The following is a 57,671-nucleotide window of genomic DNA, read 5'->3' as shown; positions in this document are numbered from 1 at the left end:
AATATTATTGTAAAATCTACTTTTGTAAAAAAAAAAATTAAATTCGCTCTTAGAATCTTCTTCAAATCATGGTTCGAAACCAACAACAACAAACAACAAGAATGAATAAACTCCTGCATAAAGTTGCGCATAAATGCAAACGGCATCCGATGCTGTATTTTGTGCGTTATGCGTTGTTATCGAAAAATCATACGGCGAAAAATGCTGACGCTATCGGTTGTTTTAATGATTCGAATACGATGGATTCGATTCCCAAGTTATATTTTGAAGTCAATGCTAAAATCAATGTAGACCCGACACAAGACGAATTAGAAAAGGCTTTAACGATCGGAAAGTTTTTAAGAAAAACGATAGTGGGCGGTTCCGGCATCGGACTTTCTTCAGAGAAAACCCTTGAAATGATGCTAGCCGGAGAAGGTGGCGTATGCTCTGATTTCGCACAGGTTTTCAATATTTTTTGTTTCATCAATGGAATTCGGGTCAAGGAATGGGGCACCGTCGATTGTTTCTACAAAACCAAATTCGGACATTCTTTCAACGAAATCTATTCCACCCAACAACAAAAATGGATTGCCATTGACATCCATAAAGCGATTATTTTCGAAGATGTGGCGCACAACAATTTCTTCTCGGTCATTGACCTTTTCAACGATCTCAGGGCTGGAAATCCGCTCAGAGCGAAACACTATTCAGAATACATGACTTGGCAACAGGAAAGGATTCCGTTGGTTTATTCGCAGCATGCGATGCCTTTTTTAATCGAAAACAAAGAAAACTCCATCGTAGATTACTATTACAACAAACTGCAGAATTCGATGCCGATTGTCATCATCAATGTGTTGCTGGTGTTGTTGCGAAAAAACCAGACCTTTATTTTTGTCCTTGATGATTATAAAATGAAACTGCTTCCCAAATATTTCCAGAATCTGAAATTGTCTTCTTAAAATTCCTTTTGGTTTTGTAGTGCTATTTTTTTTACTGATATTGCTTCTTGTAACAACATCAAAGCTTGCTATACCTATTCACAAAATTATTCAACCAAAACCAACCCAATGGAATTACAAATCAACCACCTCAATAAAAAATACAGCAACGGCGTGCATGCCTTAAACGATGTTTCACTGACCATACCCAAAGGAATGTTCGGATTGCTAGGCCCTAACGGCGCTGGAAAATCATCGTTAATGCGAACCTTGGCAACCCTTCAGGATGTCGATAGCGGTTCGGTCACGCTCGGCGATATCGATGTGCTCAATGACAAAGAATCAGTGCGTAAAGTTTTGGGTTATCTGCCTCAGGAATTTGGCGTTTATCCGAGAACTTCAGCCATCGATTTACTAGACCATCTCGCGCTTTTAAAAGGATTCGAATCTAAAGCTGACCGCAAGCAGATTGTCGAACAACTGCTGCTCAAAGTCAACCTTTGGGAACACCGGAAAAATGCCGTGGCGAGTTATAGCGGTGGAATGCGCCAACGTTTCGGCATCGCACAATGCTTGATTGGAAATCCTAAACTTGTGATTGTAGACGAACCAACTGCCGGTTTAGATCCGGGCGAAAGAAACCGTTTTTACAATATCTTAAGTGAAATCGGCGAAAACATCATCGTCATCTTATCGACGCATATCGTGCAGGATGTTCGTGAACTTTGTACCCAAATGGCCGTCATGAACAACGGAAAAGTACTCTTCAGCGGCAATACCGACGAAGCACTTTATGAAATCAAAGGCAAAGTCTGGGAGAAAAGAGTTGCCAAAACCGACCTGCCGGAATACCAGAAAAACTACAAAATCATTTCGAACAAACTCGTCGGCGGACAACCGCTGATCCATGTGTTCTCTGAAACAGGCCTCGACAACGGATTTACGAAAGCCGAAGAAAACCTTGAAGATGTATTCTTCGCCAAACTCAACGAATTAGTCTAAACCAACAGCCTGAATTATGTGGAAATTTATACGACACGAATTAAACTACTGGCTCAAAACGCCGATGGTTTGGATTTTCTTTTTCATCAACGCCTTACTGGTCTTCTTTGCGGTAGCTTCTGACAATGTTTCGATTGGCGGCGGCGTGGGTAACATCCATAAGAACGCGCCTTTTGTCATTGAAAGATATTACGCGGTGATGTCAATTATCGGATTGCTGATGACGACCGCTTTTATGAATGCGACTGCGAACCGCGATTTTCAATACGGCATGCACCAGTTTATCTTTTCTTCACCGATTAAAAAAAGAGATTACTTTTTCGGGAAATTCATCGGAGCATCAATAGTTTCTATAATCCCAATGTTGGGGGTTTCACTCGGATTGTTGCTCGGTCCAATTTTGGCTGGAGTATTTGATATGGCTCCCGCGGAGCGTTTCGGTCCGATTATTTGGTCTGGACATTGGTATGGGATTTTGGCTTTCGCGATTCCGAATGTCATTATTGCGGGCGTTTTGCTTTACGGATTGGCGATCATTTTCAGAAGCAGCATCGTTTCGTTCATCGGTTCGATGTTGATCTTGGTATTCTATGCCATTTCATCCGGATTCACACGCGACATCCAGAAAGAATGGCTCGCAAATATTCTCGACCCTTTTGGTATCAGGCCATTCAACATCATGACCAAATATCTGACGGTGGGCGAAAAAAACACACTAGCCGTGACTTTACATGACGGTTTATTATACAACCGTTTGCTATGGCTCGGCATCTGCCTGCTGGTTTTATTCGTGATTTATGCAAGATTTTCATTCAATACCAAAAAGGAAAAAGTCAAAAAAACCAAAATAGCCAAGAACAATATTGCGCCAGAATTGTTGATTGAAAGCCATTTCGAGCCCACAAAAGCCAATATTTTTTCATTAGTTACGTTTTGGAAACTCGTGAAATTCGAAACCAAAGCAGTCATCAAAAACCCGACGTTCATCATCATTGTTGCCATTGGTTTAATTAATTTGACTGTCGGATTGGTTGCTTTTACGGGAACTTACGGCACCGACCAGTATCCTGTGACGTATTCCATCGTAGACACGATCAATGATTCCTTTTTCATTTTCATCATCGGATTTATCGCTTTTTATACCGGCGTCTTGGTCTGGAAAGAGCGCGATGCCAAGATCAACGAAATTCAGGATGCCACGCCTATTCCTTCAGGAATGCTTTTCATTTCGAAAGTCCTAGCGTTGATCATAGCCTTAGCGATTATGTTTTCAGCGACTATCCTGATGGGTATCGTCACACAAACCGCTTATGGTTATTATCATTACGAACTTGATGTGTACATCAAATCATTGCTCGTGATTAAATTGATGGGTTTTGCTTTTATGATTGTGTTGTCGCTGTTGTTTCATTATCTGATCAACAACCGTTACATCGCTTATTTTGCTTTTGTTGCTTTCATAGTCGTGAATAGTTTTATCTGGGGATTGATGGAAATCAACAGCAATATGTTGTCGTTCGGTTCGCGTCCTGATATTACTTATTCGGACATGAACAAATTCGGGCCGTTCGTGCCGTCGACGATTTGGTTCAATATCTATTGGGCTTTGTTCTGTCTTATTTTAGGGTTTGTCATCAATGCGTTTTACATCCGCGGCAAGGAACTTCAGTTTCAGGCAAGGGCAAAAACAGCCAAGAACATTCTTCGCAAAAACTATCTGGCTTTTGGCGCAAGCATTATTGCCTTTCTGCTTTGCGCGGGTTTTGTATTCTACAACACCAAAATCCTGAACACTTATGATTCCGAAAAGGAACGCGAAAACAAACAGGTCGAATACGAGAAAAAATACAAGAAATTCGAACACCTTGTGCAACCGCGTTTCTACAAATTCGATTATAAGATTGATATCGTTCCAGAAGAAAGAGGCCTTACTGTGCATGTTGATTCCTGGGCGAGAAACATCTCCAACACGCCGATTAAGGAACTTCATTTTACGATGCCGATGCTGACTGACAGCGTTAAAATCGACATCAAAGGCGCGAAACTCAAGAGCAACGACAAACGTTTGTTGTATAGAATTTATACTTTGGAGAAACCTCTGGCGCCGAACGATTCGCTTCAGGTTAAAATTGATTTAGTCAAAGAAAACAAAGGTTTCGAGAATGAAGTCAGTTTCACCCAGCTCACGCAAAACGGGACTTTTTTCAGCAGTGCGGAAATTTTACCGTCGTTTGGTTACAATACCAATTATGAAATATCCGACAAAAATGAACGCGTCAAACTCAAATTGCCTCAGCGTTTGCGTATGCCAAAACTCAACGAAAACGATATGGTTTCGAGAGCAAACACTTACATGTCAAGCGATGCCGATTGGGTAGAAGTCAATACAACAATCAGCACCTCGTCTGACCAAACTGCCATTGCGCCAGGTTCGTTGCTAAAATCATGGAAATCTAAAGGGCGTAATTATTTCCAATACAAAGTCGATCAGAAATCCTTGAATTTCTATTCGTTCATTTCGGCACGCTATGAAGTCGCGAGAAAGAAATGGAACGGCATCGATCTCGAAGTGTATTATGACAAAGAGCACGCGTACAATGTTCCGAACATGCTCAAAAGTATGCAGAAATCGCTTGAATATTACACCGCGAACTTCGGTCCGTATTACCACAAACAATGCAGAATCATTGAGTTCCCTAGATATTCTGAGTTTGCTCAGGCATTTCCGGGCACAATGCCATTCAGTGAAGGAATTGGCTTCATCATCGATTTGCGCGATGTCACCAAAGACGACATCGACCAAGTGTATTATGTCGTTGCACACGAAATGGGCCACCAATATTGGGCGCATCAGGTTATGGGCGCCAACATGCAGGGCAGTGAAATGATGACGGAAGGATTTGCGCAATATTCGGCCTTGATGGTCATGGAAAAGGAATACGGAAAAGACAAGATGAAAAAGTTCCTCGAATACGAAATGAACAGTTACCTGCGCGGCAGAGGTTCCGAATTTGAAGGGGAACAACCGCTGATGAAGACTGAAAACCAGCAATACATTCATTACAACAAAGCGAGCGTCGTGATGTATTATCTGAAAGAACTCATCGGTGAGAAAAATGTCAATCAGGCGATGAAAAATCTGGTCACGACTTATGCTTATAAAAACCCGCCTTATCCGACTTCGATTGTTGCGGTCAATGAGTTCAAGAAAGTGACACCCGACAGTTTGCAATATGTGATTAAGGATATGTTTGAAACCATCACGTTATTTTCAAACCGCATGCTCGACGTTTCTTATAAAAAAATAGGGAATGAATATGAAGTCACTTTAAAAACGACTTCCGAGAAATTCCGGTCGAGTGCTTTAGGGAAAGAAACTGAAATTCCGGTCGCCGACTATATCGACATTGCTGTTTTTGGCGAACCGAAAGACGATAAAAATTTAGGAAAACCCTTAATTTACAAAAGGGTCAAAATCACCAAAAAGGAAAATACCTTTGTATTGAAAACCAAAGTAAAACCTTATCAGGCAGGCATCGATCCATATAATTATTTAATCGACCGCGTGCCCGACGACAACCTAAAAAAATTATAAGAAAAGGTTAATATGGGAAACTTCCTGTGATAGTGACGATGTTTTTTTATATTTGGCACCCGAGGCGCAAGCCGAACTGTTGTTTAACAAAAAAATTAATTTCCATGAAGCATATTATTGGACTGGTAACATTACTCTTGTTTACTTCCTTGGCCTTTGCCCAAAAGGAAAAGGTAAAAGGTTCTAAGATTGTTACTATAGTACAAAAAGAAATCACAGAATTTCAGGAACTTGAAATAGCCGATAATCTCGAAATATTCTTAATCAAAGGCGACAAATGCGCGCTCGAAATTGAGGCCGACGACAACCTGCAGGAATACATTTCTATTAATGCCAAAGGAAAAGCCTTGTATCTTGCCGCTACTAGGCAGGTTACGGGAGCGAAAAAATTCAGCATTAGAGTTACCTATACCGACAGTTTTAAATTGCTTGCCGCGAAAGATGACGCGAATATTACAGCTTTAGCAGAATTAAATTTACCCAGCTTCACGTTTAAGATTCATGACAATGTGAAGATTTATGCCAATGTGAATGCCAAAACTTTTACGTTGATGGCCGATGACAAATCAAAGTCGGAGCTCAACCTGAAATCGGAAGATGCTACGATTGAGATGAGCAAAAACGCACAACTCAAAGCATTGATTTCGTCGACACAAATGAAGTTCGATATGTATCAGAAAACCAAAGCGGTTATTGAAGGCGATGTGATTGATATGAAATTGCGCCTCGATAACGACTCTGATTTCACCGGAACCAAACTGACCACAAAAAACACCGATTTATTAGCGGAAGGTTCTTCAGAATGCAGCATCAATGTAGCTACGAAATTAATACTCGATGCTAAAGGAAAATCTGAAATCAAATTATACGGCAATCAGAAAATCGAAGTGAAGAACTTCTTAGACAGCGCCGTGTTAAGCAAAAAGATTTTGAAATAAGAAATATCAATAATAAAAAAAGCCCCGATTGATTTGGGGCTTTTTTTTATGTTATAATCTAAGAAATTTATTCCTGAGCAGCTAAATAACGTTCCGCATCCAAAGCCGCCATACAACCCGTTCCGGCTGCCGTGATGGCCTGACGATATACGTGATCCGCAGCATCGCCACCTACAAAAACACCCGGTACGCTAGTTTTTGAAGTTCCGGGAATGTTAACGATATAGCCTGTTTCGTCTAAAGTAAGATAGTCTTTGAATATTTCCGTATTCGGTTGGTGACCAATCGCTACGAAGAATCCTGTTGCCGGAATTTCGATGATGTCGCCTGTGGTTTTATTTTTGGCGGTTACCGCCGTAACGACTTGTCCGTCGCCTAACACTTCGACAGTATCGTGGTTCATTAAGATCGTAATGTTTTCTGTTTTGCGCACGCGTTCTTCCATGATTTTGGACGCTCTGAATTTTTCGCTGCGCACCAACATAGTCACTTTTTTACACAATTTCGATAAGTAATGCGCTTCTTCACAAGCCGAATCTCCGGCACCGACAATAACAACTTCTTGGTTTCTGTAAAAGAATCCATCGCACACGGCACAAGCTGAAACGCCACCGCCCATCTGAAGATAGTGTTGCTCCGATGGAAGCCCTAGGTATTTGGCCGACGCTCCTGTAGAGATGATTACAGTTTCGCAATGCAATTCTTTGCTATCATTGATCCAGACTTTATGGATTGGTCCTGTAAAATCGACTTTGGTGGCCCAGCCGTCGCGCACATCGGTTCCGAAACGTTTGGCTTGCTCTTGCAATTGCACCATCATTTCTGGCCCCGTAACGCCATCAACATAACCCGGAAAATTTTCTACTTCGTTAGTCGTGGTTAATTGTCCGCCCGGTTGTGTTCCTTGATATAATACAGGAAACATGTTGGCTCTAGCGGCATAAATCGCAGCAGTATATCCGGCTGGGCCTGAACCGATAATAAGGCATTTTATTTTTTCAATAGTATCTGACATGGTCGTAATTTTTAGTGCCGCAAATGTAAACTATATTATAAAAATTTCGTGGTTTCGAAATCCTAAAAATCAATCAAAAAATAAATTTTATTTATTTCGGCCAATTCTTTTGCCAAGTAAAATTAAACCTTATCTTTGCAGCCGCTTCGGGGTGTAGCGTAGCCCGGTTATCGCGCCTGCTTTGGGAGCAGGAGGCCGCAGGTTCGAATCCTGCCACCCCGACGAAAATCCTTTTTGCAAAGCAAAAAGGATTTTTCCATTTAAAAGAAATCCAAGCTCGCTTGAGATTTCTTTTAAATGAAAAAATCCTCCCATTTTTGAAAAAAATGGAAAGGATTTTCGTAACGACTCCCCCGACTCAGGATCACGCCAGTAATCCTGCTAAAAAATGAAACACGGATTTCGCCGATCCAACGGATTGTCACGGATTTTTAAAGAACAGAAAAAAACCTCTTTCTAATCAACAACGTGAAATCACCCCAAACCCTAGCCCTGATAGCAGCGGAAATCCTTTGACGCCGGTGTTCGGCGTCAAAGATTGAGAGCGTATAGCAGGTTCCCGGCTCCTAAACCAATTGTTGAAAAATCAATGAATTTTAAGATTTAAAGTTCCCCACGAAATTCATACCTTTGCGCACGTTTTAAAAAAACAATCGGAAATCTATGCTCGCTATTTTATTTTTTGTTTTTATTGGTATTGTTGCGATTCAACTGTTTTATTACGTGTTCGTTTTTGGGAAGTTTTCTTATCTGAAATTGCAGCAAAGCACGCCTAAGAAAATCCCGATTTCAGTGATTGTCTGCGCGAAAAACGAAGCTGAAAACGTCATTAAATTTATTCCCATTCTGGCGCAACAGGATTATCCCGATTATGAAATTGTCTTGATTGACGATGCTTCGAGCGATACAACATTAGACATTTTTGAAGAATTTGAAAAGCAATACCCGAACATCCGTTTGGTGAAAGTCGAGAACAACGAAGCGTTCTGGGGCAACAAAAAATTTGCGTTGACACTGGGTATCAAAGCCGCTAAAAAAGAATATTTATTGTTTACCGATGCCGATTGCTATCCGGTTTCTAAAGACTGGATCCGCGAAATGAGTTCAAATTTCACCGCAGAAAAAACGATTGTTTTGGGTTACGGCGCTTATGAGAAAATGGCAGGTTCGTTTCTGAATAAACTCATTCGTTTTGAGACTTTGCTCACGGCAGTACAATATTTTTCTTGGGCCAAAATGGGCCGGCCTTATATGGGCGTCGGGCGTAATCTTGCCTACAAAAAAGAAGAGTTTTTCAATGTGAATGGTTTTATCGACCACATGAAAATCCGTTCGGGCGATGACGATTTGTTCATCAACCAAGCGGCGAAAGGGAAGAATACGACGATTTGTTTTTCACCCGACAGCTTCACTTATTCGATGCCCAAAACTACGTTCAAGGAATGGTTCATCCAGAAACGACGACACGTGGCCACGGCGCATTTTTACAAATCTTTTGACCGTGTGCAGTTGGGCGCGTTTTACGTTTCGCAATTGTTGTTCATTATACTACCGATTGTGTTATTAGCGTTTCAATACCAATGGATTGTTGTGCTGAGCCTGATTGGCTTCCGTTACCTGTTTACCTGGATCACTTTAGGTTTTGCCGCCGGAAAGCTCAAAGAGAAAGACGTGATGTATTGGTTTCCGATACTTGAAATCGTCGTTTTGTTTGTGCAGCTCAACATTTTCATCACTAATTTATTTGCGAAACCCGTCCATTGGAAATAAAGAAAAACATAGAGCTGGCAAAGAATGGCGATCAGGTAGCGTTTACTTTTTTGTTGGATCATTATTGGAATGAAGTCTACGGTTTCATGCTCAAACGCACCGAAAACGAAACCGACGCCGAAGACATCACGATCGAGACTTTCGCGAAAGCGTTTGATAAAATTGCCACTTACAACCCCGAATTCCAGTTCAATACTTGGCTCATCGCGATTGCGAAAAACGTCCACATCGACATGCTGCGCAAACGCAAATCCTCTTTGTTCGTAGATTTCAACGACGAAGACGATTATCATGCTTACAATGTTGCTGACACCACGCCTTCCGCGGAAGACAAACTCATTACCGAGCAGAACCTTTCGCAACTGCTGCAATACATCAAGGAACTCAAACCACATTACCAGGAAGTCATTCAGTTGCGGTATTTTCAGGAAATGAGCTATCAGGAAATCGCTGATTTGTTGGGCGAATCGCTGAACAACATCAAGATCAAATTGCTGCGCGCCAAAAAATTACTCGCTGAGATTATTGAGAACAAGCGGTAGTTTTTTTAGAAGCTATTTCCCGCTATCCACTCTCAATATTTTGCGCCGAACGCCGGCACAAAATGATTTCCGTTACTATCAGGGCTAGGGCACCTCGTTTCAACTGCACTTTCGAATAACTGAATCCACGAATAAACAAATTACCAAAATACACCTTAACAATATTTTCACATCCGTTGCGTTGATAATAAAAAAGCGCTTATGATCGTATAAATACTTAACCCAATAATCCTTTCATTATGTCAAGATTAAGTATTTATGCCAACAGCTGGATCAACCTCGTTTTCGAGGGCAAAAACCAAGCGTACGGTGCATTCCAATTGCGCCAGAAAAGTGATGAGACGACTTTACTAGCTTTTTGTCTAGGTATTTCTTTGGTAGCGATGGTCGCTACAATCCCGATGTTGGTTTCGAGTTTTTCCAATACACCTCAAACGGTAGTTGTAGATCCGGTTTATGATTTTCCGCAACTGCACATTACAAAACTCAAAATTCCGCCACCTAAATCGCCAGTAAAATTAGTGTTACCGGTCACTAAAAAAACTCCTGATGACGCAACCAAAAAGAAAGCATTGATCAATCCTACCGTCGTAAGGTCAGAAGGTGCCCATCAGGATATTGCGGCGCATGACGAACATCCCGCAAACAACAATCAGAATTCCGGAACGCCTGCCAACACAGGAAACAATCCGGATACAGGAACAGCACCAACCGGAACCACGCAACCCACGGCTACCTTACCCATTCCAGATGACACTCTCAATACGACCGTCACCGTAGACAAAGTTCCCGAATTTCCGGGTGGCATCAATGCTTTTTACGGTTATATCGGAGAAAATTTCGAGAAGCTCGAAATCGAGGAAACCGTCAGCGTAGTCGTTTCATTCGTCGTGGAAAAAGACGGCAGCATGACCGACATCAAAGTGCTCAGAAGCGCCGCGCCGAGCATCGACCGCGAAGCCATCCGCGTGTTGAAATCGCTAAGAACCAAATGGAAACCGGGCCTCAAAAACGGAAAACCCGTCAGAACGGAATACAAACTACCTATAAAAGTCAAAAAGTAAACACCATTTAAATCCGCGCCAATCAGCCAAATCCGTATAATCCGCGTTCCATAAAAAAAGCAGCCTCTCAGGGCTGCTTTTCATTTATGCTTTTTTTACAAACTCCGTCCGCAAAACCATCGCCGTCTTATTGACGCGGCAATCAATTTCTGCCGGATCATCGGTGAGGCGAATGTTCTTCACCATCGTGCCTCTTTTGATCACATCCGAGGAACCTCTTACTTTCAAATCTTTGATTACGGTAACAGAATCGCCATCACTTAATAGGTTTCCGTTGCTGTCTTTTACTTCCATATTATTTTTTCTTCTTAGGAGTTGCTTTTTTTGTTGGCTTTTTGGTGGTCGCAGATTTCGCAGTTTGCTTCACATAAGGTTTATACAAACCATCAGCTTCAGCCCTGCTTTTTGCATCTGCTGCCCTGTCTTTAGAATCCGGGTGTGAGCTCATCATTTTGTCAATGAAAGACGCTTCTTTACCTTCGCTCATCGCCGCCAAAATATTAAAGGCAGATTCTTCAGCATTGACATCGTATTTGTTGCGTTTCAAAAATTCATAGGAATAAATATCCGCTTCTGATTCCTGTTTTCTGCTGTGTTTGCTATCGAGAATAGCACTCGCAATTTTCCCAATCTGACCGTCAGTAACAGCAGCTACTTTATCAGATTGAGAAGCCGCTGCATCTAACAAGGCTTCTTTTTGATAAGCCGCTTTCATCGCATCGCGCGAATCGTGGTTGGCCACGTGACCAATCTCATGACCGATAACGGCCAGCAATTGGTTGTCATCCATGATATCCATCAAACCTGAGAATACGCGTACGCTTCCGTCAGCAGTCGCAAAAGCGTTGACCTCTTTGATAAGATATACTTTATAATTCAAATTTAGTCCGGCTTCGTTTTTATGGTTGCCGAAAACTTTGTTAAGTCGGATTGTATAGGGATCTTTTGGACCCGCTACTTTATTTTCTGTATCCATTTTATCTACAGCTTGCTTCGACAAATTTGCAGCATCGGCATCGCTGAACATAAATCCGGACATGCCTTTCTGCACCGCGCCCAAAGCACGATCGTTGATGTTTATTTTGCTCAAATCAATTTGTGCATTGGTTATTCCGCAAACGACCAAGGCAAAACCGGTCAATAAAACTCTGGTTTTCATAGTATATAAATGTTAAATTTCACGGCACAAATATAATAACTTCGAAGGATTTCTTTTTGATTTGTGACGAATTTTAATACATTTGAAACAAACCATGATTTATTGATGAAGCCATTCACTACCCAAGAAAAAATCAAACACCTTTTAGGATTTCCCGTAATCGTGGCGGCTTTAGGCTACTTTGTGGATATTTACGACTTATTGCTTTTTGGCATTGTGCGCGTTCCGAGTTTGAAATCACTGGGCGTGGATGTCGATATTGCCGGAACGCACATCATGAATTTCCAAATGGTAGGCTTGTTGATTGGCGGTATTTTATGGGGAATTCTGGGCGATAAAAAAGGAAGACTTTCGGTTTTGTTCGGGTCGATTTTGGTGTATTCTTTAGCGAATATCGCGTGCGGCTTTTTACCCCAAATGCATTTCGCGGATATTGAAACTACTTATGCAGTATTGCGATTCATTGCCGGATTAGGTTTGGCCGGGGAACTCGGCGCAGGAATTACTTTGGTTTCCGAAAGTTTACCGAAAGAATTGCGCGCAATTGGAACGTCACTCGTGGCCGGATTTGGTTTGCTCGGTGCGGTTGTAGCGCAACTTACCGTAGAATTGGCCGGTGATTGGACTTACGCGTATTTCATTGGTGGCGGATTAGGGTTGATTTTATTATTGTTGCGAGTCGGCGTTTTCGAAAGCGGTATGTATAAAAACCTCGAAAAAGATCACACCATTGCTAAAGGAAATTTCTTTTCACTTTTTACGAATAAAACCCAACTTATAAAATATTTGAAATGTATCGCGATTGGTTTGCCCACGTGGTTTTGCATTGGGATTTTAGCGGTGATGGCGAACCAATTCGCACCGTCGTTCGGGATTTCAAACCTCAATCCAGGCAAGGCGATCATGTGGGCGTATGTCGGAATCTCAGCCGGTGATTTCGCGAGTGGATTTTTATCGCATTGGCTGCATTCGAGGAAAAAGGCCATCTTATATATGATGCTGTTTACGATTCTGGGAATCTTGTTGTTGCTTTTCGGAGGCACGAAAACAGAAAGCCAGTATTACTTTTATTGCGCCTGGCTTGGTTTGGGAACGGGTTACTGGGCGATGTTCGTGACGGTCGCCGCAGAACAATTCGGCACGAACATCAGAAGCACCGCCACGACGACAGTTCCGAATATGGTGCGGGGTTTATTGCCGGTGATGTTGTTGGGTTTTGATTTCTTCAAAGTGGATTATGGCGTAATCGTTTCCGCAAGTATCGTCGGAATCATTGTCTTCTTCTTAGGTATTTATTCGACGGTGACGATTGCCGAAACACATGGGCGCGATTTGGATTTTACCGAATAGCCCTAGCCCTGATAATAGCGGTTATCCTTTTGTGGCGGTGTTCGACACAAAAGATTATAGCGGATAGCAGGTTCCCGGCTCCTAAAACCTCAAATGAACGCTAACATCAAATTAACAAATAAACAAATCTGCGAACAAAGTACATTCCTTATCTTTGTGCTGCAAAAATCACTGCTATGGAAAGCGTTTTAGACAATACTTTACCGGTTGGAAAGCCGAAATGGCTCAAAGTAAAACTACCGATCGGACAAAAATATACCGAGCTTCGCGGTTTGGTGGACAAATACAACCTCAACACAATATGCACTTCCGGAAGTTGCCCGAACATGGGCGAATGCTGGGGCGAAGGTACGGCGACGTTTATGATTTTAGGGAATATCTGCACGCGTTCGTGTGGCTTCTGCGGCGTGAAAACCGGGCGGCCTGAAACCGTAGATTGGGACGAACCTGAGAAAGTGGCGCGTTCGATCAAGATTATGAACATCAAACATGCCGTGATTACGAGTGTTGATCGCGACGATTTGAAAGACGGCGGTTCGATCATTTGGATTGAAACTGTGAAAGCGGTCCGAAGAATGAATCCGGAAACTACTTTAGAAACTTTGATTCCCGATTTTCAAGGCATAGAAAGAAACTTAGACCGCATCGTGGAAGCGAATCCTGAAGTCGTTTCGCATAATGTCGAAACAGTTCGCAGATTGACACGCGAAGTCAGAATTCAGGCGAAATACGACCGAAGTCTGGAAGTTTTGCGTTACTTGAAAGAAAAAGGTATCAATAGAACCAAATCAGGAATTATGTTAGGTTTGGGCGAAACTGAAGAAGAAGTCATTCAAACGATGCGTGATTTGCGCGATGCGAATGTTGATGTCGTGACGATCGGTCAATATTTGCAACCGAGCAAAAAACACTTGCCGGTGAAAGAATTCATTACGCCGGATCAGTTTCAGAAATACGAAAAAATCGGTTTGGAAATGGGCTTCCGTCATGTGGAAAGCGGCGCTTTGGTGCGTTCTTCTTATAAGGCGGCGAAACATATTTTGTAGACACGCTGCGCTTAGGACACGGCTGCGCCTATAGACACGCTTCGCTACAGACACACTTCGTTTTGGACACGCCTTTGGCTTTAGACTTTTAGATTTATGACTCCAATTAAAATTGCGATTAACGGTTTCGGAAGGATTGGGCGGAATTTGTTCCGTTTGCTTCTCGACCATCCTTCGATTGAGGTTGTGGCGATCAATGACATTGCGGACAACCGGACGATGGCGCATCTGATTAAGTACGACAGCATTCACGGCGTGTTGCCTTATGAATGTTCGTTTGATGACGCTTCAATTATCGTCAACGGAAAACCGTATTTGTTTTTTCATGAGAAAAATATCGCTGATTTGGATTGGAAATCGATTGATATTGACGTGGTCATAGAATCGACGGGCAAATACAAAACCTTTGACGAAATCAACGCGCACATACTTTCAGGTGCTAAAAAAGTCATCCTTTCGGCGCCTTCAGAAGTCGATTCGATCAAAACTGTTGTACTTGGCGTCAATGAATCAATTCTTGACGGTTCTGAAAAAATCATTTCAAACGCAAGCTGTACGACAAACAATGCGGCCCCGATGATTAAAATTATTAGTGAATTGTGTGGTATTGAACAGGCTTATATTACGACGGTTCACTCGTATACGACCGACCAAAGCTTGCACGATCAACCGCATAAAGATTTGCGCAGGGCACGTGGCGCGAGCCAATCGATTGTACCGACTACCACCGGCGCGGCCAAAGCATTGACCAAAATATTTCCAGAATACGAAGGAAAAATTGGTGGCAGCGGAATACGCGTTCCGGTTCCTGATGGTTCTCTGACGGACATTACTTGTTATGTAAAGCGTGAAGTGACCATTGAAGAAATCAACGCTGCTTTTGAACACGCTTCTCACCACGAACTCAAAGGGATTTTGGCTTATACCAACGATCCTATTGTTTCAGTCGACATTATTGGCAATCCGAATTCGTGCCTATTTGATGCGCAACTCACTTCCGTCATTGGTAAAATGGTCAAGGTTGTAGGTTGGTATGACAATGAGATTGGATATGCTTCACGAATAATTGATTTAATAATTTTAACATTTTCCAAATAATTTCTTACTTTTAAACCCTTGAAAAACAGCCAGTAACTTTTTATGAGGTATTTATTAGTATTTTTTATTTGTTTAAGCCAACTAACGTCCGCACAAAAGAAGCCCAAAACGGCGCCTAAAGTGGATAGTGTTTCGTATTATATTGAATTGTCGAACTTCAATATCAAGACTAACAATTACAAGTTTTCCCTAGATTTTGCGCAGAAAGCCATCGATTATGCCCATGCCAAAAAAGATGTAAAATCGGAAGCCTACGCCAATACCATGTTAGGCGGCATTTACTTCGAGCTTAAAAAATACGATGACGCCATTGAATCTTACTACAAAAGCGTTTCGTTATACAATACTTTGAAACCTTCTTCGCAACAAGCTTTCTGTTATTATCAGTTGGGGTTGTGTTTTATGGAAAAGGAAAACTATCTTTTGGCGGAAAACAATTTCGACAAAGCCAAAACGATTTACAATACGATAAAAATTCCCGATGCTATTGAGTTGTTGAACCTTCAAAAAGCAATTGTTTACAAAGCCAAAGGTCAATACAAACAAGCCATTCCAATCCTGAACCAGATTATTGCCAAACCCGATGCGAGCGATTTGTCTAAAACCAAAGCCGAAGCATTATATCAGATTGGTACGATTGAGCTTGAAAACGATCGCAGCAATCTCGCACTCAATTACCTGATTCGGGCCTATACGCTGAATGCCAAAGACAAGAATGCCGAACAGCAATCTGAGATTCTGTATGCGTTGAGCCGGGTTTATGAAAAACTGCTCGACATCAACAAAGCGCATTTTTACCTCAAAAAACATTTGCAGCTCAAGGATAGCATTGCCGCTTTAAACAGCAAAAAGTTAGGCGCCGAGGATTACGTGGAATTTAAAGACAACGAGCGTCTGAAAACCATCGAACAGCTCGACAAAGAAAACAAAGAACAGCAAAAAGCCAATAAAGTCGCCAAACTCATCAGTATTCTTGCGATTGCTTTAATTTCAATTTTATCGCTGCTGAGTTTGTCTTTATATAAAAACAACATCATCCGAAACCAGTCGAATTTGCTGCTCAAAGAGAAAAACAACGAATTGCAACTCGCCAAGGAAAAAGCCGAAAAAGCTTCAAAAGCCAGAGCCGAATTTTTGTCTACGGTAAGCCACGAATTGCGGACGCCGCTCAATGCCATCAACGGAATCACGCATTTGCTGATTGAAGAAAACCCGAAACCGAGCCAGATGAATTACCTGACTTCGCTAAAGTTTTCCGGAAATTATCTGTTGACGTTCATCAATGAAATCCTCGAAATCAACCGCATCGAATCGAGCGCAATCGAAACCGAAAACATCAACTTTGATTTGAAATTGCTGCTCAGAAACATCCAGAATTCGCTTAAGGAATTGGCCTCGATCAACAACAACGCGTTCACGATTGAAATCGACCCTAACATTCCCGATTTTCTGATTGGCGATCCTACGAAGTTGTCTCAGATTTTCCTCAACTTGATTAACAACGCACTGAAATTTACTAAAAACGGCGAAGTCAAAGTGATCTTAGACACGAACGAAATCAACGAGGAATTCACTTCGATCCATTTCAAAATCCTCGATACCGGAATCGGAATTCCCGAAGAAAAAATAGAATCTGTCTTTGAAAGCTTTTCACAAGGTTCGATTGAGATTAACCGAAAATACGGCGGCACAGGACTGGGCTTAACGATTGTAAAAAAACTCGTCGATATTTTAGGCGGGAAAATCAAACTCGAAAGTGAAGTTGGCAAAGGTTCGGCATTTTCTTTCGATTTGAGTTTTAAAATCGGTAGTGAACAAACGCTTGCTGAGAAACAACCAGGCAATTTCGACGAATCGATTTTGAAAGACAAAAAAGTATTGTTGATCGAAGACAACAAAATCAACCAGATGATTACCAAAAGAATGGTTGAAAATAAAGGCATGATTTGCGAAGTCATCGATAATGGTGAAGATGCGATCGAAGCTGTCAAAAACAACGTTTACGATTTGGTGTTGATGGACGTGCATTTGCCCGGAATCAACGGAACGATCGCGACACAAACGATTCGTACATTCGATAAGAAAACGAGAATCATAGCATTGACCGCGATTTCTCTGAATGAAAACCGTGAAATGTTGTTGTCTTACGGCATGAATGACGTGATCACCAAACCGTTTGACCCGAATGAATTCTACAGGATTATTTCAATGAATCTGACGAAACCGGTTTAATACGATTTGATCAGTTCCTTGATGAGATTGCGCACGTGCGGTTCGGCTTTTCTGGCGGCTTCCAATACTTCGGCGTGGCTTACGGTTTCGATATTGTCTTCATTGCCCATATCGGTAATGACTGAAATTCCGAAAGTTTCCATATCCATGTGACGCGCTACGATTACTTCAGGAACTGTTGACATTCCTACGCAATCAGCGCCTAGAATCTTCACCATACGGTATTCTGAAATGGTTTCAAAAGTGGGGCCTTGCAAGCCTAAATAAACACCGTCCTGCACTTCAATGTTCAAATCTTTAGCGATTTCTTTAGCTTTGGAAATCATGGCTCTGCTGTAAGGTTCGCTCATGTTTAGGAACCTCGGACCAAAACGCTCTTCATTTTTACCGCGCAACGGATGTTCGGGCATCATATTAATGTGGTCTTTGATCAATACAATAGAACCCACATGATAACTGTCTTTGACACCACCAGAAGCATTTGAAACTACCAGTTTTTGAACGCCTAAATATTTCATGACACGCACCGGAAAAGTCACTTGTTTCATATCATATCCTTCGTAGAAGTGAAATCTGCCTTGCATCGCGACCACTTTTTTAGTGCCAATGGTTCCGAAAACCAAAGCGCCTTTGTGACCTTCAACAGTGGAAACCGGAAAATTTGGGATTTCGTCGTAGGGCAAAGTGAATTCAATCGCAATATCATCGGTGAAGCTTCCCAATCCGGAACCTAAAATGACGCCGTATTCGGGTGTGAAGTTTGTTTTTTCCTGAATGTATTTAACGGTCTGTTGTACTTGTTCCCACATAATTTAAAAGAGTTTGATCGAAAATAGGGCCTTCAGCAACGAACGAGGTTTTTATCGGAAGATAGTAAAGTTGTGTGTCCGGAATGTGATTCCTGAGACGCACATAATCTTTTTCGGTCGTGATAATCAGCTTATTTTCTGCTTGTTTTTTTATTTCGTTACTATCATTTTCGCTGAAATGATGGTGATCCGGATACGTCAGTACGATATCGTTTTCGTGCTGCAAATATGCGAAAAATGGTTTTGGTTTTGCAATGCCGGCCAAAAGTAATTTCTGAGTGTTTTTAATCTCGTTTACTTTTTGGATCGAATTCGCGCCATAAACCGAATCATCATAAGCAATCGAAGTGAAAAAAACCGGTTGGTCCGTTTTCAACTTTTTGCGAATTTCAGCCCTCGCAATCTCGTCAATAGTTTCGGGACATTTTGTGACAATTATCATGTTGGCTCTTGAAGCGCCATTTCGGCTTTCACGTAAATTTCCTGTGGGCAACATCCAGTCATCACAAAACAAATCACCATAAGCCGTCAACAGGATATAAAATCCGGCTTTTACTTTCCGGTGTTGGAAAGCATCATCCAATAAAATGACTTCTGGCTTTTTGGTTTGGGAAAGCAATTGTTCGATGCCATTTTTGCGATCCGCATCAACAGCCACTTGAATGTCCGGAAATTTTTGATGGATTTGAAACGGTTCGTCGCCCAAAGTGCCCGCATCGGCTTTTTCATCAGCTAAAATAAAACCTATAGATTGTCTTTTATAACCGCGGCTTAAAGTGGCCACGTCGAATTGTTCGGACAACATTCGGATCAGATATTCAATCATCGGAGTTTTTCCGGTGCCGCCAACACTGAGATTTCCGACGGCAATGATCGGAACATCGAACGAATATGATTTTAAAAAACCTTGGTCATACAGAAAATTTCTGATGGAAGTCACCAGCCCGTACAACACGGCAAAAGGAAAAAGTAATTTTCTGAGCAAAATCATAGCACGAAAGTAGCGTTTTTTTATCTTTGAAAGAAAATAATTCTCGAAACAACTGCATTATGAAGCCACATTTTACGAAATTCCTTTGCTGCTTTTTATTGCTTCCGGTCTTGGTTTCCGCACAGGAAAATGATAATGTCGTTCTCTTAAAAACCATCTTCACGAAATATTACGCGAATGAAAAAGTGATTGCCAAAGGAAGGTTGCAATTGCTGAGTTTCTATTGTAAAAAAGCACCGAACAACGAGGAAGTTCTTGAAGTGATTTCCAAAAGCGACTTGCTCAAAAAAAACGCGCCCGAGATCAAAAAGCAAATCATCAACAACATCGACGAGGACTGGTCGGCCGCTTACAATTTGTTATTCAACAACCAAAACCAGTACCTTAAGAAAAAAGTCAACGATTGTCTGTCGTTCGAAGACTATCAAAAAGTATCAGCTCAATATGGCGAAAACAACCAACGATTGATGATCATCAGCAAGCCGATCTATTTTTCAAGCAACAATTTCGCATTGGTCAAAGTCGCTTTTTACCGAAGCATCGAGCACAACAGCGGCAGTTATCTTTTGTTTGAAAAAGTCAACGACACCTGGACCATCAAAGATTATTTAAACGTGTGGTCAACCTAAAAAATCCTTATGAAAATCAAAGAAATCCTTGCTGTACTCGAACAAATGGCACCTCTGGCTTATGCCGAAGATTTTGACAACGTTGGCTTACTGACCGGAAATTCCGATGCGGAAGCGACTGGTGTTTTGGTGTGTCACGATGCTCTGGAAAATGTGATTCAGGAAGCCATCACGAAAAATTGCAATCTTGTCGTCTGCTTCCATCCTATTTTGTTTTCGGGTTTGAAGAAAATCACGGGTTCGAATTATGTCGAACGCGCGCTGATCAAAGCCATCAAAAATGACATTGCGATTTATGCAGTACACACAGCGCTGGACAACCATCAAAACGGCGTGAATCATATTTTCGCAACAGCTTTGGGTTTGAAAGACATCAAAATTTTGATTCCTAAATCAAGTTTCATCTGCAAATTAATTACATACACAACGCCCGAAAATGCTGATGAAGTGCGTAATGCAATGTTCAAAGCCGGAGCAGGAACGATTGGCAATTACGACAACTGCAGTTTCAATTCCAACGGGTTTTCAACCTATCAAGGCAACGAAAACAGCAACCCAACGGTCGGCAACAAAGGCGAACTGACGCAAACCAACGAAGTCAAAATTGAAGTCACTTTTGAGAAACACTTCGAATCTAAAATACTCAAAGCACTTTTTGAACATCATGTGTACGAAGAAGTCGCTTACGAAATTTACGACCTTCAGAACAAACACCAAAACATCGGTTTAGGAGCTATTGGAACGTTAGAAAAACCTATGGCCGAACACGATTTTTTAAATTTAGTCAAAGACAAAATGCAAGCGCCGGGAATCAGGCATACGGATTTCATCGGGAAAAACATCCATAAAGTGGCGGTTTTAGGCGGTTCGGGAAGCTTTGCAATCAGGAATGCGATACAAGCCGGAGCCGATGCTTTTTTAACAGCCGATTTGAAGTACCACAATTTCTATGAGACTGAAAATCAGCTGCTTTTAGCCGATATCGGACATTTTGAAAGCGAACGTTATACAAAAAATTATATTGTTGATTTTCTTCAGAAAAAAATTCCTAATTTTGCCATCATTTTATCAGAAGAAAATACAAATCCTGTTAAGTACTTATAAAGATTATGGCGAATACAAAAGAAATGAGTGTCGAAGAGAAATTAAGAGCATTATACGACTTGCAATTAATTGATACCCGAATTGATGAAATCAGAAACGTAAGAGGTGAATTGCCTTTAGAAGTGGAAGATCTGGAAGATGAAGTAGCAGGTTTGCTGGCACGTCAGGACAAATTGAAAAAAGACTTGGAGCATGTGGAAGAGCAAATCAAAGTGAAGAAAAATGCCGTGGAAGACCACCAAGTCGCTATAAAAAAATACACCAAACAACAAGACAGCGTTCGCAACAACAGAGAATTCAACTCGTTGACTAAAGAAGTAGAATTCCAGGAATTGGAAATTCAATTGGCGGAAAAACAAATCAAAGAACTCAGAGCTTCGATGGAACACAAAAAAGAAGCGATTTCAAGTTCTAAAGAAAAACTTGAGGCCAAAATGTCGCACTTGAAACACAAGAAAGCGGAATTGAGCGATATCATGTCAGAAACCCAAAAAGAAGAATCGTTCTTGACTGAGAAATCCGCAGAATACGAAGCGTTGATTGAAGAGCGTTTGCTAAAAGCTTACAAAAGAATTCGTTCTAGCGTTCGCAACGGTTTGGCCGTAGTTTCTATCGAAAGAGGCGCATCTGCAGGTTCGTTCTTTACGATTCCACCACAAACTCAGGTAGAAATCGCCGGGAGGAAGAAAATCATCACCGACGAGCATTCAGGAAGAATCTTAGTGGATTCCTCACTGGCTGAAGAAGAAAGAGAAAAAATGGAGAAACTGTTCTCCTTGATTTAATAAATCTAAGCCCCGACAAACATCGGGGCTTTTTTTATGCAACAATAATGGCATTACTCGCAAAATCCATTGGCTGTTATATCAACCTGCTGAGCTATGTGGCTCCGGATAAAGCATTCCAAATGGCGTACAAATTCTTCAGCAACCCGCGACAAGGCCGGCTTAAAGCGAATGAACTGCCGCATATCCTGCAAAACGCACAACTCGAAACCCTACACGAAAACGGCCAAACGATTCAGACTTACATCTGGAAAGGCAACCAAAACGTCATCCTGCTGGCCCACGGTTGGGAAAGCAACGCGTCGCGCTGGGAAAAACTGTTGCCGCATTTGCTGCTCACCGGCCAGACCATCATAGCGATCGATGCGCCGGCTCATGGCTTGTCTAGCGGAAAGGAATTCAATGTGCCTTTATACACTTCCTACCTCAACTTGGTCGCCAAAAAACACAACGCCAAACAAATCGTCGGGCATTCCATGGGCGGGATTGCGGCGGTTTATTACCAATACCTGTATCCCGATCATTCGTTAGAAAAGATGGTTTTGCTCGGCGCGCCGTCGGATTTTGCCATCATCCTCGACAATTACATCAAGATGCTCGGACTCAACAACAAGATCCGTAAGGCTTTCCATGATTATACGCTCGAGCGATTCAACCTCAAAATTCCTGATTTCTCTGGAAAAAACTTCATTCAAAACTCGAAAATTCCCGGGATTATTGCACACGATATTAATGATAAGATTGTGTTGTATGACGAAGCGAAAAAACTCGCCGAAAGCTGGAAAACCGCTGAGTTCATCGCGACTACGGGATTCGGACACAGCCTTCATGACGAGGAACTCAATCAAAAAATATCGGATTTTTTATCAGGAGCTTGATCCTGCTTTACGCTACTATCTTTTCCTTGCTAAAGGAGCAAGAAAAAGGATAACCGCTGCAATCAGGGCTAAGGCATTTTCATCCCAACGACTTTCGCGCTAAAGAATTAAATCCTATTTTTACACCATGGAAGAGCAACTCAAACGACTCAACAAATTTATAGGCGAAACCGGTTTCTGTTCGCGCCGCGAAGCCGACAAACTCATCGAAGACGGCCGTGTCACGATCAACGGTGTCGTGCCCGAAATGGGAACCAAAGTGTCTCCCCAAGACGAAGTCCGAATTGATGGGAAAATCATCCGCGACAATACCGAAAAACTGATCTATCTTGCGTTCAACAAACCGGTCGGCATCGAATGCACGACGAACCTTGATGTGCGCGACAACATCGTCGATTATATCAATTACCCGAAACGCATCTTCCCAATCGGAAGACTTGACAAAGCCAGCGAAGGTTTGATCTTCATGACCAACGACGGCGATATCGTCAACAAAATATTGCGTGCGAGAAACAACCACGAAAAGGAATATACCGTCACGGTTAACAAACCAATCACAGATCGTTTCATAGAAAAAATGGGCAACGGCGTTCCGATTTTAGATACGATTACCAGAAAATGCAAAGTAGAACAGATCAGCAAATACATCTTCAAAATCATCCTGACGCAAGGCTTGAACCGCCAAATCAGAAGAATGTGCGAATATTTAGGCTATGAAGTGACGGCTTTAAAACGCATCCGCATCATCAACATTTCACTTGATGTTCCGGTCGGAAGATACCGCGATTTGACCGATGCCGAAATCAAGGAACTCAACCAGCTCATCGAACCTTCGAGCAAAACGGAAGAAGCAAGTTTACCCAGAACTGAAGCACCGAAAAGAAGAACGGAATTCATCAAACGTGACGATCCGAGGTTTAAGAAAAAAGGGGATTATTAATCCCGTTTATTTATTCAAAAATTTTCGTTGCTCTCTGGCCAACAAGGTATTTTTGAGCAACATCGCAATGGTCATCGGCCCCACTCCGCCCGGAACCGGCGTGATGTAAGAAGCTTTTTTACTGACCATGTCAAAATCTACGTCGCCGGTGATGCGGTAGCCTTTTTCAGTGGTTTTGTCTTCGACGCGCGTGATGCCCACGTCAATGACGACCGCGCCATCTTTGACCATTTCGGCTTTGAGATAATTCGGAACGCCAAGCGCTGTGATGATGATATCGGCTTGCGTGGTGATTTGTGCAATATTTTTGGTGTAACTGTGAGTTAAAGTCACAGTCGAATTCCCCGGAAATCCTTTGCGTCCCATTAGTATGCTCATCGGGCGACCGACGATGTGGCTTCTTCCGATAACCACGGTGTGTTTTCCTTTGGTTTCAACGTTATATCTTTCGAGCAATTCTAGGATTCCGAAAGGTGTCGCGGGAATGAACGTCGTCATATCCAAAGCCATTTTTCCGAAATTTTCTGGGTGAAAACCATCGACATCCTTGCTTGGATGAATCGCCATAATGACTTTTTGCGTATCGATTTGTTCTGGCAACGGCAACTGTACGATAAAACCATCGATGTTGTCGTCTTCGTTGAGCTGTTTGATTTTTTTGAGCAGTTCGGTTTCGGAAGTCGTGCTCGGCATCTTCACCAATTTCGATTCAAAACCGACACGTTCGCACGCTTTGACTTTGCTTCCGACATACGTCAGGCTCGCGCCATCGTTACCGACAATGACCGCGGCAAGGTGCGGTACTTTTTCGCCTTTGGCTTTCATCGCGTTGACTTCCGCCGTGATTTCGTCTTTGATTTGTTCCGAGATTTTTTTTCCGTCTAGTAGTTGCATGGTTTGGTAGTTAGTGGTTGTTTACTGATTTTGGATTTGTAATCGGTTGCATTAGCCCGGATAGTAGCGGAAATCCTTTTGTGACGGTGTTCGGCACAAAAGATTGCAACGGATAGCCGGATCAGCTTCTCATAAAAAAAGACGTGAATCACCACGTCTTTATTGTTTAGGGCATGCCTTTCATGCCGCCCATCATTTTCATCATTTGTTTGCCGCCCGGCCCTTGCATCATCTTCATCATTTTGCTCATTTGGTCGAACTGCTTCATGAGTTGGTTGACTTCTTCTAATTTTCTGCCCGAACCTTTGGCGATGCGGGTTTTTCTTTTCATATCGATCATGGCCGGTTTGCTTCTTTCTTTCGGCGTCATCGAATAGATGATGGCTTCGATATGTTTGAAGGCGTCGTCTTCGATCTCGACGTCTTTCATCGCTTTGGAAGCGCCAGGAATCATGCCGACTAAGTCTTTCATGTTCCCCATTTTTTTGACTTGCTGGATTTGTATGAGGAAATCATCAAAGCCGAATTCGTTCTTGGCGATTTTCTTTTGGAGCTTGCGCGCTTCTTCTTCGTTGAATTGTTCCTGTGCTCTTTCGACTAAAGAAACGACGTCGCCCATTCCGAGGATTCTTTCGGCCATACGTTCGGGATAGAACACGTCGATGGCTTCCATTTTTTCTCCGGTTCCGACGAACTTAATCGGTTTGTTGACTACGGATTTGATGGAGATGGCTGCTCCACCGCGCGTATCACCATCTAATTTGGTTAAGATGACACCGTCAAAATTGAGTCGGTCGTTGAAGGCTTTGGCAGTATTCACCGCATCTTGTCCGGTCATCGCATCGACCACAAATAAAGTTTCCTGTGGCTGGATGGCTTGATGGACATTGGCGATTTCAATCATCATTTCCTCATCGACGGCCAAACGACCGGCGGTATCGACGATGACTACGTTATAGCCTTTTTCTTTTGCGTATTTGATGGCATTCTGGGCGATTTCGACGGGATTGTTGTTACCCAATTCGGAATACACTTCCACGCCGATTTGATCTCCGACGACATGCAACTGGTTGATCGCAGCTGGTCGATAGACATCACACGCTACCAATAATGGCTTTTTGTTCTTTTTGGTTTTAAGGAAATTCGCGAGTTTTCCGGAGAAAGTCGTTTTACCCGAACCTTGCAAACCTGACATCAAAATTACGGTCGGGTTTCCTGAAAGATTCACGCCTGACACTTCGCCGCCCATGAGTTCCGTAAGTTCGTCTTTGACCAATTTGACCAAAAGCTGGCCCGGTTGCAAAGTCGTCAATACGTTTTGACCTATGGCTTTTTCTTTGACTTTGGTCGTGAATTCCTTGGCGATCTTAAAGTTGACATCGGCATCAAGTAAGGCGCGACGCACTTCTTTTAGGGTTTCGGCTACATTGACTTCGGTGATTTTTCCGTGTCCTTTGAGGATGTGGAATGCTTTATCGAGTTTGTCACTTAAATTATCGAACATAATATCAGCTGTTTTTGAAGTTGCAAATATAGCATAAAACTACTTATGGTTCAAAACCGGCAGGCCTCAAAGTTTGATGCGTTTAGCGTAAATTTTACAAGATTGAAACAGAAAACTATAGCACGATACGGCTCAGTGCTGTCTACATTTACTACAACTTAAATGAGATAAAATGAAAACTTCCCAAAAACTGAAAATGATTGTAATGTTGATGATGACCTCAGTCTTATTATCCTGTGGAGGCAACAGAATGAAAGGAAGTGCCGCCGACAATACGGGCACCAATGGCGCAACCAACGGAACGGGTAAGGTTCCAAGATCAAATGCCGTACACGATTACCAGACAAAGTAGATTCTTAAATTTCGCTTAAGGTTATTTTACTATCACGCGTGTTTTCAAGACATTAACTTCATTTTGCCCATTTGGTGTTTTTCTTTTTTTTATTCAGGTAGGGTTTAATTTCATCTGTCTGTTTCATTACCAAATATAAAAATCCGATGAAACGAATTTTGACTTTCACCTTTTTGCTCTTTGCTTTTCTCGCTAACGCCCAAGTCAAAAATATTTTTGATGTAGCGAGAAAAGGCAACCTACAGGAAGTTCAGGAACTCTACAAAAAAGACCCTAAACTGATTGATAGTGTGGATGACAGAAAATCGAGCCCTTTGATTCTCGCTTCTTATCGTGGCAATACCGAAGTGGCTTTATTTCTGGCCGATAAAACCAAAAATTTGAATTACAATTCCGGAATGGGAACCGCATTAATGGCAGCAGTGATGTCTGGAAATGTTTCCATCATAGAAAAACTCATCGCTGTCAAAGCCGATTTAAACCAAGCAGACAATACAGGAAAAACAGCCTTAATCTACGCCACTTTTTTTAATAAAACCGACATCGTCAAATTGTTGCTGAAGGCCGGTGCCGACAAAAATGCCAAAGACGCAGATGCCAGAACCGCTCTGGATTATGCGAATTTCAATAAAAATACTGAGCTCATCATTCTACTAGACAAACAATAACCTAATTATTATTTACAAATAAACCTAAAAATGAAAACAATGAAAAAAACTTACCTACTGATGCTATGCTTGGCGCTACTGCAATTCGCCAATGCGCAACAAAAAGAAACGGCTTTGACCACTATGGGTGGTATGAAAGTCAAAATCAATCTCGATTCAGCTACTTCGTTAGTCACTGTTACTATGGTTGGACCATCAACAAAATGGTTTGCTGTTGGATTGAGCACTTCAACAATGGCCACCAATAAAGATGTCTGGACGTTCGGAACTGCCCTGTTAGACCAATATTTCACTTCAAATGGTCACGTAGCCGCAACCACTGACGCGACTAATAATCTGACATTGGTAAGCAATACTGTAACGGGAACCACTCGCACAGTTGTATTCACAAGACCTTTCAGCACCGGCGACGCTAAAGATTATACGTTTGCCTATAGTATAACATCATTGAACATTGTTTGGGGTATCGGGCCATCAACCAGTTTTACAAGCCAACACTCGACTTTCGGAACCAAAACACTCACTTTTGCTGCAGTACTTGGAACAGAAAACTTCGCAACGTTGCAAGATATCGCCATTTATCCTAATCCGTCGAATGGTATTTTCAATATCTCGAAAAACAATATGGTAACCATCAATAAGGTTCGTGTTTTTGATATCAATGCCAAACTGTTGAAAGAAATCAATACCGAAATCACGGATCAAAACAACACCGTCGATCTTACGGCATTGAATCGCGGTATCTATTTCATGGAATTGTCCAATGATACCGATCAGATTGTGAAGAAAGTCGTAATCAACTAATATCCAATAACAATGAAAAAGTCAAGAGTTATTACCCTGTTACTTTTGCTGGTAATCGCAATAGGTGTTGCAGGCTACAATTATGTGATGCATGGCGGCGGAAGAGATTTGTCTGAAGAAGCACCTCAATTTACGGTAACTTCCCAAGCCATCGCAGCCGAGTTTACAACCAATACCGCTTTAGCCAACACGAAATATCTTGAAAAGGCAGTAGCCGTAAAAGGAATCGTCACGCACAAAAAAGCCAACGAAGTCATCATTGACGATAGTATTGTATGCACTTTAAAAAACCCTGACAATGGTATAAAAGTCAACCAAACTGTAACTTTAAAAGGAAGAGTAGTTGGTTTTGATGACATCTTGCAGGAAATAAAACTTGACCAATGCTTTCCAATATAACCCTAAAAAACATGAATCTGAACCGCCTCTTATCTTTGCTTTTTGTCTTTTTCCTCGCCGGAGAAATGACAGCGCAAGAAGATTTATTGAATCAGCTTGATTCTATCAAACCGAAAGAAAAACAAATAGAAATGGCCGCCTTCAAAGGTTTGCAGGTTTGCAGCATGCAATCTACAAAACTTCCGATCAAAGGAGAATGGTATTTTCTGGTGTCGCACCGTTTCGGCGATCTTAAAGAAGGAATTAATAATTTCTTCGGATTAGACAATGCGCTGACCAGAATTGGTGGGATTTACGGTGTAGCCAATTGGTTATCACTAGGAGCTTCTCGTCACACATTTAATAAAACTTTTGAATTGTCAGCCAAATATATGCTGGTGAGCCAAAAAATCGATGGCTTTCCTTTGACGATTGTCGGTTACAACTCGATGGATATCAATTCCTCTAAATTCGACAAAGAAGAGTTTCCGGAATTCAAAGCCAATAACCGTCTGGCTTACACCTCACAGTTGTTGATTTCCAGAAAGTTCAATGAATCGGTTTCGTTTGAGATCAATCCTATTCTGGTGCACAAAAACTTATACGATGCGCAACCCGGAACTGAAAAGAAAGACCAAATGCTGATTGCCGCTGGCGGAAGATGCAAACTGTCTAAAAGAATCAGTTTCAACCTCGAATATGCCTATCGACTCAGCGAACCGGAAAAGGAAACTTACCACAATCCGCTCACCGCAGGATTTGACATTGAAACCGGCGGACACGTATTCCAATTGGTTTTCTCGAATTCACAAGCCATGAATGACGTTGCGTATTTTACCAATGCCACAGGAAAATGGAACGGCGGAAGCCTCTATTTCGGATTTAATATGTATAGAGTATTTTAATTATGAAGACACTAAAAATAACCCTTTTATTGGCCGCTATTATTGGAGCGATGCTGGTTTCGTGCGAATCTAACACTTACGAAGAAGTAGCCGGCGTGGTTGAATTTCCGACCTACAATGCCAATGTGAAAGGCATTATGGAAAGCAAATGCAATTCTTGCCACAATCCGGATTACGGTCAAGAGCCTTACCTGCAAGATTATGCTATGGTAAAAGACGCTTGCGAGAACGGAAGCTTGTTATGCAAAATTGATGGCAGTTGCGGATCGATTATGCCGACTGAAGGAAAAATGCCAAAAGCCAGAATCGACATTATACAAAATTGGGCAGCCCAAGGATTCGTTGAACAATAAAAAAAATAAAAAGATGAAAAGATTACTGATTGTTGTATTGTCGTTATTGGCCGGAGAAGCCATGATGTCACAAAAAATGATGACGCGTTCCGGTGCGATTAAATTTGATGCCTCGATGCCTGATCTTGTAGAAATTGCAGGAACCAATAACGGCGCTTCATGCATCTTTGATGAGACGACCGGAGACTTTGTAGCGCTAGCACTGATCAAATCGTTTAAATTCAAATCTCCGCTGATGGAAGAACATTTCAATGAAAACTATATGGAATCCTCTAAATTCCCTAAAGCCACCTTTAAAGGTAAGATTGTCAATTTTGAAGCATCGAAATTAAGCGGAACCAAAACTTCGTATGATTTGGAAGGCGATTTGACCATTCATGGTGTGACTAAAAAAATTAAAACTAAAATCTCTTTAATCGAAAAGGCAGGAAAAGTAGTGGCTGAAAGTCATTTCAGCGTAAAATGTAAAGATTACGCCATTGAAATCCCAAGCCTCGTCAAAGAGAAATTTGCGGAAAACATCAAAGTCGATCTCGATTTTGAGTTGGAAGGAAAATGATGATTGTTTGTTTAGTTGTTTGATGGCCGTACTTAGGATTCGCTCCGGTGCGGCCTTCATTTTTTAGGTCTGTTTTGATCTCTTTCGCAAGGATGTTTCCCTTGAAATTATTTCAAACCTCATTTGGTCACTAATTAAATATTACATTTGAGCCAATAATCAATTCTTAAAACAATCATTATGAGGCTTTTTTTACCGATTGTATTTACTGCGCTATTTATTTTATACGTCCTGTATTTGGCTTTTATCAAGAAGAATTTGAGAGCCAATCTAACGCAGATTATTTATCCCGGATTATTTTTTGTGGCGGTTTGGATACTATTATACTTCCTGATTTTAAAATAAAACTACCTCCTAAAAAGGCTCTAATTCTATAATGTCTTTTAAAACAGGCACAAAAAAACCAGCCTAAACGGCTGGATAAAACAGTAAGCTTATGTTTTTAACTAACTAAATTTTCTCAAAGGTTAATAGATCAATACTTCCGTCATCGCCACTCGTATGCTTGAGTGTTATTTCAGTATTGGACGCTGTCATTACGAACCAGTCATCGCTGATCGATTCGAACGGACCGGTGGTTTCAGTAGGTGTAAAATCAATAGGGATTTTGACCAAACCGCTTTCCGCTGTAGCATCCCAGGTTCCATTTTTGGTTGCAGAAGAATCCGTACCTACGAGCGTTTTATCGGTATTAAAAGTAAAAGCATATCCTGAAAAATCCGAAGTATGGTCGATTCCTGCCTCATCATAATGTGAAACTTTCCAAGTGTCGACAATGATAATCGTTTTGACTTGTGCTGCGTTAAGTCCTGGTGAAACGGTTTTGTCATCTTTTGAACAACTGGTAACCATGCTATTCATTATTAAAAAAAACGCTACAGTGGCAATAGGTCGGATGGTCATCATAATATAGTATTTACGTAAATCAGAATGCTTTATTTTTTAATTTCTGCTGAAACTTAAGTAATGGGTTTCCCCATTGCCGCCACTTTCATGACGAAGTTTAACCAGCGTATCGGTATACTCAATCACACGCCAATCGTCACTGAGGTCTTCTAACGAATCGCCAGTAAAATTCATATCCAGCTTTGATTGACCGTCGTCCATATAACTACTCCATGTTCCGTTAACGGTGGTGGTGTTTTTGACTGCTACAACGGCTCCGTTCGATGAAAACGTAAAATTATATCCGTTGAACTTATAGGTTTCGTCATGATTTTCATCGATGTAACTTGAAACAAACCAGGTTCCATTAGCCAAAACTACCGACAAAGCGGAAGGGGTTGGTCCTGTCTGTTGGCAATCATCAATCGAATTTTCTATTCCAGCCTGCAATGCCGCATTCGAATTGAACACTACGACTTGCCCTCCGGATTTGGTCATCGACAACGGATAGACAATGGTATAAATTTCATTCGAAGTCAGGCCGTCGATAAAATTATACAGCTGCATATTATTCGAAACCGTAATCGTTGTTGGCGTTTGTGTGACGGTATTGTAAGCATTGATGACTATTGGGAAGCTAAAATCAATACATTCTATTTCGCGAAAAACACTGTTGGGCGGACAACTGGCCAAAATACTTTCGTATTGCTGCTGGCTGTTGACCTGCACTTCCTGAAAGTTTTTATATTTTATTCGGATCGGGAATGTGAAATGTATCACATCATCATCATCAGAATGCGCGTTGATGATACTCTGAACATTCTCGCAATTGTCATCCGAACTGACCGTGAGGGTAATGCCGTTAACCGTAACAGTCACTGGCAAAAGTACGGCAAAACAATCTGTGCCGTCAAGAATATTATCTTTGGTTGTAGGATATTGCGCCACTCTGGAAACCAAACTAGACAATGCAGAGGTTTTGGTTAAACTTTCAGCAGCTACGGTCTCCGTAGTTTCCTCCTTTTGGCAGGAAAAAAACCCCAGAAAAAGGAAAGCTATGAGGAATGAAGTATAATTTTTCATGTTTTGCGGACTGTGTTGACAAGATTAAAACAAATTTCAATAAAAAAACCCTACTTCCAACATTTTTTTTTCTATTTTCACTCATCGAAATCGATTAAATTATTATGAACAATTCCCATTCAAAAGGTATTTGTGACGAAATTATATTTTCCGCTTTTTTTAAATCTAATGTAAAATCATTGCGGAATTATCTGTATTTCAAATTTGGGAATGAAGAACAATCCAATGATATCACGCAGGACGCCTTTATAAAATTGTGGGAAAACTGCTCCGATGTTCCGCCCGAAAAAGCCAAATCATTTTTGTATACGGTAGCCAACAATGCTACTTTGAATCAGATTGCACATCAGAAAGTGGTGCTCAATTATTCTAAAAATAATGCTTTGAATGACCGGACCAATCTGAACCCGGAATTTCTCCTCGAAGAAGACCAATTCAAAACCAAACTGGAGAAAGCCATTGCCGATCTTACGGAAGCCCAACGCACCGCCTTTTTACTGAACCGTATCGAAGGAAAAAAATACGCCGAGATTGCCGTTATGCTCAACATCAGCGTAAAAGCGGTAGAGAAAAGGATTCACGGGGCTTTGCTTTCCTTGCGTGCCAATATTGAACAATTCAAGTAGGGTTTTAATACTTTAATCTGTTTTACAACAAATACCAGAAAAGATGGAAGAAAATTACGAATTAGCGAAATGGTTGGCCGGAGCAATGTCAAAGGCTGAATTGGAAGCTTTTCAGAAAACTCCGCAGTACGAAACCTACCATAAAATTGCCCTATACACCAGTGAATTGGAGGCACCTGCTTTTGACGAAAACAAAATGTATGGGCACATCATGTCTCAAAATAAGAAAGCCCCAAAAGTAATTTCACTGCACCAAACCTTGTGGTTTAAAATCGCAGCGGTTTTTGTGCTGTTTCTTGGCCTGACGTTTTTCTATAAAACCAATATTGCCATCACAGAAACTGCTGATAACGGACAACAGACTGCTTTTAACTTGCCTGACAACTCCAGCATTGTGCTGAATGCCGGTTCGGAAATCAATTACAGCAAATGGAGTTGGGACAAATACCGCGAGCTCCAACTTTCCGGCGAAGCTTATTTCCGGGTAGCACATGGTAAAAAATTTGAAGTCAATACGAATCTCGGAAAAGTAACGGTTTTAGGAACGCAATTCAACGTCAAAGCGAGAAAAAACCGCTTCGATGTGACTTGTTATGAAGGCCGCGTGAAGGTCAATTATCAAAACCAACAAGTGATTATTACCCGAGGAAAAAGAGTCGCTTTTGAAAACGGCGTGATGCTCGAAATTCCGAACACAACGGTCACCAAACCAGAATGGACTTCGGGAGAATTGGCCTTTGTCAATGAAAAACTGAGCACCATTTTAGAAGAACTCGAACGCCAGTTTGATTGCACCATCGAACACAAAGACAACACCGATGCACAGCTATTTACCGGCGCACTTCCTTCGGATAATCTGGATGCAGCCTTGCAAATCCTATCCTCAACCTATCATCTGAAAAGCAAAAAGGAATCGGATCATAAAATTATGCTGGAACTTGTTGATGGCGAAAAGTAGTGGCTTTTATATTCTTCTTTTAAACTTCCTTTTTCAGACTTTTGCGATAGCTCAGAATGAAAAAGCAGCCATTCCTTTGAAACAAGTTTTAGAACAAATCAGCGCTGAGCATGAGGTGAAATTCAATTTTATAGAAGACGAGATTGTAATTTTCATCATCGTTCCGCCACCTGAAGGATTGAAACTTGAGGCCAAAATCAACTACCTCCGCAAACTTACCAAGCTGAAGTTCTCAGTCATTGACAAAAAATACTATACGATTTCCAACGATCATAAAGTAGACAAGCCTTTGTGCGGATATCTTATCGATGCCGAAACCAAAATGCCGGTTGAAAACGCGAGTGTATACATTCAAGGCACCAACACCATGACCGCCACCAATGAACATGGTTATTTCGAATTGCCCATCGTATCACCCAACGCCATCGAATTCAGGCATCAAAGCTATCAACCCAAAAAAATTGACGCCCGGGATTTATATGTCAGTGATTGCCCTCAGATTATCTTAATCCCGTTTCAACAGGAACTGACCGAAGTCATAACGCGACAGTATCTGACGGCCGGAATCAGCAAAAAAAAGAACGGAACCATTGAAGTCAAACCCAAAAAATTCGGTATCCTTCCCGGACTCATAGAACCCGACGTGTTGCAGACCTTGCAACAGATTCCCGGAATTTACAGCGCCAACGAAACCATCTCAAACCTCAACGTCCGCGGCGGCACACACGATCAGAATTTATTTCTGTGGAATGGCATCCGGATGTTTCAGACGGGTCATTTTTTTGGGTTAATTTCGGCTTTCAATCCTTCTCTGGCGCATACCATCACGATTTATAAGAATGGAAGTTCTTCTTTCTTTGGGGAAAGTGTTTCGAGTGTGGTGGATATTTCGACGCATGCCAAAACCATCGAAGAAACTCAGGCCAGTATCAGTTCCAATTTGATCAGCGCGGAGTTTTATTCGAAATTCAAAATCTCACCCAAAGCCAGCATTGAAGTGTCCGGGCGCCGCTCGTTAACTGATTTTTTTTCCTCGCCAACCTATAAAAATTACAGCAACCGGATTTTCCAGAATACCGTAGTGACCGATTTGGAAACCAACGCCATCAGCCCTATTGATAGCCAAGAGAGATTCTATTTCTACGATATGACGCTGCAATACCAGCAAAAAATTGGCAAAAAACACGAACTGACCATTGACGCTATCACTATCCGCAACAACCTCAACATCGATCAAACTAGAAATACTACCGAAAAAACCAGCTTTCTGAGCCAACAAAACATCGGCGGCGCTTTGCGATGGAAAACCGTTTGGAACTCGAAAAACACTACTCAGATCAGCGCCTCAGGTTCGTATTATAATTTGGATGCCAACCGGCAATCGATTCAGACCAATCAGGTTTTCAATCAAAGTAATGCCGTGCTCGATTTTGAATTCCAATTGAAAAATACGACCCAACTTTCGGATCATATCACGCTGAACATCGGTTATCAGGCGGATGAAATTGGCGTCAGCAGTAATGACGAAATCAACACACCCGCGTTTTCGAGAAATATCAAAGAAGTCAGCGTCAGCCATGTCGGCATCGCGGAAGTGCAATATCAATCCACAGATGCTAAGACGCTTCTGTCCGTAGGAAGCCGATGCAACTATTTTGAAAGATTCGAAAAATTCCTTCCCGAACTGCGAATCCAGTTTCACCGTAACCTTACAAATCCTTTGAGCATCGAGATTCTCGGGGAGCAAAAAAGCCAGACTTTATCGCAAACCATCGACCTTCAACAAGATTATTTGGGAATTGAAAGAAGGCGTTGGACTTTAGCGAATGACACCAGCATCCCGATTCAGAAAAGCAATCAGTTTAGCGTTGGTTTGGCTTATAAAAATGCGAAATGGCTCATGACTTGGGATAACTTTTATAAAAGAGTAACCGGAATTACCAGCAGCAGTCAGGGTTTTCAGAACCAATACGAATTTTCGAAAGAAGTCGGAAATTATGATGTCATCGGTACAGAAGTATTGCTACAACGCAATTTCAGGAAAGCTTACGCCTGGATCAGCTACAGTTATAATGACAACAAGTATTCCTTTAAAACGTTGAACGCACTTGATTTTCCTAACAATTTTGAATTGTCACATGTGCTTTCCGCGGCCTTAATTTACGACTGGAAATCGTTTAAAATGGCTTTGGGCGGAAAATGGCATACCGGAAAACCCATTACGGAACCGGCGAGTACGACCATCAATTTTGACAATCCTTCCAAACCGACCATCGATTATAATGAGCCGAATACGTTTCATTTGCCGGATTATTTCCAATTGAATTTTTCGGCTTCAAAAGATTGGAAACTGGGTGAAAAAATGAAATTGCAGACGAGTGTTTCGGTTTTGAATGTGCTTGACAAAAGAAACACCATTCACCGCTATTACAGAGTGAATGCCGATCAGACCGGTATCGAAAGTGTCAACATTTATTCTTTGCAACGCACCCCGAATCTTAATGTAAAGCTGAGTTTTTAATTACATCCTTTGCGGAACCTCGATGCCCAACAAACCGAATGAGGATTTAATGGTTTCCCCTACTTTTTTGGACAATTGTACGCGGAACGTTTTTTTCTGAAGGTCTTCTTCACCAAGAATCGAAACCGTCTGATAGAACGAATTGTATTCCTTCACCAAATCGTAAGTATAATTCGCAATCAAAGCCGGGCTATGGTTTTGTGCGGCGTTCTGAATGACTTCCGGGTAAAGTTCGAGCTGCTTGAGGAGTTCTTTTTCTTTAGGATGAAGTTCTGATAGAGTCGACGGAGTTTCAATATCAAATTCGGCTTTGCGCAAGATCGATTGGATTCTGGCAAAAGTATATTGAATGAACGGGCCGGTATTTCCCGCAAAATCTACTGATTCTTCAGGATTGAACAAAATGCGTTTTTTAGGATCGACTTTCAGAATGTAATATTTCAACGCGCCTAAGCCAATCATTTGGTATAATTGGTTCTTTTCAGCATCAGAATAGCCTTCGAGTTTGCCTAATGCTTCAGCAAGTTCTTTGGCGGTTTGGGTCATATCTTCCATCAAATCATCGGCATCGACTACCGTTCCTTCGCGCGATTTCATTTTTCCAGAAGGCAAATCGACCATGCCATAAGACAAATGGAATAAGTTTTCTGACCAATCAAAACCTAATTTTTTAAGAATCAAAAACAACACTTTGAAATGATAATCCTGTTCGTTACCAACGGTGTAAACCATGCCGCCTACATCCGGGAAATCTTTTACACGCTGAATTGCCGTGCCGATATCCTGTGTCATGTAAACCGCCGTGCCATCGGAACGCAATACAATCTTACGATCCAAACCTTCTGCGGTGAGATCAATCCAGACGGAACCATCGGGATCTTTTTCGAACACGCCTTTGTCGAGGCCGATTTGAACGACTTCTTTCCCTAAAAGGTAAGTATTGCTTTCATAATAATAAGCATCAAAATCAACTCCTAGGTTTTGGTATGTCTGCGCAAAACCGTCATAAACCCATTGGTTCATGGTTTTCCAAAGTGCCACAACTTCAGGTTTTCCGGCTTCCCAATCTAATAGCATTTGTTGCGCTTCCTGAATCATTGGTGCTTCTTTCTTCGCTTCATCTTCAGTTTTACCTTGTGTGATCAGCTGATTGATTTCTTCTTTGTAAGCCTTATCGAAGGCAACATAGTATTTCCCGACGAGCTTGTCACCTTTGAGGCCAGAGCTTTGTGGCGTTTCTCCGTTGCCGAACTTTTGCCAGGCCAGCATAGACTTGCAGATATGAATACCGCGGTCGTTGATGATTTGTACTTTATAAACTTTCTTACCGGCGGCTTTGCAGATTTCAGCTACGGAATAGCCTAAAAGATTATTACGGACGTGGCCCAAATGCAAGGGTTTGTTGGTGTTGGGCGAAGAATACTCTACCATTACCGCTTTTTCATTTGGATTGGAAGAAACGAAACCAAATTGAGAATCCTTTTTTATCGTATTGAAAAATGTAGTGTAGTAAGCGTCTGCAATTACAATATTCAAAAACCCGGAAACAACGTTGAACCCTTTAACTTCCTCAATATTTTCAACAAGAAAGTTACCAAGCTTGTTCCCAATTTCAGCGGGATTGCTTTTGATGAGTTTCAATAACGGAAACAAGACCAATGTGATATCGCCTTCGAATTCTTTTCTGGTGGCCTGAAATTCGGTTTTATCGACCGTTACGTCGAAAAGTACTGTGATGGCTTTTTGGATAGGAAGTGTAAGAAGCGTTGCAATGGACATGATCTATATTGTTTGAGCTGCCAAAGATAAGGATAACTCTGGCAATTATAAAATGGAAATATACATTCGGGATTGCTGAAAAACCATCGGTATGCTTCCAAACACAAAGTTGTAAAACTTAAATCTCACAATTTCGAAACAATTATTATTCTTATTTGTAAGTATTTTATATCAAATAAAATCAAAAATATGCATTTCGTCGATTTTATTTGCGTTTTACCGATATAATGACAAATCTTTGAAGTGTCAAAATAAATATAGTTTAAATAGTAAACCCCAAATCTACTATGAAAAAATTACTACTCATTATAGCCATGGCTATAACTGTGTCGTGCTTCTCGCAAGCCATTACAGTCAGCACCAACGCTTATACCGTACCACAACTGGTTAATTCGGTATTAATCAACTCCCCTTGCGTTTCCGCAACAAACATTACCTGGAAGACCGGAACGAATTTCAGTTCTTCAAACGGTATTGGTTTTTTCCAAAATGCGAACCCGAATTTCCCGATGCGTTCAGGCGTGATGCTAAGCACCGGAGATGTGACGCACGGAGCAGGACCCAATACTTCAGAATTGAATGATGGCGCGGCAAACTGGCCGGGAGACACCGATCTAGAACACACTTTATTACAATCAGGAATCACAATGAATTCTGTGAATGCAAGTGTTTTGGAATTTGATTTCACACCGATTTCGCCAACCTTCAATTTTGAATTCCTTTTCGCTTCTGAAGAATACGGAAATTTCCAATGTCAATTTTCTGATGCTTTTGCCTTTCTGTTGACCAACACGGTGACCGGTGTGACTAAAAATCTGGCGGTTGTACCAAGTACGAACATTCCAATTTCAGTCGTAACGATTAGAGATTTTCTTTACAACTCATCGTGTCCGTCAGCCAATGCACAGTTTTTCGGAAGTTATAATGGTGGTTCAGCGGCATCAACAGCTGCGATTAATTTCAACGGACAAACCAAATTGATGAACGCAGCGGCAACACTCGTTCCGAATACGCCTTACCACATCAAACTGGTGATTGCGGACCGTTCGGATGAAGGCTCTGATTCGGCGATATTCATTTCATCAGACACTTTTAATATTGGTCAGGATGTCTTAGGCTTAGATATGACCGTGGCCAGTAATACTGCTTTATGTTTTGGAACCAATCACACGTTGACTTCGAACTTAAATCCTGCTGATTATACTTTCAGCTGGACTAAAAACAATTCGGTAATTGCAGGCGAAAACGGGCCCAATCTAGACATCACCTTGCCCGGAGTTTATGGCATTACTTATCAAAAAACAGTGAGTGGTTGTCAGCCGGTGACAGATTATATCACGGTGGAATATCTACCGGAAATCATCACACCAGACCCTACTAATTTATACCGTTGTACTACTGGCGCTGCGACTTATTCTTATGATTTATCAATGAATACTGCAGTAGTGAAAGCGGGTTTGAATCCGTTGACTCAAGTGAGTTACTATGCTTCGTTACCCAATGCCAATGCAGGAACAAGTGCTTTACCGACGCCTTACACTGCAGCACCCGGAACGACAATTTATGTCAGAATCAAAAACTACAACAATAGCTGTTATATTGTAAAATCATTCCAATTGTTGACTTCAGCGCCACCGGTGGCTTATCAGGCTCCTAACATTACAAAATGTTCCGGTTCCTCATTCAACAATGCCGCGTTTGATTTGAATCCACAAAACACTTTAGTCTTAGGAAGTCAATCTACCCAGGAATATGTGGTCAGTTATTACACTTCACAAGCCAATGCAAACAGTGGTACGAATCCGATAGCCAACAATTTTACTTTCGCTACGAACAATACGACTGTTTATGTTCGTGTTCAGAGTGCTTTCGATAATTCCTGTTATGCGACTTCAAGCTTTACCTTATTGGTGAGCCCATTGCCTCCGGTGGATACTTTACAAAGCACTTTTGTATGTTTGAGCTATACCTTACCTCCATTGACCAACGGGAATTATTTTACCCAACCTAACGGACAAGGCACAGCACTTTTCGCAGGCGATGCAGTAACCTCAACAGCAACGATTTATATCTTCAACCAACCGGGCGGACCGGGCGGCTGTTCGAACAGTAGCAATTTTCAGGTCACCATTTTAGACCCTGATTCGATTGTTCCGGATGACTCAAGCGTTTGCGGAAGCTATACTTTACAAGCTCCACCTGTGGGTGGCTATTTTACAGGCCATACTGGAACCGGAACGGAAATACTTCCGGGAACTGTCATCTCGGCTACGCAAACCATCAATTTTTATTACCAAGCCACAGAAGCTCCGTTTTGTGTCATCGACAAAGATTTCACGATCACCATCCTGCCTACAATTACTTTAGGAACTTTTAATAATGTTTTTGATTGTACTTCCTATACTTTGCCAGCTTTGAGCGAAGGAAATTATTATACAGAACCCAATGCCGGAGGAACTTTGCTGGCTGCGGGAACGGTTTTGACGACTTCTCAAACTGTATATGTATATGCAACCACACCAGGGAATTGTACTGCTGAAACTTCATTCCAAGTGATTATTGGTATCGATACGCCTGCGGATATCTCTCAATGCGAACCTTATACTTTACCGGTTTTACCTATGGGAAAATATTACACTGGACCACAAGGTACTGGAACAGAAATCTCAGCAGGAACCGTAATCAATTTATCGCAGACCGTTTACATCTATGTAGCGAACAACAACGGAAATAATTGTACGGACAACATCCATTTTTCTATTGCGATTGCACAACCGATTATTGATGTATTGACCGACCTGACCGCTTGTGAAAGTTATACTTTACCAGTATTAACCAGCGGTGATTATTACACGGGTCCTAATGCGACTGGCACACAACTTCACGCTGGAGATGCGATTACGACAACGCAGATGATTTATATCTTCAAACAATCGGCATCGAGCGCCACTTGTAGCAATCAGGCTAGTTTTACGGTGACCATTAGTGCAAAACCAGTCATCGATTCGAGATCGGATATCGACATTTGTAATTCGTATGTATTGACCGATTTGGCGGTAGGAAATTATTACACCGGCCCGAACGGAACAGGAACGATGCTGCCTGGTGGAACTGTAATTACTACTTCACAATTGATCTACATCTATGCTGTTTCAACCGTAGCGCCTTATTGTACGAATGAAAACAGTTTCAACATCCACGTATTTTCGATAGAAGCAGACGCTCCGGCCAATGTTGTAACCTGCGATCGCTATGTGCTACCAGCATTGACGATTGGAAATTATTATAAAGCGCCCAACGGACCACACAGCGGCGAAGGAAACCTCATGCATGCCGGTGATGTCATCACGACTTCTCAAACGGTTTATGTGTATACCGAATCAGGGGAACGAATCAATTGTACTGACGAGAATACTTTTACGGTAACCATCAACATTTCACCAGTCATTGCTCCTATTGCCCATGTGAATGCAGCCAATGCTTATGTTTTACCCGCATTAACTGTTGGAAACTATTTCACCGGACCTAACGGAACAGGAACAGCATTGCATGCGGGCGACAGTATCGTCAGCAACCAAACCATCTATGTTTATGCTGAAACGGGAACAGTACCGAATTGTACCGATGAAAAAAGTTTCTCGACCACCATCTATAATGTAGACGAAGTTGCAGACGTCACCATCTGTGAAAGCTATACCTTACCGGCATTGACCGTTGGAGGATATTATACAGGACCATTAGGAACCGGAACACATTTGCTTGCCGGACAATCCGTGAGCACTTCACAAACGATTTATGTCTATGGTCGGGCACCTTTTGATTCGATAAGCTATGACGAAACTTCGTTTGACGTGACTATTGTGGATACGCCTTTCGTGAATTCAATCCCTTCGAGCATGCTCAAAACCTGCGATAGCGACGGAACCAATGATGGCATCACCAATTTCGACTTAACGACTTTAAACAGTACTGTTTTAGGAACCCAAACCGGATCTGAATTTACAGTGACTTACTACACTACATTCAACGATGCTGTCGCGGGAACCAACGCAGTTACAACCACTGATGTGAAAACCGTCTATGTAAAAGTGGTCAATACGCTTACCACGAGTTGCTTTGACATTAAAAGCATCCAGATCAAAGTCAATAAGATTCCGGAGCCAAAACCACAAGGTGGCATCATGTGTTATGATTCCAGAAATAACATCGTGTTAAGTCCTTACATCATCTCTAGTGGATTGAGCCCTAATGCATATCAGTTCAAATGGTATAACGAAGAGGGCGATGTCGTTGGAGCCGCAAGTACTTATCAGGCAGTTTTGCCAGGTGTTTATTCAGTAATAGCTACCGATATCCTAACAGGTTGCGCTTCGGAACCTATGCCTGCCACTGTGACGTCTTCAGAACCAGCGATTGTTAGTTATGCCGTAACTGAAGCTTTTGATGATAATCAAGTCATCACTATCGAAGCTAGTGGTGTAGGCGGAGATTACGAATACCAATTGGATCATGGTTTATTTCAGGACAGCCCGACTTTCGATAATGTTTCTTCGGGAATACATACAGTAACCGTTAGAGATAAAAATGGTTGCGGTCTTACGGCTACTCAGGCACTCATCGTGAATTATCCTAAATTCTTCACGCCAAACGGAGACGGAATGAATGACACCTGGAACATCAAAGCGTTGCAGAACCAAGCGAAATCAGAGATTTTCATCTATGACCGATATGGCAAAATCATGACACAGATCAAACCCGACGGAAACGGTTGGGACGGTACTTTCAGCGGACAGACGATGCCTTCCGATGACTATTGGTTTACGATCACTTACGTGGAAGACAATGTGGAGAAAGAATTCAAATCGCACTTTGCCATGAAAAGGTAAATCGCAAAGCATGCCCTTTTATTTTTAGAAGGATGTAACAAGAATGACATTTCATAGTCTATTGTATACATCAATCAGAGAATAAAATTCATTATCAAATTTTTATAATTGGGTTTTATATAAATTGAGTTTTAGTTAGAGAGAAAAAAACCAGAGTGTGCACTCTGGTTTTTTGTTTTTTATGCCTGATTGAGAAAATCCCTTACCATCTTATGATTGCGCTGGCCCATGTAAAACCACTACCAAACGCAGCCAACACTACCAAATCACCTGATTTTATTTTACCGAGTTCCCAAGCTTCTGTCAGAGCAATCGGAATCGAGGCAGCCGTCGTATTCCCATACTTTTGAATGTTATTGAAAACCTGATCATCGCCCAAACCAAATTTCTTCTGAATGAATTGCGAAATCCTCAGATTTGCCTGATGCGGAATCAGCATATTGATATCGGTCACCGTAAGATTATTGACTAGCAAACCTTCATTAATCACTTCGCTGAAACGAACAACAGCGTTTTTAAAAACAAACTGCCCGTTCATATACGGAAAATAACTTTCATCATCAGGATCATTATCAGCCAAGATATCAGTCACCCAACGGCCGCCCATTCCCGGTGCCAATACCGCCAACTCTTTAGCGTGTTCACCTTCAGAATGCAAATGGGTTGAAAGGACGCCTTTGGTCAGATCTTCCTCGCGCGAAATCACCGCAGCTCCTGCCCCATCCCCAAAAATTACAGAAACGCCACGACCTCTCGTAGTCATATCCAAACCAATCGACTGCAATTCGGAGCCGACAATTAAGATGTTGCGGTACATTCCCGTTTTGATGTATTGGTCGGCTATAGACAAAGCATATACGAAACCCGAACATTGATTCCGGATATCCAACGCACCAATGGTACGCAAACCGAGTTCTTTTTGAAGCATGACGCCCGGCCCTGGGAAATAATAATCGGGCGATATTGTCGCAAAGACTATGAAATCAATATCATTTTTATCAACTCCTGAACGTTCTATGGCAATTTTCGCGGCTTTGATGCCCATCGTAGTCGTGGTTTCCCCACTGCCTTTGATGACATGACGGCGTTCCTGAATTCCGGTTCTTTCCTGAATCCATTCGTCATTGGTGTCGATGATTTTAGATAAATCGTCGTTGGTCACAACATGCTCGGGAACAAAATATCCGAGACCGGCAATTTTAGCGTGATAGGTCATTGATGGTAATTTATTAAAATTAGGAACCCAAATTTAATCATTTGATAATGCTAACCATTAAAAATTACCACAAAATCACAGATTGTCAAGAATTACTGTTTTATAAATTTCACAGACTGTCTTCCGGTATCATTATGAAGGTTGAGCAGATAAGTTCCTGAAGGATAAGGAAAATCGAAAGTATATTGTTTTATCGAAGGATTTTGAATAATGTCTCTTTTAAGGAATTTTATAAAACGACCTGAAGCATCGTACAACTCGAGTACCAAATGATCATTCTCCTTAAACGCGATGGAAACATTCAGTTTGTCTTTTACAGGATTCGGTAAAATATCGACTTTAAGCGGAACTCTGGTGGTTTCGGTAAAATTGGGATCTGATAAATTATTTTCACTGAACTTATAAATGGTCGCACCCGAAGCATAAGCCAAATGATCCGAAAGGAAAAAGATTCTGTTCAGATTTCCTCCTACGCCCGCGTCAGTCCAAGTATCGCCGCCATCGGTAGTTTCCATGAAAGGGAAATTAGTCCCAATGGTTGACGTATAACCACCCATCCAGCCATGCGTTTCGGTTAAAAAACCAACCGCCTGAACACTCGTAAACGGAACTGTTTTAGAAATCCAGTTAACGCCGCCATCGGTAGAGCGAATCATTTTCCCGTTATTGGGCGCATTCGCTTCCACGGAACCAAAAACCACATTAGTGTTGCTTGGTAATATTTGCAATTTCCAAACATATTCACCAGTAATCCCTGAATGGAAAATCGGCGTCCAGGTATCGCCACCATCAGTAGTTTTTAAGACCACACCACCGTTGCTATCCGCTCCGGAGGCATATCCTGTATTTTCATCCAAAAATAAAATCTCCACCAAAGCAGTCGCATAAGCACTCATGTCTTTATACTGCCAGGTTACACCTCCGTCGGAAGATTTGATGATAAAGGCCGGAGAAAAATAAGCGCCACAACCAAAAACCGTAGAAGTTCCGACGGTGTCCAAGCCGCAAATGGCTTCAGGCATGGTCGGGAGATTGGTCACCGGAAGCCAATGATCGCCGCCATCAACGGTTTTTAAAAAGAGGTTATTTAAAGTTCCTAAAAAACCAACATTTTCATTTAAGAATTCGATGTTCCTGAAATAATAATTCCCGCCCAAAGATTGTTCGGTAACCTGAGTCGTCCAAGTTGCGCCGCCATCGATTGTTTTGTATACAGCTGCATAAGCGCCATTGGCAGCCCAACCTAAATTATCATTAAGGAAATATACATCATCAAAACGTTGGTTATCGATATTGGTGATGGCTGTAGGAAGCGGTCGCCATTGCAATTGCGCGTTAAGAGTTACAGTGAATAACAGGCTGAAAAACAGTATTTTTTTCATGGGAAAATAATTTTTACAAACTTAACGAAAACCAAGAATTTATATAAGATTACTGTCGATTTTTTGCATTTATTTTTGATACTTCAAACACACCAAATCCGCTTTTTGGAACGGCTTTTCACTTTCGAAAAAAATGGGTTGATTTTGAAAACCGGCTTCCACCAAATAACCATTCCCTTTAAAATAAGAAGCTTTGACTTCCACCTGAAAAGATGAATCTTCAACAACTTTGAGCTGGTAAGGATAAACAAGAATGATTTTATCTTCAGTGGAATCAGCATTCAGCAAACGATTTGGGATTTCATTCACATCATCATAAAGCGAAGCCACATAACGATTTTCAGGATTTTCATAAAGCATTTTAGTGTCTGAATGCGCGAACACTTTTCCATTCTTGATGACTAAAGTCTCATCGCTGTAAGCCAAAATGTCTTTACTATCGTGCGTCGCAATAATACACGTAATGTCTTTTTCTTTAAGGTATTGAAATACTTTTCGGCGCAGGCTATTCTTTCTAAAATTGTCGATATGGCTGAAAGGTTCGTCGAGCAAAACTACTTCGGGTTCCAACGCTAAAACCCGCGCTATGGCAACACGTTGCATTTGTCCTCCGCTCAAAAACTGAACTTTGATATTCGCGAATTCCGTCATTTCAACGAGTTCCAGAAGTGTTGCGATTCTTTCTTTTTTTTGCTTGGGATACATGTTACTGAGGAATTTCCCGATGTTCTCCGCTACCGTAACGTATGGCATCAGATCGAAATCCTGCGCGAGGTATTTCATAAAATCCATGCCCGGAATCAGATGGAATTTTGGGCCCAGAACTTCTTGTCCGTTCCAGAAAATCTGCCCTGCATTCAAATCATACAAACCGTAAATCAGTTTCAACAAAGTGCTTTTTCCGCAGCCGCTTTCACCAATGATTGCCAGGTTCTTTCCTTTTGCGAGCGAAAAAGAAACGGAATCGATTGTGAGAAGATCCGAATACGAAAAGGAAATATTGTTGACCTGAAGCATCATTTGATTTTAAGGAACAAATTTGAACATTCTAAAATCAAATAAAAAATATATTTCGTTTAAACAATGGTGTTGGTCAACGTCAATACGCCTTAACTTATCGATTTTATGGCGTAATTCCTTGTACTTTAGAAAATAGGCTTAATTTTGTGTACCCTTAATTTACAAGTAAATCTTAAATATGAAGTTAAAAATATACCTAGCTATAGTTTTATGCTTAACCCTCCAATGGGCTCAGGCTCAGGTTGGAATTGGTACCACAACACCCAATGCGACTTTCGATGTACGTGCCTCCAATCAGGCGACTCCAGCCAATACCGATGGGATATTGATCCCAAGAGTCGATGCTTTTCCTGCGACGAATCCAACCGCTTCACAAAACGGAATGCTGGTTTTTCTCACGACGGTTTCAGGAACCAATCAACCCGGATTTTATTATTGGAACAACGCCACGACGGCTTGGATCGGCATCAATTCAGCTGCCAACTCAGACGCTGACTGGTATAAAGTCGGGACTTCGACAGCGCCGACGCTCATCACCGACAATATGTTTCATACGGGAAATGTAGCTATTGGAAAAAATACTGCGATTTATCCTTTGGAAATCCAATCAAGTAATGCTGAACGAGGCATCAATGCGAGTTATTCGAACGCCACTTCGAATGCGATTGACAATATTGGCATCAACAACAGCATCAGTGGCACTTCAACCGATAATACTTATGGGATTTACAATAACCTCTCAGGAACTGGCGCCACAGGTATTCAATTCGGTACTGCCAATTCGATCAGCAATTCCGGCAACAGCAACCATATCGGCAATTTTAACGAAATGGTAGGTTCGGGAACCGGAAACCATTATGGCGTTTACAGCGATATCGGCGGCACAGGAACCGGGAAACAATACGGCAGCAGCATCAACATTTCGAATTCGAGCAATGCCATTCATTACGGAACCAACAACAATTTATCGGGTTCTGGAAGTGGCATTCATTATGGCGTATTCACCGATTTATCCGGAACCGGAACCGGCGACCAGTTTGGCAGTTACATCAGTGTCAGCAATTCCGGAACTGGGATTCATTACGGGAATTACAATGACATCACTGGAACCGGAAGCGGCAACCAGTTTGGGAGCAGCATCAGCATCAACAATTCGGGCAACGGCGTTCATTATGGGAATTTTACGAATTTAAGCGGAGCCGGAACAGGTATTCAATACGGAAGTTCGAATACGATCAGCAATACTGGAAGCGGCATCCATTTTGGGAGTTTTAATATATTATCGGGAACCGGAACGGGGCTTCAATACGGAACTTACAACTCGATTACCAACTCGGCCAATGTCACACATTACGGGACTTTCAATACTTTGGATGGCGCTGGAACAGGCTTGAAATACGGCGCTTACAATTACATAAATCCCACAGCTGGCGGAACACATTATGGCGTTTATTCGGAAGTTTTAAAATCCGGTACGAATTACGCGGGTTATTTTCTTGGGAATGTTTCGATTGGAACGACTGCTTTGAACAATTATTTACTACCTCCTTCTCGAGGAACCAATGGGCAAATCATGCAAACGGACGGTTTGGGCAACGTCACCTGGCAAAGCCTCAACAGTTTCGCGTGGCAAACAACAGGGAACAGCGGCACATCGCCAGCCACAAATTTCTTCGGAACGACAGACAATCAGGATATTGTTTTCAAACGATTCGGTATCAGAGCAGGTTATATCGGCGATCCGAGTTACGACGGCAGTTTCAATTACAACAACGGAAATACTTCTTTTGGCGCTAACTCGATGTTGAACCCGACGATCAATTTCGCTTCGCAGTTTGGTGTGCGCAATAGTGCTTTTGGTGCGAATGTGATGCCCGGAATAACGACAGGGCAAAGAAATACGGGCATGGGCGATTTTGCACTGTTCTCCAACACGACCGGTTCTGAAAATACAGCCATCGGTTCGGGAGCGATGTTCAGCAATACCACTTCGAATTTTAATGTTGCGATAGGCAGACAAGCGATGACCACTTACAATGCGCCTTTTCTTGCTAATACCGGAAATACTGCCGTTGGATTTGCCGCTTTAAGAAATTCAGTAACAGGAACCAATAACGTGGCTTTGGGATATGAAGCGCTTCGTGCCGTCACCGGAAATGGAAATGTCGGGATTGGTTTTCAGGCTGGGCGAGCGGAAACCGGAAGTGATAAATTATACATCGAAAATTCGAGTGCTGATGCCAATGGCGCATTGATTTACGGTGATTTCAGCACGAATATTTTAAGAGTCAACGGTCAGGTGCAAGTCGGAAATCCGGCGGTAACAGGTTATGCGTTTCCTACCGCAAGAGGCACCAACACGCAGGTGTTGCAAACCAATGGCGCAGGAAGCACGGCTTGGGTTGATACAACAACTTTGGCCATAACTGAAAACGATCCGCAAGTGTCTTCGGCCACGATCAATACCATTCCAAAATGGAATGGAACTACTTTAGTAGACGGCGTCGCGGTGGATGATGGAACCAATATCGGAATCGGAATCACACCTTCAGCCGGAAACAAATTGGAAGTGAACGGAAAAACCAAAACCACCGATTTCCAGATGACCAATGGCGCGGCGAACAATGCCGTTTTGCAAAGTGATGCCACAGGAAATGCTTCGTGGGTAGTGCCTGCATCGATGTCTTTGGTACGTACTAATTTGAATGCCAACCAGTCTTTAACCACGAGTGGCTGGCAGATTGTCAATTTCAATACTGTTCTTTTCGACATCAACACTGAATTCGACACCGGAACCAATCGCTTTACGGCATTGAAAACCGGATATTATGAAGTGAATGCGGGCTATCACACCAATGACCAGAGTAACACGCAGCTTTACTCTATCGGTCTGTACAGAAATGGTTTTTTATACCAACAAAATACTGGGAATCATTCAAATTTGGGGGCGGTGTCAAGAACGATTAACTGTGTCGTTTATCTTACCGCAGGACAGTATATCGAAATATTTGCAGAGAACTATCAAGCTGGTGTAAACATCGATTCCTATCCCGGTAAGACTTACTTCGAAGTCAAACAAATCCGTTAATTTCTAAAAAATAAGAGCGAGAACCCGATGGGGAAATCACTCTTATTCAAACTAACAAAAAAACTAAATTTAACAATCAAATATACCTGAGGTAATTTTGGGTTTGCACGGCCGCTTTGAGGTCATGCATCAGATTATACAGCCCAAAAAAAGTACGGTTGATGTATAAAAAATGTTTCGATCCGCGGTTTCCGTTCATTTTGCGCAACTGTGTGTCTTTGGTAAATTCTTCGCCCATCGTGGCAATGGCGCCAAAAAAATCATCATCCGAAAAATCGAAATAATCGCCATGGAAAGGTTTGGTGAACAGACTCAACAAGCGGTGAAATATACCTGTGAAATAAGCAATCTCTTCTGGAGAATCATCCATCCTTAAGATTTCGAGTTCGTATAATTTTTCTTCGAACAAAATCGGATTGTTGATTACCTTAGGATTTGCCAATTCGAAATACGGAATGTAGAACTCATTCGGTACTTTTTTGATGCAACCAAAATCAATCGGCATGAGGTTGGCATCATCGTCAATCAGGAAATTTCCGGGATGCGGATCGGCATGCACCTGGCGCAAATGATGCATCTGGTACATGTAAAAATCCCAGAGCGCCTGCCCTACTTGATTGGCTTTTGAAACGTCTTTGTTTTGTGAAGCGAACTCTGACAAATGCTGCCCTTCCATCCAATCCATCGTGAGGATTTTTTCAGAAGACCATTCGTGGTAATAATTGGGGAAACGCAGATTCGGAATGTGTCCGCAGGCTTTGGCCATATCGATGCTTTGCTGGAGTTCTAGAACATAATCGGTTTCCTCAAGCAGTTTGTTTTCGACTTCTATGAAATACTTTTCAGAATCCTTGCCTTTGAGGTTGAACATTCTCGTCGCGAAAGGCTTCACCAGAGCCAAATCAGAACTAATACTATCCGCCACACCGGGATACTGGATTTTCACAGCAAGTTTTTTCCCATCCTTGGTTGCCATATGTACCTGTCCGATACTAGCAGCATTGATTGCATCCGGTGTGAACGAATCGTATAGTTCTTCGGGGAATTTCCCCAGATATTTTTTGAAAGTCTTCCTGACCAAAGGCGCTGACAATGGTGGCACGGAAAATTGCGACAAAGAAAACTTATCGACATAAGCTTGAGGCATGATGCTTTTGTCCATGCTCAGCATTTGGGCTACTTTGAGCGCGCTGCCTTTTAAATTCTGTAATCCGTCGTAAATATCGCCCGCATTGTTCTCATTGAGTTTGTCTTTGGACAATTCGGGATTGACCATTTTCTCGCCGTAATAAGCGATGTAATTGCCGCCGACCTTGATGCCGGTTTTGAGCAGTTGTCCGGCGCGTTCTATTTTATTGGTGGGTATTTTATCTAATGTTTTCATGGATGGTTTTGAGCCGAAGATTTGTTTTACAACCTACATTTTTCTTTCTTTCCAGAGGAATTTCCCCAAATCGATGAGGCTTTCGAGCGGTTTGGTATCTAGTAAATCGACTACGGTATTAACTGATTTTTCAATTAAAATATCCGTTTTCTCAAAACCTTTGGAAGTGTCTTCGATCCAATATTTTAACAACAACAGGAATTGAATCCAGGCGCCTTCGGAAAAAACAGGTTTGGTGAATTTGTCGAGCTTCACCAAATCAGGTTTAGGATTCGCATCGATGATTTGGTTGATGAAATCTTTAAACTCGTTTCGGAACATCTTTAGATCCTTGAGGTTTTTCAAGCCTTTGTCATTCTCTTTCAACGAATAGAGCACATAACTTCTGTTCATAGTCAGCAATTCAAACATCGAAAAGTAAATGGCTAGCAATTTGTTTTTATCGGTATAACTCGAATAAGATTCATCCTTTAAAATCGTCTGCTGAACATTCTCAAAAAACTTCACCCAAATCATTTGTCTGATATTGCCGAACGAGCCGAAGAAACTATAGAAATCAGCTTCTTCAATAGTATTCGCTTTACAGAAAGTAAAAATGTTTTTCGGCGTCGACTGGTGTTCCAGCACATAATCCATATATAAGGAAATGATTTGATCGTCATCGATTGATTTCTTTTTGGTGGTCGTTTTCTTGGTAGTTGCCATGAGTTCCGTAAATTAAATGGAATGGTAAATGTACGATTTGTTTAATCATACATCAAAAATATTAAACAAAATATTGTGTTAAATTTTCAGTCTTGGCCAAAAAAAAAAAAGCTGCTCAACATCTGAACAGCTTTTAATTTATAAATCGAGAGGTCTCAATTTCCTTCTTTCTTAGCGTCTTCCACCATTTTATCGTTGGCTGTAATCGCGAACTCTACGCGACGGTTTTTGCTTCTTCCGGCGTCAGTTTCATTCGATTCGATTGGATCGGCTTCACCCATTCCAGTTGTCGTAAATCTTGCGGCTGACAATCCTTTTTTAGTCAAATAAGCTTTTACGGAAGCGGCTCTTTGGTCTGACAATTTCAAATTGTAATCATCAGCACCCGAACTATCAGTATAACCGTAAATTACAATATTCGTATCAGGATATTCGGTGAAAACTTTGACCAATTTATCAAGGTTGGTTTTCGCCTGAGCCGTCAAGGTTGATTTGTTGAAATCGAAACGCACCGCATTTTCACCCAAAACCAATTTGATGCCTTCCCCGACGCGAACAACATCCGCACCCGGCAAAGCATTGTCGATTTCACGCGCCTGTTTGTCCATTTTATTTCCGATGACGCCACCGGCAACACCACCGATAACACCGCCCAATACTGCTCCCAGAGCTCCATTGCCACCTTTACCAATATTGTTTCCTAAAACTCCGCCTAATATGGCACCACCTGCAGCACCGATGGCTGCGCCTCTTTGTGTTTTATTGGTATTCTTTACTGCTTCGCAACTGCTCAAAAATGTTGCTGAAAACAGACTCAAGGCTAAAACGATTATAGCTATTCTTTTCATATTTTTTTTATTTAATTTTTCTGGAATTGATAAACAACATCTGTGGGTTTGTTGCCTACATTGATTTTGTCAATCAACTGGAAGCTGTTTTCGCTCTGAACGTTTACTTTAAGTACATAACCATTTCTTACTTTTTTAGCTTTTTCACCGGCATTCAATACTTTTAGGATAAACTCACCTTCTTTATTGATAAACCATTTAATCTGTGAAGAAAACGCTGCGCAATCGGATTTGGTAAGTGCCATTTCACCTGAATTATTATTGGCTACAAATTTCCAAGTGCTGCCTTCAAAGCATTTAGAATCTGCCAGACCAAAAGAAGTGACTTTAATAAAATCAGAACTTGGATACGTTACAGAAGTCAACGTCCAGTTGCCTCGGATGGCTACTTGAGATTTCGAATCGATTTTCGTACTTGTAGCTGAAGATGTTTTACATGAAGCGATTGCCAACGCCATAAAACTGAGTAAAATTAATTTTTTCATATGCTAATTGTTAGGCAACAAATATACGACCGATGCCCTGAAAACAGATTTTTTTAAGAAAATATTTTGAAATAAAATATTGCGCCAATTTGTCATTCTTGCCTAAGTTGGTATTCTATTTGAAAAGCGGGAAGCACGATTTTAAAATTAAAAACAACTCAGATATGACAACAGGAAAAATTAATGTATCGGTAGAAAACATCTTTCCCTTAATTAAAAAATTCTTATACAGCGATCACGAAATTTTCTTGCGTGAATTGGTTTCCAACGGGACTGATGCCACTTTAAAACTCAAACACCTTACGAGTATCGGCGAAGCGAAAGTCGAATACGGCAATCCGATCATCGAAATCAAAATCGATAAGGAAGCCAAAAAATTGCACATCATTGACCAAGGTTTGGGGATGACCGCTGAAGAAGTTGAAAAATACATCAACCAGGTAGCGTTTTCAGGCGCTGAAGAATTCCTCGACAAATACAAAGATTCCGCTAAAGATTCCGGAATCATCGGACATTTCGGACTAGGATTTTACTCGGCGTTTATGGTCGCTGAAAAAGTTGAAATCATCACCAAATCCTATAAAGACGAACCAGCCGCACACTGGATTTGCGACGGAAGTCCGGAATTTACGTTAGAACCATCTGACAAAACTTCACGCGGAACCGAAATCATCCTGCACATTGCTGAAGATTCATTAGAATTTTTGGAAGAATCTCGCATCAAAAACCTATTGAACAAATACAATAAGTTTATGCCGATCCCGATTAAATTCGGCACCAGAACAGAGAAAATCGAGCAGAAAAAAGGCGAAGAAGTAGCTCCGGAAGACAAAGACGAAGTGTTCAAAACGGTTGAAGTCGACAACATCATCAACAACCCAAATCCGGCCTGGACAAAGCAGCCAACGGAATTGACCGATGAAGATTATAAAAATTTCTACCACGAATTGTATCCGATGCAATTTGAGGAACCGTTATTCCACATTCATTTAAATGTAGATTATCCGTTTAACCTGACCGGAATTTTATACTTCCCGAAATTGGGTTCGGATATGCAAATCCAAAAGGACAAAATCCAATTGTACCAAAATCAGGTTTATGTAACTGATAATGTAGAAGGAATCGTTCCTGAATTTTTGACGATGCTTAAAGGTGTCATCGATTCTCCGGATATTCCTTTGAACGTTTCTCGTTCGTATCTTCAGGCTGATGGTGCGGTGAAAAAAATCTCGAATTACATCACCAGAAAAGTAGCCGACAAACTCAAATCGTTGTTCACAGAAAACCGTGAAGATTTCGAGAAAAAATGGAACGACATCAAAATCGTCCTGGAATACGGTATGTTGTCGGAAGATAAATTCTATGAAAAAGCAGGCGCTTTCGTTTTGTATCCAACGGTTGACGGAAAATATTTCACTTTAGAAGAATTGAAAGAAAACCTCAAAGCGAACCAAACCGACAAAAACGGAAAATTGGTTTTGTTATATGCCGGAAACAAAGACGCGCAACACGCTTACATCGAATCTGCTAAGGAAAAAGGCTATGAAGTGTTGTTGTTGGATTCGCCGATCATCTCGCATTTGATTCAAAAACTGGAATCTGATAACGAAAATCTAACGTTCGTTCGCGTTGACGGCGATCACATTGATAGCTTGATCAAAAAAGAAGAAACCGCGATTTCGAAACTTTCGGAAGAAGAACAAACCAACTTAAAATCGGTAATCGAAACTTATGTTCCGACGCCAACTTATTCATTGCAACTCGAAGCTTTAGACAGCAATGCCGCACCGTTCATCATCACGCAGCCCGAATTCATGCGCCGTATGAAAGAAATGAGCCAAACCGGCGGTGGCGGAATGTTCGGTATGGGCAACATGCCGGATATGTATAATTTGGTGGTGAATACCAATTCAACTTTGGCTACGAATATTTTGAATACCGCTGATAAAGCAACTCAGGAAAGTTTGGTAAAACAAGCGCTCGACTTGGCGAAACTTTCCCAAAACTTACTCAAAGGCGAAGAATTGACTGCTTTTGTGAAACGCAGTTTTGAGTTGATCAAATAAAAATTAAAAATAGATTTGGAGAAAACCTGTAAGCGAAAGTTTGCAGGTTTTTTTATCGCTTCAATGTAAAATGGGAACGGAAATTTTTCGATGCTCCCGTCAGACTTTTATAGGAAATCACGAACCAATAATCGGTTGCGGGCAATGCTTTTCCGTTGAAAATCCCGTTCCAGCCTTCACCAATCGCGGCGAATTGTTTGAGCAATTTTCCGTAACGGTCAAAAACAGTAATCTGCCCGTCTTGCGAAGGCTCGAGTCCGGCGACATTCCAATAATCATTGTAACCATCATCATTCGGAGTGAAAAACTTAGGAAAATTGAGTGCCGTAACCTTCAGTTCAAAAGTATTGCAGCCGCTGACATCTTTTACATGAATCGTGTAATCACCCCCTTTGGTAATGATAAAAACATTGCTCGGTTGAAACGGCCCATGATCTAGCTGGTAAAGAAAATCTCCCGAACTGCCGTTAACTTCGACAATGATTTGCTGCAGCTCGGCAAAATCCTCATTCACATAAGCGAAAGCTGTTGCCGGCGTTGAAGCCAGAACGGTTGTGGTAATTGTGATAGTACAATTCGTAATGCGGTTCGTGGCCGTCACTTCATAAATACCAGTTTGGGAAGCCTGAATCGATGCTGTAATATCGGTCAAAGGATTGCCGTCCTGCGTCCAGAGGAACGAATAATCGGCTATCGATAAACCGCTGTCAATCGTCGCCGGATTGATTACTTGTCCGGCTGCATCAAAACAAATATAGGCTGTTTCAGTGAAAATAGGATTCGGAGCCACGGTAATATTGAGGCTAGCATTCGTAGCGCATTGTCCGGAATTTGGTGTAAAAGTGTAAAGTTGCGAAGTCATATTATCAAACGTCGGCGACCAAGTTCCGGTAATACTGTTCAAGGAAGTAGAAGGTAACGGATTCAATATTGTTCCAACACAGACAGGGGCCACCGCATTGAAAATCGGTAATATCGCCGGAGTCACCGTAATGGTCAGATTACCCGTAGCGGCACATTGGTTCGGATCAGGTTGAAAAGTATAGGTTCGGGTTTGCGTATTGTCCGGCGCCGGTGACCAACTTCCTGTGATGCCATTCAATGAAGTTGTTGGCAACGGAGTTAAGGTTTCTCCGGCGCAAATCGAATTCACCGGGTTGAAAGTCGGGATTGTTTTTGGTGTGACATTAATTGTAAAAGTAGTTCCTAACGCACATTGCCCGGCATTCGGCAGAAAATTATAGGTTTTGCTTCGTAAATTATCCAAAGCAGGTGACCAGCTTCCGGTGATCCCATTTATGGATGTTGTAGGCAACGGAGACAACGCATCGCCATTACAAATCGTTAGCGTAGTCGTGGCAAAAGTCGGCACAATTGAGGGTGGATTGACCGTGATAATCAATTGTGTATTTACGGCACATTGCCCCGAATTTGGAGTAAAGAAATAAGTTTTCGTTTGCGTATAGTCTAAAGCGGGAGACCAAGTTCCGGTTATTCCATTCAACGAAGTGGTAGGCAACGGACTTAATGTTCCTCCAACACAAATGGCATTCACCGGATTAAAGACAGGAACAATGTTAGGCGCCGTAATCGTTACCGCTAATGAAGCCGTGATAGCACATTGCCCGGCATTGGGCGTAAAAGTGTAATTACCTCCCACAGAATTGTTGATTACAGTTGGCGACCAAACGCCAGTAATCCCATTGAGGGAAGTCGTATTCAATGGTGGCGCAACCGTTCCCGAACATAATGACAAAGTCGTAGCAAAATTAGGAATGATATTACCTGTTGTCACCGTAACTGTTAGTGTGAATGAAGTGGCACATTGCCCGGCATTCGGCGTGAAAACATAATTCCCGCCCAACGTGTTGCTAATTACAGTTGGCGACCAAACGCCAGTAATCCCGTTGGGGGAAGTCGTATTCAATGCAGGTGCAGCATTTCCAGAACACAAGGTTAAGGTTGGTGCAAAACTAGGAACAATTGTAGCCGAAGTTACCGTAACTACAAGTGTAACATTGCTTGCACATTGACCTGCATTCGGTGTGAAAGTGTAATTGTCTCCAGCTGTGTTATTGATAACATTAGGCGACCAAACTCCGCTAATTCCGTTAGGTGAAGTAGTATTTAATGCAGGTGCAGTAGTTCCTGAACATAAGGTTAAAGTTGGACTAAAATCCGGAACAATTGTAGCGGAAGTTACCGTAACCACAAGTGTAACATTGCTTGCACATTGTCCGGCATTCGGTGTGAAAGTGTAATTGCCTCCAGCCGTATTACTAATAACATTAGGCGACCAAACCCCTGTAATTCCATTAGGGGAAGTAGCATTTAATGCAGGTGCAGTCGTTCCCGAGCATAAGGTTAAAGTTGGACTAAAATCCGGAACAATTGTAGCGGAAGTTACCGTAACCACAAGTGTAACATTGCTTGCACATTGTCCGGCATTCGG

General features: G+C 41.8%; 46 protein-coding genes, 1 tRNA gene and 1 pseudogene. 30 read left to right on the top strand and 18 right to left on the bottom strand.

Translation table 11 applies throughout. The annotated features are described in order from the left end of the window. The first annotated feature begins 101 nt into the window (after nucleotides 1–101). The 4 genes from Q0058_RS12990 (at nucleotide 102) to Q0058_RS12975 (ending at nucleotide 6,458) form a co-directional block, all read left to right on the top strand. The gene (locus Q0058_RS12990; RefSeq protein ID WP_298224622.1) at nucleotides 102–944 is read left to right on the top strand and encodes a hypothetical protein; all 843 of its coding nucleotides are present in this window, start codon (nucleotides 102–104) and stop codon (nucleotides 942–944) included. Between the two features lie 108 nt (nucleotides 945–1,052). Then, nucleotides 1,053–1,925 (top strand): ABC transporter ATP-binding protein, encoded by an 873-nt coding sequence (locus tag Q0058_RS12985; RefSeq protein WP_298224620.1) that lies wholly within the window; start codon nucleotides 1,053–1,055, stop codon nucleotides 1,923–1,925. Between the two features lie 16 nt (nucleotides 1,926–1,941). Further along, entirely contained in the window at nucleotides 1,942–5,520 is a 3,579-nt protein-coding gene (locus Q0058_RS12980) for a M1 family aminopeptidase (protein WP_298224617.1), read from the top strand. Nucleotides 5,521–5,624: 104 nt separating this feature from the next. After that, nucleotides 5,625–6,458: a DUF2807 domain-containing protein gene (locus tag Q0058_RS12975; protein ID WP_298224615.1), complete on the top strand. Its 834-nt coding sequence runs from the start codon at nucleotides 5,625–5,627 to the stop codon at nucleotides 6,456–6,458. A gap of 67 nt (nucleotides 6,459–6,525) precedes the next feature. On the opposite strand, the gene trxB is transcribed toward Q0058_RS12975, so the two are convergent. Then, entirely contained in the window at nucleotides 6,526–7,473 is a 948-nt protein-coding gene (gene trxB, locus Q0058_RS12970; protein WP_298224613.1) for a thioredoxin-disulfide reductase, read from the bottom strand. A 147-nt stretch (nucleotides 7,474–7,620) separates the two neighbouring features. On the opposite strand from trxB, the gene Q0058_RS12965 reads away from it, so the two are divergent. The 4 genes from Q0058_RS12965 to Q0058_RS12950 all read left to right on the top strand — a co-directional run bounded on the left by Q0058_RS12965 (nucleotide 7,621) and on the right by Q0058_RS12950 (nucleotide 10,849). After that, nucleotides 7,621–7,695 (top strand) — tRNA-Pro (locus tag Q0058_RS12965). Between the two features lie 441 nt (nucleotides 7,696–8,136). After that, complete coding sequence (locus Q0058_RS12960) at nucleotides 8,137–9,243, top strand: glycosyltransferase (protein WP_298224611.1); 1,107 nt, start codon at nucleotides 8,137–8,139, stop codon at nucleotides 9,241–9,243. Beyond that, nucleotides 9,234–9,785: a sigma-70 family RNA polymerase sigma factor gene (locus tag Q0058_RS12955; protein ID WP_298224609.1), complete on the top strand. Its 552-nt coding sequence runs from the start codon at nucleotides 9,234–9,236 to the stop codon at nucleotides 9,783–9,785. Before Q0058_RS12960 ends, Q0058_RS12955 begins: the two co-directional genes overlap by 10 nt. A 239-nt stretch (nucleotides 9,786–10,024) precedes the next feature. Then, a complete protein-coding gene (locus Q0058_RS12950) occupies nucleotides 10,025–10,849 on the top strand; it encodes a TonB family protein (protein ID WP_298224607.1) in 825 nt (274 codons plus the stop codon). 84 nt (nucleotides 10,850–10,933) lie between these two features. Here Q0058_RS12950 and Q0058_RS12945 read toward each other — a convergent pair. Continuing rightward, nucleotides 10,934–11,134, bottom strand: a pseudogene (locus Q0058_RS12945) (zinc ribbon domain-containing protein YjdM); the annotation flags it as partial. A 10-nt stretch (nucleotides 11,135–11,144) separates the two neighbouring features. Beyond that, nucleotides 11,145–12,008, bottom strand: a complete 864-nt coding sequence (locus tag Q0058_RS12940; protein ID WP_298224603.1) for a M48 family metalloprotease — start codon at nucleotides 12,006–12,008, stop codon at nucleotides 11,145–11,147. A 105-nt stretch (nucleotides 12,009–12,113) separates the two neighbouring features. Here Q0058_RS12940 and Q0058_RS12935 point away from each other — a divergent pair, with 105 nt between their 5' ends. The 4 genes from Q0058_RS12935 to Q0058_RS12920 all read left to right on the top strand — a co-directional run bounded on the left by Q0058_RS12935 (nucleotide 12,114) and on the right by Q0058_RS12920 (nucleotide 17,734). Continuing rightward, nucleotides 12,114–13,358 carry an MFS transporter gene (locus tag Q0058_RS12935; protein WP_298224601.1) on the top strand — a complete coding sequence of 415 codons (1,245 nt, stop codon included), beginning with the start codon at nucleotides 12,114–12,116 and terminating at the stop codon, nucleotides 13,356–13,358. A 176-nt stretch (nucleotides 13,359–13,534) separates the two neighbouring features. Further along, nucleotides 13,535–14,404: a lipoyl synthase gene (lipA, locus tag Q0058_RS12930; RefSeq protein WP_298224599.1), complete on the top strand. Its 870-nt coding sequence runs from the start codon at nucleotides 13,535–13,537 to the stop codon at nucleotides 14,402–14,404. A 96-nt stretch (nucleotides 14,405–14,500) separates the two neighbouring features. After that, complete coding sequence (gene gap / locus Q0058_RS12925) at nucleotides 14,501–15,502, top strand: type I glyceraldehyde-3-phosphate dehydrogenase (RefSeq protein ID WP_298224598.1); 1,002 nt, start codon at nucleotides 14,501–14,503, stop codon at nucleotides 15,500–15,502. A gap of 120 nt (nucleotides 15,503–15,622) precedes the next feature. Then, nucleotides 15,623–17,734, top strand: a complete 2,112-nt coding sequence (locus Q0058_RS12920) for an ATP-binding protein (protein ID WP_298224597.1) — start codon at nucleotides 15,623–15,625, stop codon at nucleotides 17,732–17,734. Here the strand turns inward: Q0058_RS12920 and Q0058_RS12915 are convergent. Beyond that, nucleotides 17,731–18,543 (bottom strand): purine-nucleoside phosphorylase, encoded by an 813-nt coding sequence (locus tag Q0058_RS12915; protein ID WP_298224595.1) that lies wholly within the window; start codon nucleotides 18,541–18,543, stop codon nucleotides 17,731–17,733. The two genes, Q0058_RS12920 and Q0058_RS12915, sit on opposite strands and share 4 nt — an antisense overlap. Further along, complete coding sequence (gene lpxK, locus Q0058_RS12910) at nucleotides 18,515–19,534, bottom strand: tetraacyldisaccharide 4'-kinase (RefSeq protein WP_298224593.1); 1,020 nt, start codon at nucleotides 19,532–19,534, stop codon at nucleotides 18,515–18,517. Before lpxK ends, Q0058_RS12915 begins: the two co-directional genes overlap by 29 nt. A 59-nt stretch (nucleotides 19,535–19,593) precedes the next feature. On the opposite strand from lpxK, the gene Q0058_RS12905 reads away from it, so the two are divergent. The 5 genes from Q0058_RS12905 to rluF all read left to right on the top strand — a co-directional run bounded on the left by Q0058_RS12905 (nucleotide 19,594) and on the right by rluF (nucleotide 23,870). Continuing rightward, nucleotides 19,594–20,163 (top strand): hypothetical protein, encoded by a 570-nt coding sequence (locus Q0058_RS12905; protein ID WP_298224591.1) that lies wholly within the window; start codon nucleotides 19,594–19,596, stop codon nucleotides 20,161–20,163. Between the two features lie 9 nt (nucleotides 20,164–20,172). Further along, on the top strand, nucleotides 20,173–21,267 hold the full coding sequence (locus tag Q0058_RS12900; protein WP_298224589.1) for a Nif3-like dinuclear metal center hexameric protein: 1,095 nt from the start codon (nucleotides 20,173–20,175) through the stop codon (nucleotides 21,265–21,267). Between the two features lie 5 nt (nucleotides 21,268–21,272). After that, a complete protein-coding gene (locus Q0058_RS12895; protein WP_298224587.1) occupies nucleotides 21,273–22,052 on the top strand; it encodes a hypothetical protein in 780 nt (259 codons plus the stop codon). 47 nt (nucleotides 22,053–22,099) lie between these two features. Next, nucleotides 22,100–22,930 (top strand): alpha/beta hydrolase, encoded by an 831-nt coding sequence (locus tag Q0058_RS12890; RefSeq protein ID WP_298224585.1) that lies wholly within the window; start codon nucleotides 22,100–22,102, stop codon nucleotides 22,928–22,930. Nucleotides 22,931–23,057: 127 nt separating this feature from the next. Then, nucleotides 23,058–23,870, top strand: a complete 813-nt coding sequence (gene rluF, locus Q0058_RS12885) for a 23S rRNA pseudouridine(2604) synthase RluF (protein WP_298224583.1) — start codon at nucleotides 23,058–23,060, stop codon at nucleotides 23,868–23,870. 6 nt (nucleotides 23,871–23,876) lie between these two features. Here rluF and Q0058_RS12880 read toward each other — a convergent pair whose 3' ends face one another. Together Q0058_RS12880 and ffh are read right to left on the bottom strand one after the other, a co-directional pair. Continuing rightward, complete coding sequence (locus tag Q0058_RS12880; protein WP_298224581.1) at nucleotides 23,877–24,764, bottom strand: tetrahydrofolate dehydrogenase/cyclohydrolase catalytic domain-containing protein; 888 nt, start codon at nucleotides 24,762–24,764, stop codon at nucleotides 23,877–23,879. A 166-nt stretch (nucleotides 24,765–24,930) separates the two neighbouring features. Then, nucleotides 24,931–26,268 carry a signal recognition particle protein gene (gene ffh, locus Q0058_RS12875; RefSeq protein WP_298224579.1) on the bottom strand — a complete coding sequence of 446 codons (1,338 nt, stop codon included), beginning with the start codon at nucleotides 26,266–26,268 and terminating at the stop codon, nucleotides 24,931–24,933. A 172-nt stretch (nucleotides 26,269–26,440) separates the two neighbouring features. On the opposite strand from ffh, the gene Q0058_RS12870 reads away from it, so the two are divergent. The 7 genes from Q0058_RS12870 (at nucleotide 26,441) to Q0058_RS12840 (ending at nucleotide 30,287) form a co-directional block, all read left to right on the top strand. Further along, complete coding sequence (locus tag Q0058_RS12870; RefSeq protein WP_298224577.1) at nucleotides 26,441–26,620, top strand: hypothetical protein; 180 nt, start codon at nucleotides 26,441–26,443, stop codon at nucleotides 26,618–26,620. A gap of 146 nt (nucleotides 26,621–26,766) precedes the next feature. Beyond that, entirely contained in the window at nucleotides 26,767–27,288 is a 522-nt protein-coding gene (locus tag Q0058_RS12865) for an ankyrin repeat domain-containing protein (RefSeq protein WP_298224576.1), read from the top strand. A 39-nt stretch (nucleotides 27,289–27,327) separates the two neighbouring features. Beyond that, the gene (locus tag Q0058_RS12860) at nucleotides 27,328–28,092 is read left to right on the top strand and encodes a T9SS type A sorting domain-containing protein (RefSeq protein WP_298224574.1); all 765 of its coding nucleotides are present in this window, start codon (nucleotides 27,328–27,330) and stop codon (nucleotides 28,090–28,092) included. Nucleotides 28,093–28,104: 12 nt separating this feature from the next. Then, nucleotides 28,105–28,491: a hypothetical protein gene (locus Q0058_RS12855; protein ID WP_298224572.1), complete on the top strand. Its 387-nt coding sequence runs from the start codon at nucleotides 28,105–28,107 to the stop codon at nucleotides 28,489–28,491. Next, on the top strand, nucleotides 28,476–29,375 hold the full coding sequence (locus Q0058_RS12850; protein ID WP_298224570.1) for a DUF5777 family beta-barrel protein: 900 nt from the start codon (nucleotides 28,476–28,478) through the stop codon (nucleotides 29,373–29,375). The genes Q0058_RS12855 and Q0058_RS12850 overlap by 16 nt, the downstream gene beginning before the upstream one ends. A gap of 2 nt (nucleotides 29,376–29,377) precedes the next feature. Next, nucleotides 29,378–29,728, top strand: a complete 351-nt coding sequence (locus Q0058_RS12845; RefSeq protein WP_298224568.1) for a hypothetical protein — start codon at nucleotides 29,378–29,380, stop codon at nucleotides 29,726–29,728. Nucleotides 29,729–29,741: 13 nt separating this feature from the next. Next, nucleotides 29,742–30,287, top strand: coding sequence for a YceI family protein (locus Q0058_RS12840; RefSeq protein WP_298224566.1), 546 nt, complete (start codon nucleotides 29,742–29,744; stop codon nucleotides 30,285–30,287). Between the two features lie 450 nt (nucleotides 30,288–30,737). Here the strand turns inward: Q0058_RS12840 and Q0058_RS12835 are convergent, their stop codons facing one another. Together Q0058_RS12835 and Q0058_RS12830 are read right to left on the bottom strand one after the other, a co-directional pair. After that, the gene (locus Q0058_RS12835) at nucleotides 30,738–31,193 is read right to left on the bottom strand and encodes a hypothetical protein (RefSeq protein WP_298224564.1); all 456 of its coding nucleotides are present in this window, start codon (nucleotides 31,191–31,193) and stop codon (nucleotides 30,738–30,740) included. 36 nt (nucleotides 31,194–31,229) lie between these two features. Further along, a complete protein-coding gene (locus tag Q0058_RS12830; RefSeq protein WP_298224562.1) occupies nucleotides 31,230–32,255 on the bottom strand; it encodes a hypothetical protein in 1,026 nt (341 codons plus the stop codon). A 104-nt stretch (nucleotides 32,256–32,359) separates the two neighbouring features. Here Q0058_RS12830 and Q0058_RS12825 point away from each other — a divergent pair, with 104 nt between their 5' ends. The 3 genes from Q0058_RS12825 to Q0058_RS12815 are packed head-to-tail and all read left to right on the top strand — an operon-like array spanning nucleotide 32,360 to nucleotide 36,360. Then, nucleotides 32,360–32,881 (top strand): sigma-70 family RNA polymerase sigma factor, encoded by a 522-nt coding sequence (locus tag Q0058_RS12825; protein WP_298224560.1) that lies wholly within the window; start codon nucleotides 32,360–32,362, stop codon nucleotides 32,879–32,881. Between the two features lie 43 nt (nucleotides 32,882–32,924). Next, nucleotides 32,925–33,839 (top strand): FecR domain-containing protein, encoded by a 915-nt coding sequence (locus Q0058_RS12820; RefSeq protein ID WP_298224558.1) that lies wholly within the window; start codon nucleotides 32,925–32,927, stop codon nucleotides 33,837–33,839. Further along, nucleotides 33,826–36,360 (top strand): carboxypeptidase-like regulatory domain-containing protein, encoded by a 2,535-nt coding sequence (locus tag Q0058_RS12815; RefSeq protein ID WP_298224556.1) that lies wholly within the window; start codon nucleotides 33,826–33,828, stop codon nucleotides 36,358–36,360. The genes Q0058_RS12820 and Q0058_RS12815 overlap by 14 nt, the downstream gene beginning before the upstream one ends. Here the strand turns inward: Q0058_RS12815 and argS are convergent, their stop codons facing one another. After that, nucleotides 36,361–38,139, bottom strand: a complete 1,779-nt coding sequence (gene argS / locus Q0058_RS12810; RefSeq protein ID WP_298224554.1) for an arginine--tRNA ligase — start codon at nucleotides 38,137–38,139, stop codon at nucleotides 36,361–36,363. Nucleotides 38,140–38,426: 287 nt separating this feature from the next. On the opposite strand from argS, the gene Q0058_RS12805 reads away from it, so the two are divergent. Next, nucleotides 38,427–43,025, top strand: coding sequence for a T9SS type B sorting domain-containing protein (locus Q0058_RS12805; protein WP_298224552.1), 4,599 nt, complete (start codon nucleotides 38,427–38,429; stop codon nucleotides 43,023–43,025). Nucleotides 43,026–43,227: 202 nt separating this feature from the next. Here Q0058_RS12805 and Q0058_RS12800 read toward each other — a convergent pair whose 3' ends face one another. From Q0058_RS12800 to Q0058_RS12790, 3 genes are all read right to left on the bottom strand, one after another. After that, a complete protein-coding gene (locus Q0058_RS12800; RefSeq protein ID WP_298224549.1) occupies nucleotides 43,228–44,241 on the bottom strand; it encodes a beta-ketoacyl-ACP synthase III in 1,014 nt (337 codons plus the stop codon). Between the two features lie 92 nt (nucleotides 44,242–44,333). Continuing rightward, a complete protein-coding gene (locus Q0058_RS12795; protein WP_298224547.1) occupies nucleotides 44,334–45,623 on the bottom strand; it encodes a YCF48-related protein in 1,290 nt (429 codons plus the stop codon). 69 nt (nucleotides 45,624–45,692) lie between these two features. Beyond that, nucleotides 45,693–46,640, bottom strand: a complete 948-nt coding sequence (locus tag Q0058_RS12790; RefSeq protein ID WP_298224749.1) for an ABC transporter ATP-binding protein — start codon at nucleotides 46,638–46,640, stop codon at nucleotides 45,693–45,695. 181 nt (nucleotides 46,641–46,821) lie between these two features. Here Q0058_RS12790 and Q0058_RS12785 point away from each other — a divergent pair, with 181 nt between their 5' ends. Next, nucleotides 46,822–49,731: a hypothetical protein gene (locus Q0058_RS12785; protein ID WP_298224545.1), complete on the top strand. Its 2,910-nt coding sequence runs from the start codon at nucleotides 46,822–46,824 to the stop codon at nucleotides 49,729–49,731. A gap of 76 nt (nucleotides 49,732–49,807) precedes the next feature. Here the strand turns inward: Q0058_RS12785 and Q0058_RS12780 are convergent, their stop codons facing one another. The 4 genes from Q0058_RS12780 to Q0058_RS12765 all read right to left on the bottom strand — a co-directional run bounded on the left by Q0058_RS12780 (nucleotide 49,808) and on the right by Q0058_RS12765 (nucleotide 53,153). After that, nucleotides 49,808–51,115 (bottom strand): AarF/UbiB family protein, encoded by a 1,308-nt coding sequence (locus tag Q0058_RS12780; RefSeq protein WP_298224543.1) that lies wholly within the window; start codon nucleotides 51,113–51,115, stop codon nucleotides 49,808–49,810. A 33-nt stretch (nucleotides 51,116–51,148) separates the two neighbouring features. After that, nucleotides 51,149–51,820, bottom strand: coding sequence for a TetR family transcriptional regulator C-terminal domain-containing protein (locus tag Q0058_RS12775; protein WP_298224541.1), 672 nt, complete (start codon nucleotides 51,818–51,820; stop codon nucleotides 51,149–51,151). 155 nt (nucleotides 51,821–51,975) lie between these two features. Further along, the gene (locus Q0058_RS12770; RefSeq protein WP_298224539.1) at nucleotides 51,976–52,668 is read right to left on the bottom strand and encodes an OmpA family protein; all 693 of its coding nucleotides are present in this window, start codon (nucleotides 52,666–52,668) and stop codon (nucleotides 51,976–51,978) included. A gap of 11 nt (nucleotides 52,669–52,679) precedes the next feature. Beyond that, on the bottom strand, nucleotides 52,680–53,153 hold the full coding sequence (locus tag Q0058_RS12765) for a lipocalin family protein (RefSeq protein ID WP_298224537.1): 474 nt from the start codon (nucleotides 53,151–53,153) through the stop codon (nucleotides 52,680–52,682). Between the two features lie 164 nt (nucleotides 53,154–53,317). Here Q0058_RS12765 and htpG point away from each other — a divergent pair, with 164 nt between their 5' ends. Next, a complete protein-coding gene (htpG, locus tag Q0058_RS12760; protein WP_298224535.1) occupies nucleotides 53,318–55,219 on the top strand; it encodes a molecular chaperone HtpG in 1,902 nt (633 codons plus the stop codon). A 52-nt stretch (nucleotides 55,220–55,271) separates the two neighbouring features. Here htpG and Q0058_RS12755 read toward each other — a convergent pair. Further along, nucleotides 55,272–57,671, bottom strand: a 2,400-nt coding sequence (locus tag Q0058_RS12755) for a T9SS type B sorting domain-containing protein (protein ID WP_298224533.1), incomplete at its 5' end; no start/stop codon positions are given.

Source organism: Flavobacterium sp. (assembly GCF_027484705.1).
Lineage (GTDB): Bacteria > Bacteroidota > Bacteroidia > Flavobacteriales > Flavobacteriaceae > Flavobacterium.
This window is presented reverse-complemented; position numbering and strand designations above follow the sequence as displayed.

Coding starts and splice junctions, on each gene's coding strand:
- Q0058_RS12815 (WP_298224556.1), top strand. CDS start 33,826: ATGGCGAAAAGTAGTGGCTTTTATATTCTTCTTTTAAACTTCCTTTTT.
- trxB (WP_298224613.1), bottom strand. CDS start 7,473: ATGTCAGATACTATTGAAAAAATAAAATGCCTTATTATCGGTTCAGGC.
- htpG (WP_298224535.1), top strand. CDS start 53,318: ATGACAACAGGAAAAATTAATGTATCGGTAGAAAACATCTTTCCCTTA.
- Q0058_RS12780 (WP_298224543.1), bottom strand. CDS start 51,115: ATGAAAACATTAGATAAAATACCCACCAATAAAATAGAACGCGCCGGA.
- Q0058_RS12900 (WP_298224589.1), top strand. CDS start 20,173: ATGAAAATCAAAGAAATCCTTGCTGTACTCGAACAAATGGCACCTCTG.
- rluF (WP_298224583.1), top strand. CDS start 23,058: ATGGAAGAGCAACTCAAACGACTCAACAAATTTATAGGCGAAACCGGT.
- Q0058_RS12805 (WP_298224552.1), top strand. CDS start 38,427: ATGAAAAAATTACTACTCATTATAGCCATGGCTATAACTGTGTCGTGC.
- Q0058_RS12850 (WP_298224570.1), top strand. CDS start 28,476: ATGCTTTCCAATATAACCCTAAAAAACATGAATCTGAACCGCCTCTTA.
- Q0058_RS12990 (WP_298224622.1), top strand. CDS start 102: ATGAATAAACTCCTGCATAAAGTTGCGCATAAATGCAAACGGCATCCG.
- Q0058_RS12845 (WP_298224568.1), top strand. CDS start 29,378: ATGAAGACACTAAAAATAACCCTTTTATTGGCCGCTATTATTGGAGCG.
- Q0058_RS12795 (WP_298224547.1), bottom strand. CDS start 45,623: ATGAAAAAAATACTGTTTTTCAGCCTGTTATTCACTGTAACTCTTAAC.
- Q0058_RS12950 (WP_298224607.1), top strand. CDS start 10,025: ATGTCAAGATTAAGTATTTATGCCAACAGCTGGATCAACCTCGTTTTC.
- Q0058_RS12770 (WP_298224539.1), bottom strand. CDS start 52,668: ATGAAAAGAATAGCTATAATCGTTTTAGCCTTGAGTCTGTTTTCAGCA.
- Q0058_RS12905 (WP_298224591.1), top strand. CDS start 19,594: ATGAAGCCACATTTTACGAAATTCCTTTGCTGCTTTTTATTGCTTCCG.
- Q0058_RS12940 (WP_298224603.1), bottom strand. CDS start 12,008: ATGAAAACCAGAGTTTTATTGACCGGTTTTGCCTTGGTCGTTTGCGGA.
- Q0058_RS12960 (WP_298224611.1), top strand. CDS start 8,137: ATGCTCGCTATTTTATTTTTTGTTTTTATTGGTATTGTTGCGATTCAA.
- lipA (WP_298224599.1), top strand. CDS start 13,535: ATGGAAAGCGTTTTAGACAATACTTTACCGGTTGGAAAGCCGAAATGG.
- ffh (WP_298224579.1), bottom strand. CDS start 26,268: ATGTTCGATAATTTAAGTGACAAACTCGATAAAGCATTCCACATCCTC.
- Q0058_RS12840 (WP_298224566.1), top strand. CDS start 29,742: ATGAAAAGATTACTGATTGTTGTATTGTCGTTATTGGCCGGAGAAGCC.
- Q0058_RS12935 (WP_298224601.1), top strand. CDS start 12,114: ATGAAGCCATTCACTACCCAAGAAAAAATCAAACACCTTTTAGGATTT.
- Q0058_RS12890 (WP_298224585.1), top strand. CDS start 22,100: ATGGCATTACTCGCAAAATCCATTGGCTGTTATATCAACCTGCTGAGC.
- Q0058_RS12985 (WP_298224620.1), top strand. CDS start 1,053: ATGGAATTACAAATCAACCACCTCAATAAAAAATACAGCAACGGCGTG.
- Q0058_RS12800 (WP_298224549.1), bottom strand. CDS start 44,241: ATGACCTATCACGCTAAAATTGCCGGTCTCGGATATTTTGTTCCCGAG.
- Q0058_RS12855 (WP_298224572.1), top strand. CDS start 28,105: ATGAAAAAGTCAAGAGTTATTACCCTGTTACTTTTGCTGGTAATCGCA.
- Q0058_RS12915 (WP_298224595.1), bottom strand. CDS start 18,543: ATGTGGGAACAAGTACAACAGACCGTTAAATACATTCAGGAAAAAACA.
- Q0058_RS12860 (WP_298224574.1), top strand. CDS start 27,328: ATGAAAAAAACTTACCTACTGATGCTATGCTTGGCGCTACTGCAATTC.
- Q0058_RS12790 (WP_298224749.1), bottom strand. CDS start 46,640: ATGCTTCAGGTCAACAATATTTCCTTTTCGTATTCGGATCTTCTCACA.
- Q0058_RS12775 (WP_298224541.1), bottom strand. CDS start 51,820: ATGGCAACTACCAAGAAAACGACCACCAAAAAGAAATCAATCGATGAC.
- Q0058_RS12870 (WP_298224577.1), top strand. CDS start 26,441: ATGAAAACTTCCCAAAAACTGAAAATGATTGTAATGTTGATGATGACC.
- Q0058_RS12820 (WP_298224558.1), top strand. CDS start 32,925: ATGGAAGAAAATTACGAATTAGCGAAATGGTTGGCCGGAGCAATGTCA.
- Q0058_RS12895 (WP_298224587.1), top strand. CDS start 21,273: ATGGCGAATACAAAAGAAATGAGTGTCGAAGAGAAATTAAGAGCATTA.
- Q0058_RS12765 (WP_298224537.1), bottom strand. CDS start 53,153: ATGAAAAAATTAATTTTACTCAGTTTTATGGCGTTGGCAATCGCTTCA.
- gap (WP_298224598.1), top strand. CDS start 14,501: ATGACTCCAATTAAAATTGCGATTAACGGTTTCGGAAGGATTGGGCGG.
- Q0058_RS12825 (WP_298224560.1), top strand. CDS start 32,360: ATGAACAATTCCCATTCAAAAGGTATTTGTGACGAAATTATATTTTCC.
- Q0058_RS12835 (WP_298224564.1), bottom strand. CDS start 31,193: ATGATGACCATCCGACCTATTGCCACTGTAGCGTTTTTTTTAATAATG.
- Q0058_RS12830 (WP_298224562.1), bottom strand. CDS start 32,255: ATGAAAAATTATACTTCATTCCTCATAGCTTTCCTTTTTCTGGGGTTT.
- Q0058_RS12880 (WP_298224581.1), bottom strand. CDS start 24,764: ATGCAACTACTAGACGGAAAAAAAATCTCGGAACAAATCAAAGACGAA.
- Q0058_RS12865 (WP_298224576.1), top strand. CDS start 26,767: ATGAAACGAATTTTGACTTTCACCTTTTTGCTCTTTGCTTTTCTCGCT.
- Q0058_RS12975 (WP_298224615.1), top strand. CDS start 5,625: ATGAAGCATATTATTGGACTGGTAACATTACTCTTGTTTACTTCCTTG.
- Q0058_RS12785 (WP_298224545.1), top strand. CDS start 46,822: ATGAAGTTAAAAATATACCTAGCTATAGTTTTATGCTTAACCCTCCAA.
- Q0058_RS12980 (WP_298224617.1), top strand. CDS start 1,942: ATGTGGAAATTTATACGACACGAATTAAACTACTGGCTCAAAACGCCG.
- lpxK (WP_298224593.1), bottom strand. CDS start 19,534: ATGATTTTGCTCAGAAAATTACTTTTTCCTTTTGCCGTGTTGTACGGG.
- argS (WP_298224554.1), bottom strand. CDS start 38,139: ATGTCCATTGCAACGCTTCTTACACTTCCTATCCAAAAAGCCATCACA.